This is a genomic window from Amycolatopsis sp. NPDC004772 (genome assembly GCF_053601215.1).
In genome coordinates, this window is record NZ_JBSGBK010000041.1 from 1 (window position 1) to 54,381 (window position 54,381).

Below are 54,381 nucleotides of genomic sequence, written 5' to 3' on the forward strand. Positions count from 1 at the left end.
CGGGTGTGTCAAGGCGGGAAAGCGTGCCTTGACACACCCGGCCGCCGACTGAAGGGATAGCTGGGATGAGGGGCGGGGGAGGTCTGGTGACGTCGTTGGTTCCCTTGCGCTCCCGGCCGCCGGTTGGCAGGTGGGCCGAGGAGAAACCCCCGCCTCCGGCCGCCGGTCTGCGGGAGGCGATGCCGTGGCCGGCTTGCGCTTCCGGCCGCCGGTTCGCAGCGCCCCCGGCCGCCGGTTCGCGCGTGGCCTGCGGGCAACCGTCGGCCGACGCAGCAAAGGGCACCGAACATATCGGTGCCCTCCGCCAGCCCGGAAATCGGGCCCTGCTCAGCCCAGCCGCTTGTCCCAGTCGGCGAAAGCGTCCACCAGATCCGCCGGCGCGCCGGAATCCCGCAGGCGCGCGCCTTCCGCCTCGATGTAATACCGGTACAGCGGCACCAGCCCCGCCGCCAGTTCCGGCTCCACCTCGGCCGGCTCCAGCGGGTGACCTGCGCGGACCTCGCGCGCCAGGCGCACCAATGACGCCGCCGGGGCGTCCGGCTGGCTCAGGTACCAGTCGATCGCTTCGTCGTTGTTCGCCGCCCGGCCGGTCGGGGTTGTTCCCGAATACAGGAACCTGACCGGGAACAGCACCGCCTTCGTGAACCACACCTTGTCCACCAGCAGCCGCTTCGGCGAGCGGAACTCGGCCGTCACCTCGTCCGTTGCCAGCACCGCGATCGCGAAGCCCGCGCTCTCCAGCAGCAGCTCCGATGCCTTCGGGCGGGCCACCTCCGCGCGGACGTCCTCGCCCACCAGGACCCGGCCGTCGTCGGCCAGCTGTAAGCGGTCCAGTGCTGGGAACCGGCCGTCGTCGCGGCCTTCGCGCAATGCCGGCAATGACGCCCAGAACACCGAGAGCTTGCGGTGCAACGGGGTTCGCTGCTGCAGCTCCTCCGTCGTGCTCTGGACCGAATGGGGGTCGCCGGCGTCGGTGAGGACCAGGGCCAGGTCGATGTCGCTCGCCGCCGCGGAATAGCCGCCGTAGGCCAGGCTTCCCAGCAGGTACGCGCCGATCAGGCGCTCTCCCAACGCCTCCTGGTAGGCTTGAGCGGCTTCGACGGCGATTTCGCGGGCCGCGGCAGCCGGTTCCGTGCTCGTCATGCGGCCACCGTATCGCGGACGGCGCACTCCGCGATGCGGTCGGAAACCACGCCGATCACCTGCCACGCCCGGTCCAGCACGGTGATCGCCGCCTCCGGGGTCCAGTCCGCGCGCCAGCGCAGGACTTCGTAGCCCATCTCGAGGTGCTCGACGTCCGCTTCGTCGTGCAGCTCGAAGTACTCGTCGTCAGGGAACGCCTTCGTGCCCGCCTGGCTGAACACCAGGCTGCCCGCCTCGAGGGCCAGGTGCGCCAGGACCGCGCGCTGCACGCCGGGCAGGATCGCGAACTGGTCGACGAACCAGGACGCGCCCATCTCGATGACCGGGTCCCAGACCAGTTCCCGGTCGTCCGCGCGGCTGCGGGCGAGGATCTTGTCGTGGCCGACCTCTTCCGCCTGGTGCTCGCACGCGAGCGCGCGCAGCTCCGGGTCGCTCTCGAAGGTCACCCGCGCGCTGATCATCCGCTGGAAGGCGTTCGACCACGGCTGCAGGTACGTGAGCACCGCCTTCTTCGTCTCGGCCGTGGTGCTCTCGTCGGTCAGCAGCCGGATCAGGGCCGACCCCTCGTACTCCCGCTGCCGCTGCTCGTTGTGGCGGGCGACCCGCTCGACGTCCTGCTCGGTCACGATCTGCTCCTTCTGCTGGGCTATCCGAGATCGACGGGCGAAAGAGGGGAGGGGGGCGGCCGGTCGAAGACCGGGAACCGGAAGTACGTGGTCACGTCGCCGTGCCGGCCCGCGGCGCGGAAGCTCACCAGTTCCAGCACCCGGGCCCCCGGGCCGCTCAACGGCCCAGGCGCGAGCGCGGCGGCGAGCGTGCGGAACGGGCCGGGGTCGACGCCTTGGTCGTGCAGCAGCTCGGCCGTGCGTTCCACGGCTTCGCCGTCGTCCGGCGTGAGCGCGGGCAGCCGCAGGTACGTCGTGGACTCCGCGGCACGGTCCACGCCGGACCGGAAAGCCAGGCAGCTCAACGCCGCCTCACCGGCGTCGCCGTCCGGGCCGGCCAGCGTCCGGTACGCGGCGCGGGCCCGGGCGGAGTCGTGGTGCAGGGCGACCGCGGCGACGCGCTCGACCTCGGCGAGGCCGGCGTCGTGGTTGCGGTAGTAGATCTTCACGCGGGCTTGGGCCTCGTCGGTCAGATCGACGGCGAAGAACTCGATTTCGCGGTTGCCTTCGACAGTTTCGACACGACGGCGGGTGTCGGCCCAGGCCTCGCCGAGGCCGAGCCGCGCCATCGCCTCGGCGACCGCGGCCTCGCGCTGGGCGTGCGGCCACGAGTACAGCCCGAAGTACGTCTTGTGCACCACTCCGGACGGGGGTCGCCAGGCGATCGAATGCCACAGCGGCGCCGGCGACGGCCGACCCGCGCGCGGGGTGAACGTCTCGTGGACGTGGTCGAGACGGCGGGTGCGGAAAACGCTGTCACCAGGCCAAACCACGTCATGGCCGAGGCTGTCGAACAGCACCCGCAGCTCCGGTCGTGGACCGGACCAATTGACCGACATCTCGGCCGGGAACCCGTCGTCCGCCACATAGGACGACGGGTCCGGGGCCGGCCCGATCCGCTCGTGCGCCCACGGCGGCAGCAGCGCCCGCAGCATCCGGGTGGTCCGGACGGACTGCTCCAAGGGGACGTCCAGCGCTTCGCACGCGGTGGACCACAGCCCACCCAGAAAGTCGCCGAAGAGTCGACCCTGAGCCGGATAGTTTTCCCTTATATATTCAGGAAACTCCGGCACGCGACTCGTCACGAGCGGATGCTATCAGTTGGATGCTTGCTCAACTAAAAGTCTGCACCCGGGTGGTCCAGTCAATTGCGCCATGTGGGTACGCCGGTGCCCGCCGCGGCCACGGAGGGCCACAACGGACACCGGCGCTGTCCAGTCAGGACAAAACCGGACAACGCGCAGGTCTCAGACCCGCGCGGGCACCACGGTCATCGCGTGCTTGACGAGCCGGATCAGCGCGAGCTTGCTGGAGTCACGGTCGCGTGCGTCACACATGACGATCGGCACACGGTCCGGGACCACCAGCGCCTCGCGGATCTCGTCGGCGGTGTAGCGCGGCGCGTTGTCGAAGCAGTTCACCGCGACGACGAACGGGATCTTCCGGCGCTCGAAGAAGTCGATCGCGGCGAAGCTGGTCTCCAGCCGCCGGGTGTCGACCAGCACGACCGTCCCGATCGCCCCGCGGGCCAGGTCGTCCCACATGAACCAGAAGCGCGCCTGGCCCGGCGTCCCGAACAGGTACAGCACGTGCCGCGGCGAGATGGTGATCCGGCCGAAGTCGAGCGCGACCGTCGTGGTCGTCTTCCGCTCGACGCCGGACAGGTCGTCGACGCCGGCGCTCGCCTCGGTGAGCACCTCTTCGGTGGTCAGCGGCGGGATCTCGCTGACCGAACCGACCATCGTGGTCTTCCCGGCACCGAAACCGCCGGCGATGATGATCTTGACCGGGGTGGGGACCAGTTCGGCCCCGGTGCCGTCAGTACTTGATGAGGCCATCGAGAACCGCCTGGAGTGTTTCGAGGTCCGGCGACTGCGCCGGGTTATGGGTGGGCGAGCGCGTGATGACGAGGCCGCGTTCGATCAGGTCGCCGACGAGCACGCGCACGACCCCCAGCGGGATCTTCACGTAGACGGCGATTTCGGCGACCGACACCGGGTGGCGGCACAGCTGCACGATCGCCACGTGCTCCGGGCCCAGCCCGGTCGGCTCCTGCTCCGAGCGCAGGGTCATCACCTGCGTGGACAGGTCCAGCCGCGCGGTGCCGGCCGGCGTCCGGCCGCTCGTGATCGTGTACGGCCGGACCAGCGGCCCGGCGGCTTCGTCGTACCAGCCGTCTTCGGTACTCATGTGGCCTCCCGCAGCACCGACGCCGCTTCTCGCGGCGCGGACGCCATGTAGTCGCCGACGCGCTTGACGAGCCGGCTCATCTCGTAGGCGATCATCTCGACGTCGACGTTGTCCGCGGCCAGCACGGCGAGGCACGCACCCTGGCCCGCCGCGGAGACGAACAGGTAACCGCGCTCCATCTCGATCATGTTCTGCAGCACCGGGCCGCGGTTGAACTGCTTGCTCACCCCCTTGGCGAGGCTCTGCAGGCTGGAGGCGATGGCCGAAAGCTGGTCCGAGTCGTCCTTGCTCATCCCGGCCGACTTGCCGATCAGCAGCCCGTCGGCGGACAGCACGATGGCGTTCTGCGCGCCGACCACGCGGTTCACCATGTCGTCGAGCAGCCAGTTGAGATCGGGTTTGGGGCTCCCGTACTCGTTCATTCGACTTCAGACCCTGACTTTCCTGTGTGGACTTCCGTGTGTGTGGGGCCGGGGGAATTACGAGTCGTCGTCCGGTCCGCCGCGCCCGCGGCGGGTGCCCTTGTGGAACGCCGCGAGCGTGCGCGCGGTGCCTTCACCCGGCGCCACGACTTCGTCCTCGCTGTCGTCGGGTTCGTTCTCGAGCTGGGCGACGAGGTTCTGCTGCGGCTCCCGCCGGGGCAGCCGGGGCCGGTCGTCGGTCGGCTTCACGTCCGTCGCCGGGGTGATCGGCGCCGGCTCCGGCGCCGCCGCCGGCACGGAGGGCAGCGGGTCGGGCGGGGTGAGGGCGCGTGCCGGGTACGGCCTCGGCTTGGTGTCTCGCTTCATCGGGATCTGGCCGCTGAACGAGCTGGGCGTGTCCATCGTGCGGAGCGGGCTTTCTGCTGCCTGCGGTGCCGGGGCGCCCACCGGCGCGAGGACCGCGGTGGTCTCGGCCGGCGACGATTCCACGGCCGCGGCCGGGTCCCCGTCCTCGCCGGCCAGGTGCTGGGTGGGGATCAGGACGGTGGCGCGCAGGCCGCCGTAGCGAGACGGGTCGAAGGTGACGGTGATGCCGAGCCGCGCCGCCAGGCGCGCGACCACGAACAGGCCGAGGCTGGAGTCGGCCCGCAGCGCCATCGCGTCGAACTCGGGGGCTTCGGCCATCATCGCGTTCGCCCACTCGCGGACGCCGTCCTTCATGCCGAGCCCCTGGTCCGAGACGTCGACGACGACGCCGCGCGCGACCATCCGGCTGGTCACCTCGACCGGCGAGCCGGGCGGCGAGAACGACGTCGCGTTGTCGACCAGCTCGGCGACGAGGTGGATCGTGTCGGCCACCGCGGCCCCGACGATCGCGACGTCGGGCACCTGCTCGACCTGGACCCGCGCGTACTGCTCGGTTTCCGAGACGGCCGCGCGCAGGACCTCCATCAGCGGCACCGGCTTGCGCCAGCGGCGGCCGGGCTGCTTGCCGCCGAGGATGATCAGGTTCTCGGTGGTGCGGCGGGCGCGGGCGGCGAGGTGGTCGAGCTGGAACAGCGACGCCAGCTGCGTCGAGTCGTCCTCGCGCGCTTCCATCTCGTCGAGGATCTGCAGCTGCTGGTGGACGAGGACCTGGTTGCGGTGCGCGATGCCGAGGAACACGTTGTGCACGCCGCTGCGGGCCTTGGCCTCGCTCGCCGCGGCGTTGACGGCGGTCAGCTGGGCGACGTTGAACGCCTCGGCCACCTGCCCGATCTCGTCGCGGCCGTGGTCGAGCCGGGGGAGTTCTTCCTTCAGGTCGACGGGTTCGCCGCTCTTCAGCCGCTCCACGATGTCCGGCAGCCGGTTGCGGGCGAGGTCGAGGGAGTCGTTGCGCAGCCGCGCGAGACGGGTCATCAGGGCGCGGTCGACGAGCGAGCGGGACACCCGCACCGCGACGATGATCGCCGCCAGCGAGGCGAGCAGGGCGACGATGGAGCCGATGATGACGTTGCGCAGCTGGGCGTCGCCGGCGTCGATCGCGGCCGCGGAAACCTTGTCCGCCTGGGTGATCGCGAGGTCGTTCAGGCCCTGGGCGACCTGGTTCGTCGCGTTCTGCCAGTCCGTTTCGGACACCGGCACGGAGTTCTGCTCGCCCGCCGACCACGGGCCGTGCTTGACGAGCGCTTCTTCGGCCGTCGCCAGCTGGCGCCAGGCCGTGCTGGTGGTCAGCGCCTGGTACTTCTGGCGGACGCCCGGGTCGAGGAACGGCGCGACCTGCTCCAGCTGGGTCCGGTAGAGCCCCGACAGCTGCGCGAACTGGGCGAAGTCACCGGGCGCGAACGTGCCGGCGGAGTAGGCCGTCGAGACCAGCGACGTCTCGCGCGACATCATGTCGCCGGCGCGGAACACCGACGTCGCCGTGATGCCGCCGGTCGCGGCCTCGGCGTCGGGGACGACCCGGGCCTGGGTGTCGAAGAGGTTGGACGCGGTGTCCATCACGCCGTTGTAGTAGGCGTTGACCTGACCGCGGTCGATGCTGCGGAAGCTGATCTGCGAGCGCAGCACGGGCAGCTGGTCGAACTGGGCCTTCAGCGCGTTCACCTTGGACGCGATCTCGTCCGGCGCGTTGGAGATCGTCGCGGCGAACGCGTCCTTCAGCGCGACGAGCTTTTCGTCGGTGGCCTTCTGCTGCTGCTGGAGCCGGGCCGGGCCGAGCGCGGGGTCGTCCAGGTACTGCAGCGCGGTCTGGCGTTCCTTCTGGAACTCGGCCAGCGCGGTGGCGGCGGGGATGGAGACTTCCCGCACGGAGGCCGCGACCAACCGGACGTAAACGCCGTTGAAGAGGAAGTAGGACGAGACCGCGATCCACAGCACCAGCAGCGTCACGCTGGGAATGAGAACGGTCCTGGTCAGCCTTTTGCGGATCGACTTGTCGTACGGCTTGTCCGACTCGTCCCGGGGGTCTTTGTTCAGCACGGCGGTTCACGAACTCCTGAGTGACGGTCGGCGAGGAATGGGGACCCGGACGAGGAAGCGGACACGACGATGGGACACAGCGGCCGCCGTCACCTCGTCTTCGCCTCACCCTCCGTGTTGCCGCAGAATCGATCAGGGTCCGTTTTTTACCACGAACCCCTGACACCCGGTCGGTGCGACCCGGCTTGCGGACACTCGTCCGACTGGTGGCGAACGGTGTTTACTGTCTGCTCCGGCGCGATTACCGGCATTTCCTCTGGTTATGACGCTGCGAGCAAATTCGGGCTGTCGAGCGCTGGGCCGAACGGGTGAAAGTGAATTCCGCCGGTTCGCCGTCTGCGGTCCATCGCGACGGAGGAAAAAGGGGAACGGGCGGTGCCTGGAAGTGCCCGCCGGGGCGCGGTCCGAGACGTCGGACGCGGGTGAGGGCGACGCTGTGTAGCTTTACATCCGATGAGTGGTTGTCAAGCTTGCTCGACATCGGCTACCGTCATGTCCACTCAGCCGCCAAGGAGGGTGTGATGAGCGAAGCGACCGGGACCCTGCCCGCCGGCTCGACCGAGGTGTGGCGCGACCGCAAGCGGTACCTCTGGCTGATCGGTCTGGTCGTGCCCTCCCTGGCGTTCCTCGCCATCGGGCTGCACGCCGCCACCGGGTGGGGCGGCTGGTTCTGGATCGGGCCGGTCGTGATCTTGGTGATCGTCCCCCTCGTCGACCTCGTCGCCGGGCTGGACCGGAGCAACCCGCCCGACGACGTCATCGCCCGGCTGGAGAACGACCGCTACTACCGCTGGATCACCTTCGCCTTCCTGCCCGTCCAATACCTCGGCTTCGCGGCCGCGTTCTGGCTGATCGCGCGCGGCGAGCTCACCGTGGCGGACAAGATCGGCCTCGCGGTGTCGATCGGGTGCGTCGGCGGGATCGGCATCAACACCGCGCACGAACTGGGCCACAAGAAGGAAAGCCACGAGCGCTGGCTGTCGAAGATCGCGCTGGCGCAGAGCTGGTACGGCCACTTCTACATCGAGCACAACCGCGGCCACCACGTCCGCGTGGCGACGCCGGAAGACCCGGCGAGCAGCCGCGTCGGCGAAAGCTTCTACCGCTTCTGGCCGCGGACGGTCTTCGGCTCGCTGAAGTCGGCGTGGCGCCTGGAGCGCAAGCGTTACGCCCGGCGCAACCGCCACCCGTACCGGCTCGGCAACGACGTCGTCAACGCCTGGCTGATGTCCGCGGTGCTCTGGGCGGCGCTGGTCGTTTGGCTCGGCGCCGGAGTCCTGCCCTACCTGGTGATCCAGGCCGTGGTCGGGTTTTCGCTGCTGGAGGTCGTCAACTACATGGAGCACTACGGGATGCTGCGGCAGCGCGTCGGCGCGCCCGGGCGGCGCCGGTACGAGCGCGTCGATCCCAGCCACAGCTGGAACTCCAACAACATCGCCACGAACGTCCTGCTCTACCACCTGCAGCGGCACAGCGACCACCACGCCAACCCGACCCGGCGCTACCAGACGCTGCGCGACTTCGCCGAGTCGCCGGTGCTGCCCACCGGGTACGCCGGGATGATCGTGCTCGCGCTGATCCCGCCGCTGTGGCGCCGGGTGATGGATCCGCGGGTGCTCGCCCACTTCGACGGCGACATCTCGCGCGCCAACATCCAGCCCGGCAAGCGGGCGAAAGTCCTGGCCCGGTACGGAACCCGCGTGACGGCGGCGGCCCCCGAGCTCGCCGACACCCGCGGCGACGCCACCGAAGGCGGCATGTGCCCCGGCTGCGGGTACGTCTACGACGAGCAGCGCGGCGACCCGCGGGAGGGTTTCCCGGCCGGCACGCCGTGGGCGGCGATCCCGGACTCCTGGTGCTGCCCGGACTGCGGCGTGCGCGAGAAGGTGGACTTCGTCGCACCGGGACGGGTGGACCGGGCCGGGGCCTAGAATGCCGATCATGAGCAGGGCGGTCCAGGTGCCGGCGGAAGGCGGGCAGCACCGGCGGCCGATCATCGCCGCGGCGATCGAGCTGACGGCGCGGTCCGGCTGGCAGGCCGTCACGATGGCGCGGCTGGCCGAGCTGGCCGGGGTCAGCCGCCAGACCGTGTACAACGAGATCGGGTCCAAGCCCGCGCTGGCCGAAGCGATGGTCGCGCACGAGCTCGACCGGTTCCTCTCGGTCGTCGGCGCCGCCTTCGACCGCCACCCGGACGACCTGGTCGAGGCGATCTACGACGCCGTCCGCGCGGTCCTCGAACTCGCCGACGACAACACCCTGCTGCGCGCGATCGTCTCGGCGACGCACGGCACCGCCCCCGAACTCCTCCCGCTGCTGACCACCGACTCGGGCGCACTGCTCGCCCAGGCGAAGGCGGTGGTGGCCGGCCGCGTGGCGGCCTATCGCCCGCCGCTGACCGGCGACCAGGTCGACGTGGTGATCGACCTGGTCGTCCGCACGGTCCTCAGCCATGTGATGCAGCCGTCGGACACGCCGGCCCGCACGGCCGACGGGCTGGCCTGGGTGGCCGCGCGGGTCCTCGGTGTGACGGCGAATCCGCCGCTGCGCCACACCTAACGCAGGCCGTGCCGGTCCAGCCAGCCCGCGATTTCCCAGGCGATCTCCTTGGGCCGGTCCTCCTGGGCGTGGTGCCCGGCCTCCCCGCACGCGACGACGTCGAGCGCGGCGATGTGCTCAGAGCACCACTGCGCCATCTTCTCGCCGATGAGCAGCGTCGGGGAGCCCTCGAAGGTCAGGAGCAGCTTCGGGGTGCCGTCGCTGCCCGCGAGCCACTCGTCGTAGGCCTCGATGCGCTCGACGAGCTCGGCCGGGTCACCGCCGAGGGGCAGCTGGCGGGCCCACGCCAGCACCGGGCGGCGGCTTTCGGGGGTCGGGAACGGGGCGAGGAAGGCCGCCAGGTCGTCGTCGGCGACGGGAGTGCGCACTCCGCCGGTGTACGCCTGGCGGATGAACAGGTCCCGCGTCAGCACCATGTCTTCGCCGACACCGGGGGTGCGGATCTTCCGCGAGCGCTCGGCCGCCTGCGGGGTCAGGTCGTCCCAGGCCATCGGCTTGACGATGGTTTCGAAGAACGCGAGCCCGCGGACGCGGCCGGGGTGCCGGGCGGCGAAGTCGAAGGCGAGCGCGCCGCCCCAGTCGTGTCCGACGAGGACGACGTCGTCCAGACCGAGAGCGTCGAACCACCTGTCGAGGTGGTCGGCGTGGTCGGCGAAGGTGTAGGCGATGTCCGGCTTGGGCGAGCGGCCCATGCCGATGAGGTCGGGGGCCAGCAGGCGTCCGCCGCCGACGTGCGGAAGGACGTTGCGCCAGCTGTGCGACGAACTCGGGTTGCCGTGCAGGAAGACGATCGGGGTACCGGTGCCGGTTTCTTCGTGGTGCAGCATGGTTTCAGGGCTCCAATGGGGTTTCGAGGAGAAGGGTGAGCTCGCGGGCCAGCGCGGCGGTGCGGTCGCCGTGCCGGCCGCCGAGCGGGGCGAGGAGCCGGTCGAGCAGCTCGGCCACGGTGGCGATCGCCGGTTCGGTCACCTCGCGCCCGCGGGCGGTGAGGCGCAGCCGGACGGTCCGGGTGTCGGCCGGGTCGCGGGTGCGCTCGACGAGGCCGTCGGTGTCGAGCGTGCGGGCGAGCTTGGAGACGTAGAGCGCTTCCAAACCGGTGTGGTCGGCCAGTTCGCGCTGGCTCGGGCTCGTTCCGGCCCGCTCCAGGCCGGACAGCGAGGACAGGAAGACGTACTGCGCGTGCGTCAGCCCGAGGGGGGCGAGGGCGCGGTCGACGGCGACCCGCCACTTCGTGGAAAGCCGCCAGACGAGGTGGCCGGGGGTGCTCATGCCAGATACTGTACATGGCTACTAAGTACATGGCTACTATTGCGCCCGCGTAGGTCGTGAGTGGTAAGGCGGGTTCTAACCCGCCTTACCACTCACGACGGTGGTGGCTGGTCAGCCGGCGAGCTCGCGGATGCGCTCCATGGCCCGCCGGACCTCGGCGAAGCCGGTGGTGAGCGGGCTCAGCCCGATGCGGATGCCGTCCGGGCGGCGGAAGTCGATGAGCACGCCGTGCTCGATGAGGACGCGGGAAAGCCGTTCGGCGTCCGGGTGCCGGAGGGTCACGTGCCCGGCCCGGCGGTCGTCGTCGCGCGGCGAGGCGACCGTGAAGCCGAGCGGGACGAGCCAGGCGTCGGCGAGGGCGAGCACCCACCGGCCCAGCGCCACGGCCTTGGCCCGCACGCGGTCGAGGCCCGCTTCCGCCAGCAGCGCCACGCCCTCCTGAACGCCCACCATGCCGAGCACCGGCGGCGTGCCGGAGAGCGCCCGCCGGATGCCGGGCGCGGGGACGTACTCCGCGGCCATGCCGAAGGTGTCGGCGGCGCCCATCCAGCCGGTGATGGGCTGACCGAACGCGGTGTGGTGGCGCGCGTTGACGTAGAGGAACGCGGGCGCGCCGGGCCCGGCGTTGAGGAACTTGTACGTGCAGCCGACGGCGAAGTCGGCCTCGGCGGCGTCCAGCTCGACCGGGATCGAGCCGACGCTGTGGCAGAGGTCCCAGACGACGAGCCCGCCGCGCTCGTGCACCAGCCGCGTGACGGCGGCGAGGTCGGTGATCGCCGCCGTCCGGTAGTCCACATGGGACAGCGTGACGACCGCGGTCCGCGGCCCGGCGACCGCGGCGACGTCGTCGCTCTCGACCCATCGGACGGTGCGCCCGAGTTCGGCGGCGACGCTCTCGACGAGGAACCGGTCGGTGGGGAAGTTCGCGGTGTCGGTGACGATCTCGTCCCGGCCCGGCCGCAGCGCGACGGCGGCCCGGAGCGCCTTGTAGAGGCACACCGACGTCGAGTCGGCGACGATGGTCTGCCCCGGTGCGGCGCCGAGCGCGACGCGGCCGAGCTCGTCGCCGATCTCCTCGGGCAACGTGAGCCAGCGTTCGTCCCAGGACCGGATCAGCCGGCCACCCCACTCGTGGGTGACGAGCTCCTGCAGCCGCTCCGCGGTGGCGCGCAACGGGCGGCCCAGGGAGTTCCCGTCGAGGTAGGCGACGACGCCGGGATCGCCGATCGGGACGAACCGCTCGCGGAAGGCGGCGAGCTCGTCCTCGGCGTCGAGGCGCTCCGCGGCCTCGGCCGAAAGGTCGGCGGCGGTCAGCGGTTCTGTTCCTTCACCCGCACGGCTTCCTTGCGGACCTCGGCCTGGGTGGCGCGCTCGCGGACGAGCCAGTCGGGGCTTTCGGCCTTCAGGGCGTCGATCTGCTCGGTGGTGAGCGGTTCGGTGATGCCGCCGCGGGTGAGGCCGCCGATGGAGACGCCCAGCTTCGCCGCGACCACCGGGCGGGGGTGCGGGCCCGTGCGGCGCAGTTCCCGCAGCCACTCCGGTGGGTCGGTCTGCAGCGCGTTCAGCTCGTCGCGCGTCACGACGCCCTCCCGGAACTCCGCGGGGGTGGCTTCGAGGTACACACCCAGCTTCTTCGCCGCCGTCGCGGGCTTCATCGTCTGGGTGGTCTTGTGCGACGTCATGCCGTCCAGGGTAGCCAGCGTCACTCCCGGTAACCTGACCCGGTGACCTCTTTCAAGCTCGCGTACGTCCCGGGAGCCACCCCCGCCAAGTGGGTGCGGACCTGGGGCGAGCGGGTGCCGGAGGTGCCGCTGACCCTGGTCCCGGTGGAGGCCGCCGACGCGACCGGCCTGCTGCGCGCCCGGGAGGCCGACGCGGCGCTGCTGCGGTCGCCGATCGACCGGGACGGCCTGCACGCGATCCCGCTCTACACCGAGACGACGGTCGTCGTGGTGCCGAAGGACCACCTGATCGCGGCGGCGGACGAAGTGTCCACTGAGGACTTGGCGGACGAGGTCGTGCTGCACCCGGTCGACGACACGCTTGCGTGGGAGACGTGGCCGGGACGCTCGGCGGTCTCGCGGCCCGAGACGACGGCGGACGCGATCGAGCTGGTCGCGGCCGGGGTCGGGGTGCTCGTCGTCCCGCAGTCGCTCGCCCGGCTGCACCACCGCCGGGACCTCACCTACCGGCCGGTCGGGGACGCGCCGCAGTCGAGCGTGGCGCTGTCGTGGCTGGAGGAGGAGACGACGGACCTGATGGAGCAGTTCATCGGGATCGTCCGCGGCCGGACGGTGAACAGCACGCGCGGGCGCCCGCAGGCGCCGGCCGAGCGCCAGCGCCCGGACCGCAAGCCCGCCGCGGCCAAGCCGGCGCGGCGGGGTGGCGGGGCCGCCGGGAAGCGGCGCCGGCGGGGCTGAGCCGCTACGACGTCGTGCAGACGCAGTTGCCGTCGGCGCGGTCGGGCAGGTCGGGGTCGTCGAACCAGTGGCCGCCCTCACCGAGGTAGCGGAACTGCAGGACCGTTCCCGGCGTCACGTCGATCGACGCCGAGCGGCGGCCGTTGGAGCGCGGCGTGAGGTGGTGCCGCCCGGGCGTCCAGTCGTTGAACGAGCCCACGACGCTCACCCGGCCGGGCGGCGCGCCGACCGGCAGGCTGAAGGTGACGCGCTGGGTGCCGGCCCGGCTCTTGCTGATCTTGATCACTCGTGGGGGCCTTTCACGGGAAGGGTTCGGGAGGGCGTGCTCGGCACTGAGCGCCGACATGATCGCACAGGAGTGACGATTCGGTCACGCCCAGTGCCCGATTGGGTTACGGGGCCGCTCAACGGTCCGCCACTGACCGGGTGATGCTGGGGTGAACCATGATCACTTCGGGGTTGCTTCCCCGTGGCGGTGGGAAACTGACTGCCGTGACCGTCGCCGCTGATCGTCAAGTCAAGGACCCGTGTGCCTGGCTCAGCGCCGTCACCCACGAGCTCGCCGACGCCCACCCGGCTGACACGCGAGCGGTGCTCATGACGGTGTGGGACGGGTTGGTCGCCGCCCGCCTGGCCGGGCTGTACGCCGCGGCCGCTTCGCCCCGCTGGCGGGCGAGACAGCGTCACGCCGAAGCCGTCGAGTTCGATCTCGCCGTGCAGCTGGCGCGCAACTGCACCATCGGCACCGGCCTGGCCATCCCGGCCCGGCTCCCCGGAGCCGCGGTCGCCTGGCCCGCCGAACGCGCCGACGCGGCGATCGCGGCGGTGGTTTCCTTCTGCGGCACGGCGGAAGCGATGCTGCGCCGGACGGGCGAGCTGACGCCGGTGTGGGAGGACAGCCTGCTCGGCCCGGTCGCGCTGACCCGCTGGCTGGCGGACTGCTGGACGGGCCGCCACACCGGCGGCTGCCCCCTGCAGTTACCGGTGCCTCCACCGCCGTGGTGGCGTTGAGGGGCGGCCGTCGGTGGTCGGGGCCCGGCTGCGTGGTGAACGCGGTCTGCCGGGCTTCGTCCGAAAGGTGCGGCTGACCGGGGTGGTGGGGAGGGCTGGGTGGGGTGCCGGTCCGGGCGTCCGCGTGCCGCTCGGGCCGGTGAGGCATCTGACGGTCGGCGTTCGCGGTGGGCGCCGCGGGCGTGTCCGTCAGGTGAAGGCTGGTGCCGGCGAGAGGAGGCCGAGGGGTGACCGACCCGTGTTCGAGACTCCCGGAGGCGACCCGCGCTGCGGTGCGCGCGCTCCTGCTGGCCGAGCTGACGGCAGCCGGCCACCGCGCCCGCGCTGCGGGCTGCACCCCCGAAACCCTGTCGGCCGTGTTCGAAGCCCGCCGCCGTTCGCTCGAAGACGGCTGACGGCCCTCCCGGGCGCGGGGTCAGCGGCCCAGGATGGCCAAGGCCGTTGCCACGATCCCCTCCACTCGCTCCCGGTCCGCCAAGGCCGCCGCCAGCCAGTCGTCGTAGGGCGTGCCCTGCGGGGCCTGCTCGCCGAACACCGCTCGGACCACCGCCGGCACCGCCGAAGCCGCCGCCTCCCCGCGGTCCAACCGGAGTTCGATCGCCCGCAGCGCCTGTTCGGCCAGGTCCGCGAGCCGGGCGTCCGCCAGCTCGTGGGAAGCGACCAGCTCCAGCGGTGGCGACTCCGCCGGCATCGGCGCGACCGGGGCCTGCTTGTGCCCCAGCGGCCTCTCGACGTGCTCCGCGTGCCACGCCGGGCGGGTGCGCATCGCGGCCAGGACCCGGTCGACCTCGCGGTCGAGCGTGTCGCGGGCGGGCGGGGGTTCGCCCGTCACCTCCGCCCGCCGGGCCGCCCAGCCGTCCAGGGGCCACAGTTCCGCTCCCGCCGTGGCCGGGACGCCGACCCAGACCAGGATCTGCACCGCCAGTTCGCACAGCCACGGGTCGTCGCCGAGGGCGCCGGCCAGCCAGGCCGGGAGGCGCGGCCTCTGCAACGCCCCGATTTCGCCGCGGCGGCGCCGGTGCGCGTCGACCGTGGCCGGGGTGAGGCGGGTGGCCAGCCAGCCCTCGAGGTTGTCGATCGGGCCGGTCGCGCGCCGCAGGGCGTGGTCCACCACCGCCTCGACGTCGTCGTGGAAGCGGTCGAGGCAGTCGGGCCGCAGCCACTCGAGGCCGCGGGCGCAGTCGGCGTGGCGGCGCCGGTGTTCCAGTGGCTTGGTGATCCGCGTGAAGACCAGCGGCCACGCCACCGTGTAGACCCCGCCGCGCAGCCGGGCCAGTGCGCGGGGCCGGGCGTCCGCCGCCGAGCCGGCGAGCAGGCCGTCGCGGGCCAGCCGCCGGACGCCGGCGACGTCGGCCGGCCCGGTAGTGTCCAGCACCCTTCCTCCCCGATGCCGATCCCGATGCCGGAAGTCGACGGGGAAATGGTCGGGCAGCCGCGGAGGCGGAAAAGGCCGCGGGCGGGCCGAAATCGCGGGGAACTGGCCAATCCCTGGCCACCGGGGAATCACCTGATCGGCGCAGCAGCGGCCGCCGATCGCCGCGAAGTGCCCGTGGTTCAATGGAAATCCCATGGCACACGAGGACGGGCTGCTCCGGGAACTCACCACGTTGCGGCGCGGCTGGGGATTGGAAGCCGACCGGTTGCGCGGCCGGCTCGGGCCGCTCGTTTCCGGCTGGTGCGAAATCCACCGGACGACGAGCGACCGCGATGCGCGCCGCGTTCTGCGGGAAGCGATTTCGGCCGCGATCGCGGAATTCCCGGCCGACGACAAACTGGCGGTGAACGTCGCCCTCGGCATCGCCCCCGGCGCCCAGCACGCCCTGCTGAGCGACCGGATCGGCGTCCTCGCGGATCAGCTGCGCGTCTCGGAACGCACGGCCCGGCGCCGCGTCGACCGGTCGTTCGCCCGGCTCGCCGCGGAGATCGAGGCCGGCGCGCGGCCGGGCAACGGCGTCCCCGGCCCGGACGACGGCTGGTTCGTCAAGCGGCTCAAGGTGCTCGTCCGGCTCGACACGGGCGAGCCGGAGGTCACCGAGGAACGGCTGATCGTGGCGACCCGTGACAAGCTCGCCCGGATCTCCGCGCAGTTCACCGTGCCCCGCACCGAAGACGGCCGGGACGGCGAGCGCGAGGTCGCCGCGGACGCCCGGCACGGCGTCCGGATCAGCGAAGGCACCCGGGACGGCCAGCGGCACTTCCGTTGGCTGCTCGACCTGCCGCGGGCCCTGGACCGCGGCGACAGCCACACGTACTCGCTGGTGTACCGCATCCGGGACGGCCTGCCGATCCGGCCGTCGTACGTGTTCGTGCCGCTGGTGACGTGCGAGTCGTTCGAGGTCCGCGTGCGCTTCGACCCGCGGAAGCCGCCGTGGGTGGTGTGGCGGCTGGACCGCGTCCCGCCGTCGGTGCTCGCCGACCCGCCCCAGCCGGGCGAGCCGCTGCCGCTGGACGGCGCCTGCGAGGTCGCGCAGGAGTTCGCCGCGCCGCAGCTCGGGTACGCCCACGGGCTGCGCTGGCTGCCCCGCCAAGATATTCCTTGACGTGAATATTCTTTTGTGTGAATACTGGGTCCCATGGACCGGATCGCCGCAGCACTGGGGGACGCCGCCCGGTGGCGCATCGTCGAACTGCTCGCCGAGCGCCCCCGCTCGGTGGGCGAGCTCGCCGAGCTGACCGGGCTGCGGCAACCGCAGACCACCAAGCACCTCCAGACCCTCGCCCGGGCCGGCCTGGTCACCGTCTTCCCGCTCGGCCAGCGCCGCGTCCACGCCCTCGAAGCCGGACCGCTGGCGGCTTTCGCGGGGCGGCTGCGGGAGCTGGCCGACACGACCGAGGCGCACGCGGGCGAGCGGGACGCCGTGGCGCGGTACCGAGCGGCCATCGAGGCGGACACGGCGGCCGCGGACCGGGACCGGTGGGCGGACGGGCGCGCGTTCGCGTTCGACCGCCTGCTGCCCGCGCCGGCCGCCGACGTCTGGCGGCACTGGACGGACGCGGACCTGCTGGCGAGCTGGTGGGTTCCGCCGTCGATGACGGTCACCGCCTGCACCCTCGAGCCGCGGCCGGGCGGGCGGGTGGTGCTCGGCTACCGCGACGCCGACGGCGAGTACCGCGCCGAAGGCCGGGTGCGGGTCGCGGACGAGCCCGGCCGCCTCGGCTTCGACCTCGCGGTGACCGGCCCCGCCTCCTTCACCGGCCACTACGACCTGGAGCTGAACCCGGACCCGGCCGGCACCCGGCTGCGGCTGGACCTGCGCATCACCGCCACGACGGTCGAGGCCGTCCCCTTCATCGCCGGCATCGAAACCGGCTGGGGCCAGGTGCTCGACCACCTCGCCGACGTGCTCACCGTACGAAAGGACCGAACACCATGACCGAGCCGACCGGCCGCCGGGTGACCGCCAACCTCAGCCTGACCCTCGACGGGCGCTACCACGGCCCCGCCGGGCCCGCCGACATGGGCGCGATCCTCCCGTACGCCACCACCGAAGTCGCGCGGCGCCACCTCGGCCGCATCTGGGAAAGCGCGTCGACGGCGGTGCTGGGCCGGCGCAACGCGGAGGGGTTCCTCGGGTTCTGGCCCACCGTCGCCGCCGACGAGAACGCCGACCCGCGCGACCGCGGCTACGCGAAATGGCTGGTGGACGCCGAGAAGGTGGTCTTCTCGACCACGCTGTCCGACGCCCCGTGGGAGCGCACCCGGCTGGTGAACGCGCCGGCCGCGGACGTCGTCGCCGAGCTGAAGGCCACCGGCGGCGGCGACATCCTGGTCAACAGCAGCGCCAGCGTCATCAAGCCGCTGCTCGCGGCGGACCTGCTCGACCGGCTGTACCTCATGGTCTGCCCGGAGATCGCGGGCGGCGGGCCCCGGCTGTTCGACGACGGCCTGCCCGCGTCGCGGTGGCGGCTCACCCACCACGAAACCGGCGAGCTGGGGGAGACGGCGGTGGTCTACGACCGCGTGCGCTGATCGGCGGCGCGAGGAATACCAAGTGAGGGGATGCCCGGCCGGGGGCCGGCTGGCTACCGTTCCCGAGCCGCCGGCCCGCTGGAAGCCGTGCGGATCACCGGTATTCACCCGTGCCCGGAGGGTTCCGCATGGCCGAAGCAGATTCCGTCGACCGGCGCACCTTCCTCACCGCCGCGGGCGTCGTGGCGGGGGCGGCCTTGGTCGGTCCCAGTGCCCCGCGGACGGCGTCGGCGGCCACCGCGCCGCCGGTGGCGCCCCACTTCGGGCTCACCAAGTTCCTCGATCCGCTGCGGATCCCGCCGGTGATCCAGGCGCATTCGCGGCGGTACCAGGGTGACCTCACGGTCACCATGACCACCGCGCGGACGCGGCTGCACTCCCAGCTGCCGGAGAGCACACTGTGGACCTACGAGGGTCATTTTCCCGGCCCGACCATCGAAGTCCGGAGCGGGAAGCGGCTTCGCGTCGCGTGGGCGAACGAACTGCGGGGCACGGTCCCGCTCGTGGCGGTGCGGGCGCCGTACGCCGTGCCGACGCCGGCGAACCAGCCCGGTTACCGCGCCGCGGACGGCAGCCTGCCCGCCGGGGTGGAGCTGATCGAGGGCGTCGCCGAGCTGCCGCCGTGGAACGTCGTGCACCTGCACGGCGCGCTGACGAACGCCGGCAACGATGGCTGGGCGCACAACGGGATTTCGCCGGGGCAAACGCAGCTCACCGAGTACCCGAACCGCCAGGCTGCTACCGCGCTCTGGTACCACGACCACGCGATGGCCGTGACGCGCTTCAACGTCCATTCCGGACTCGCGGGCCTGTACCTGATTCGCGACGACGAGGAGGACCGGCTGCGGCTTCCCGGTGGTGATCACGAAATCCCGCTGGTGCTCGCCGATCGCAACTTCGACACCGACCCGGTGACCGGGGCGTTGACCGGCCGGCTGTTGTTCAAGTTCCAGTACCTGCCCGCGTCCGGTACGACGGCTCCGGTGACCGGCCCGTTCACCTTGGTCAACGGCGGTATCTGGCCGCACTTGGACGTCGACGCGCGCTGGTACCGCTTCCGGGTGCTGAACACGGCGAACGGCCGGTATTTCCGGCTGGATCTGGTCGACGAGGCGGGGGTGGTGCGCAACGACGCGGTCCGGATCGCCGGTACGGACGCGGGTCTGCTGCCCGCGCCGGCGGCGGTGCCGGCAGGTGGGCTGACTCTGACCCCGGCGGAGCGCGCCGATCTGCTGATCGACTTCAGCCGGTTTCCGGGGCAGCGGTTGCGGCTGGTCAACACGGGGGCCTCGATCGAGCCGGACATCATGGAGTTCCGGGTCGAGAGCCGTCGTCGTCCGGAGCCGTTCCGGGTGCCGGCGCGGCTGTCCACTTCGTACGTCCGGGTGGAGCGGGTGCCGGAGGATCACGACGAGGTGTTCGTGGCGACGACGCCGCCCGGGGTGGCGGGCCGGCCGCATCCGGAGATGTGGGAGCTGAAGGAGATCGTCGATCCGGCGGAGGTGCCGGCGCGGTTTCCGGAGGGGGGTGTTCTGCAGGTCACCGATCCGGTGCTGGGGCGCGTGCGGACGTTCCGCAGGGTGGCGCGCATGTTCGACGATGCGACGACGATTTTCGTCGACCGTGGCCGCTGGGTGGTGTGGAACTTCTTCCAGCTGGGCGGTGCGCCGCACCCGATGCACATCCACTTGGCGCGCTTCCAGTTGCTGACCAGGAGCAAGTTCGCCGACTTGAGTGCGTTCGACACGGCGGCGGGCGGAACATCGCGTCCCCTGCCGGCTCCGGTCGCGGGCCGGCCGGTCGAGAGGCACGAGGAGGGCTGGAAGGACACGTTCGACGTGTGGGCGGGCGACTGGGTCCGGGTGGCGGGCAGGTTCGAGGAGGCAACGGGTTCATTCATGTACCACTGCCACATCCTCGACCACGAGGACGAGGGAATGATGCGCCCCTTCGTGGTCCACCCACCCGAGATAGCCCGCTTCCACATGCACCCAGGCACCCCAGCCCACCCCACGATGCCGGGCCACGAAGGCCACTAGCCCACCGATCGGCCACCCACCCGATCGAGCGACCACCGCCACAGCCGAGCCGACGCTGCCCACGTTTCGCCCCACACCGAATGGTGTGCGAGGCCCCCGAAGCAAGGTCACGACGCAAGCCAGCCACGCCGGGGGCAAGGTCACGACGCAAGCCAGCCACGCCGGGGGTCCGGGGGCAGAGCCCCCGGGCGGGGTCTGGGGGTTGCACCCCCAGAAAACACAACGAAGCGAGAGAGCCCACCGAAGGCGCGAAGCGCCGAAGGAGGGCTCACGAGAGTAGGGCGGGCGGGGCTCGAACCCGCGGCCAAGGGATTATGAGTCCCCTGCTCTAACCAACTGAGCTACCGCCCCCTGGTCCCGGCGTGCACAGGCGCCCCGAGGTTTGCGTGTGCACAGAACACCCAGTTCGCTTCAAGTTATCACAGCGGCCATCCGGGCAGATCCGGTAGGCCAAACAGGTTGTCGTGGCCGCCGACCGGCGCAGGCTCGTCTAGGTTGCAAGGGCGTCACCGCTGACCGGAACGGCGGGAGTAAGAATGGGCTCTGCCACCTCGTCTCGTTCCTGGGCTGTCCGGCTGGCGTTGCTGGACGCATTCGCCGCGGGGGCCGGCCTGGGTTATCTCGCGCACGAGTACCGGGAGGTCGTCGTGGCGAACCCCGGGGTGGTCGGCGTGACGCTGCTGCTCGTGTTCGTTTCGGGCTATCTGGTCCGCGTGGCCGTGCGCGCGTTGCGGCGCGCGGGTTCGCGGGTCGACGCGATTTTCGCGGAAGAACTGGGAAAGAAGCCTTCGCCCCGCCCGCGGTGACGGAAATTCCCCGCGGGCGGGCCGAAAACCGCGGATTCCGTTCAGCTTCCGCCGCCGGTCGATGGGGTGGGGGTGGTCGGCGGCGAACTGGTGGGCGAAGGCGTCGTGAACGTGGGAGTCGGTGTGGTGGCCGGGGTGGTCGGCGCGGTCGGGGCGGCGTAGGCCGCGTAGCTGAACCAGATCTGGCCGAACGTCTTCGGCGTGGTCTGGGAGAACATCGCGCGCACCTGGAACGTGGTCGCGGTGAAGGAGCCCTGCACCGTGTTGAGCATGAACCCGTTGTACGGGTTCGGCGTGTTGGCCGACACCACGATCGCCTCCGGTACCTTGCCGAGGCTGTGCGGCACGGTGCAGAAACCGCCGCCGTCGGTCACGCAGGTGGCCTGCGCCGCCTGGACGATCGGTGCCGGCGACGGGCCGACGGCGGCCGATGCGCCCGCGAAGACCACCGCGCCTGCCGTGACCACCGCGGTGCCGGCCAGTGCGGCGAGCGCGGTTCGTGCCTGGGTCCCCATGAAATCCCTCCCTTGATCGTGGACGCCCCCGGAGTCGTTCCACCGCTCCGCGCTGTTACGACGAGCGTGGTCTTCCAGGGCCACGCGATCCTCGGCAGCCGTCTGTACACATTGGACGGATCGAGGCCGCCGACGCCGCTCCACCGGGGTGATTCGACCACCACGGGATCACGCCGGCACGAGCTCCCGTTCCTCCTCGGCCGCGTAGCGCCGGGCCAGGGTGGCGCAGACGATCAGCTGGATCTGGTGGAACAGCATCAGCGGCAGGACGATCAGCCCGACCTGCGCGTGCCCGAACAGCACCGTCGCCATCGGGAGACCGCTGGCCAGGCTCTTCTTCGGCCCGCAGAACACGATGGTGATCCGGTCCGCCCGCGCGAAGCCCAGCAACCGGGCGCCCCAGCCCGTCGCGCCGAGGACCGCCGCCAGCAGCACGCCGCACACCACGACCAGGACCAGGAGGTGGCCCACGTCGAGCCGGTGCCAGATGCCCTCCGTCATGCCCGCGCTGAACGCCGTGTAGACCACCAGGAGGATCGAGCCGCGGTCGACCAGCTTCAGTGGTGCGGCGTGGCGGGTGATCCAGCCGCCGATCCAGCGGCGGGCCAATTGGCCCGCCACGAACGGGGCCAGCAGTTGCAGCACGATCCCGAGCACGGCCGAGCCGTCGACACCCGCGCCGTCGCCGGACAGCAGGAGGGCCACCAGCAGCGGCGTCAGCACGATGCCGGCCAGGTTGGACAGCGAGGCGCTGCAGATCGCCGCCGCGACGTTGCCGCGGGCGATCGAGGTGAACGCGATCGACGACTGCACCGTCGAGGGCAGCACCGCCAGGAACAGCACCCCGGCCGCCAGCTGGTCCGGCAGCACCGAGGGCGGCAGCAGGAACAGCGCCAGGCCGAGCAGCGGGAACAGGACGAACGTCGCCGCGAGCACCACCGCGTGCAACCGCCAGTGCCGCAGCCCGTCGAGGGCCTCCTGCGTCGAAAGGCGGGCGCCGTACAGGAAGAACAGCAGACCGACGGCGATCGTGGTGGCGATGCCGAAGCCGTCGGCCACCGCGCCCGAGGCGGGCAGCAGGGTGGCGACGCCGACGGTGGCGAGGATCGCGAGGACGAACGGGTCGAGTCGGAACCGGGACATGGATCTCCTTCCGCAGCAATTCTCGGCCACCTCCCGTTCATTGTGAACCCCGATGACCGGACTGACTGTCATCGCGAATCGCGATAGGCTCACCCGGTGCTGGATCCCCGTCTGTGCCGTTCGTTCCTCGCCGTCGCCGAGACACGCAGCTTCACCGCGGCCGCGCGGCGGCTCGGCGTGGGGCAGCCGACAGTCAGCCAGCACGTGCGGCGGCTCGAGCGTGACTCCGGCGGCCTGCTGTTCGCCCGGGACACCCACACGGTGGAACTCACCGCGCGCGGGCAGGCGATGCTCGGGTTCGCGCAGACGATCGTCGACACCGAAGAGCGCGCGGAGCGGCACTTCCGCGGCGCCGAGCTGCGCGGCCGGGTGCGCTTCGGCGTCTCCGAGGACTTCGCGCTCGGCGAGCTGCCGAAGATCCTGCACCGGCTGCGCCGCAGTCACCCGCTGGTGGACGTCGAGCTGACCGTCGAGCTGTCGGACGTCCTGGCGCAGCGGCTGCGCTCCGGGCAGCTGGACCTGGTCCTGGGCAAGCGCCGCCCGGGCGCGCACCACGGCCGGCTGCTGTGGCGGGAGCCGCTGGTCTGGATCGGGTCGGCGGCCACGGTGCTGGAGCCCGGCCAGCCGGTGCCGCTGGTGCAGTACCCGATGCCGTCGATCACGCGCCAGCTGGCGGTGGAGGTCCTCGAACGCGCCGGGCTGGAATGGCGCGCGGCGTGCCAGACGTCGAGCTTGACGGGCCTGCGCGCCGCGGCGGCGGCCGGTCTGGGGGTGACCCTGCACGCGCGCAGCCTGGTGCCGGCGGACCTGACCGAGCTCGACGGGCTCCCGGAACCCGGGGACATCGAGTTCATGCTGCTGGCCCGCGAGTCCATGGAGGGCCCGGCGGCGGCGTTGGCGGAGTTCGTCCTGGAGCGCGTGCGGCGCTAAGTCTCTTCGCCGGTGAGCAATCGCCGGAGCCGGCCGAGGGCACGGTGCTGCGCAACCCGGACCGCCCCCGGCGTGGAGCCCACCGCCGCGGCCGTCTCCTCCGCCGACAGCCCGACCACCACCCGCAGCACGACGATCTCCCGCTGCTTCGCGGGCAGGATGTCCAGCAGCCGGGCCAGGCGCTCGTTCAGCTCGAACCGCAGCGCCCGCTGCTCCGGCCCGGCCACTTCGCTCACGCCGTCCGGGACCTCGGGGACCGGGTCGCTGCGGTTGCGGGCCGCGGCGCGGTGGGCGTCCGCCACCTTGTGCTGGGCGATGCCGTAGACGAACGCCAGGAACGGGCGGCCCTGGTCGTGGTAGGACGGCAGCGCCGTCAGCACCGCGAGGCAGACCTCCTGGGCGACGTCGTCCGCCGAAGCGAACGAACGCTCGTGCCGGCCGACGCGGGCGCGGCAGTAGCGCACCACCAGGGGCCGGATCGTGGCGAGCAGGCGTGCGGTCGCAGCGTCGTCGCCCGCGATCGCGGCGGCGACCGGCTCGTCGTGGCGGCGCCAGTGCGGGGGGAACGCTTCGGCGGGCTGCGCCGCGGCGATCTCCCGGACGAGCGCCCGGCTGCGCACCCGCAGCAGGGTGCCCTCGACGTCGAGCCCGGCGCGCAGCGAGTCGTGCAGGGCGGCGTTGGACTCCCGGAGCTGCTCGGTGATCGCCCGATCCCCGTACTCGGTTGCCGGCATTTCCCTCACCTTTCCCTGTCCCGCTGGTCGCCGGGCCGGGCGGCCCGGACTCGTCTGAGGCGTTCCCGCACGTGGCGGAGGGTGGACCGGACGGTCGCCGGGGCGATCCGGAGCGCGTCCGCGATCTGCGACGGCGTGAACCCGTCGAGCGACCACGCCAGGACCATCCGCTGCTTGCCCGGGAGGGCGGCGAGCAGGTCGATCAGCCCCGTGTGCTGCTCGACCAGCCCCGCGAGCTCCTCGTCGTCCCGCGGGTCACCGGCCAGGGTCCAGTCCGCCCGCGCGTCGCCCGGGGCCTCGATCAGCCGCCCGGCGACCCGGCGCACCCAGGCCCGCGGGTCTTCGGCGGTCGGCCACGCCTCCAGCGCGTGCAGCATCGCCTCGGCGGCGACGTCGCGCGCGGTCTCGACCTCGAACCCGGCCTTGCAGAGGAACGCCACGAGGGCCGGGAAGTCGGCGCGGAAGAACGCGTCGAACTCGTCGTGACCGCACACCTGACCCCACCACCCCTCGCCCTCACAAGGACAGGTGCAGTGAGTCGCCCGCTACGTGTAACGATTCGATCAAGACTCCCCGGTAGGAGTAATGGACCGCGTTGCCTCGGTGACGGGTGGTGACGAACGCTCGCGGCCGCCCTCGGCGCCCGGCGACCCCCCGAGTCCGCGAACGGCGGATTCCGGACAGCGGGCACCGCGATCGTCCATCGCCGCGTTTCGATCACGCCGGGCCGGAAACCCCTACCGGACAACGCAGAAGCGGACCGGCGGCGGCCGGCCCGGAGTCGCCGGACGGCGTGCGGAGTTCGCCGATCGGGTGACGTGATCGACATCGAGATCCCGGGAAGAAGGGCGTACTCTCATGTGTTGCAGTCTTGGTTGCCCGGAGGGTGAGCCGGGAACCGAAGCCAAAACCTCCTTGACTCAGGCGGATACGCTCGCGCGTCCGCCGAAGTTAAGTCGGTTGACGCGCCCCAACAATGGGAAGCAGTAAGAGAAGGAGGTGAACGAAGGAAATGGAAGCCACGATGACGGGCTGGGCGGAACTCGCGGCCTGCAAGGACGAGGACCCGGAACTGTTCTTCCCGATCTCCGAGGTCGGCCCCGGCGCCCGGCAGACGGCGCAGGCGAAGGCCGTGTGCGCGCGCTGCCCCGTGCGCGCCGAATGCCTCGGCTACGCGCTCGACAACGGCCTTGACCACGGCGTCTTCGGCGGCACCACCGCGGACGAACGCCGCCGGCTGGTGCGCACCGCGCCTGAGCGGCACCGAGTGGCCTGACCGCCGCCCGGTGACCTCTCCCGGCGGCCTCGAGCACCACACCGAATCCGGAAGAAATCCGATTCCGGCCGTGTGCGCGCCCGGGTGGGTGATTCCCCGTGAATCACCCACCCGGGCTTTTTACGCGCGATATCTATGCGTCGCTTTGCATCATTCCCGCCGGTCCGCGGTCGTCGCGCCACGTCTCCGGCAGGCCCCACGCCGCCGCCGTGGCCGACTCGAACGCGGCCATCGCCGTGATCGACCCGGCCTCCACGGTGAACAAGGTGACCCCGAACCACCGGTAATCGTGCTCTTCCGGGCGTTTCAGGTAGGTCGCCACCGCGGGCTGGCGGTTGGCCCGCACCGGCCGCATCCGGAACCGCCCCACGCAGTCCGGCGACGCCGGGTCCAGCGAGAACGAGAGCGCCCGGACGATCGAGGCACGGTTGCCGAACCACAGCGGGTACGGCGGCATGATCGCCTGGGCGTCTTCGTGCAGCAGCCGGGCCACCGCCGACACGTCACCGGCTTCGTACGCGGCGATGAACCGCTTCAGCAGCGCCGCTTCCTCGGCGGTCGGGTCGCCGACCGTCCACTCTGTACGCCGCGGGGGCAGTCGTTCACGCAGCGTCGCCCGGGCTCGCTGGAGCGCGCTGTTCGCCGACGCCACGCTCGTTTCCAGCGACGCCGCCGTCTCCTTCGCCGACCAGCCGAGCACGTCCCGCAGGATCAGCGCCGCCCGCTGCCGCGGCGGCAGGTACTGGACGGCGGCGAGGTAGGCCAACTCGATGGTCTCCCGGTCGACGACGGCGTCGTCCGGGCCCGCGCCGTCGAGCAGCCGGTCCGGGTACGGCTCGAGCCACGGCAGGTCGGCGGCCGCGATCGGGCCGTCCGGCTCCCCGGCCGGGCCGAGCTGATCGGGCAGCACCCGCCGCGGACGGCGGGCGAGGACGTCGAGGCAGGCGTTCGTCGCGATCCGGTAGAGCCAGGTGCGCACGCTCGCCCGGCCCTCGAATCCGTCGCGGGCCTTCCAGGCGCGCAGGAACGTCTCCTGCGTGAGGTCTTCGGCGTCGGCCAGGGAGCCGAGCATCCGGTAGCAGTGCACCTGGATTTCCCGGCGGTGCCGTTCGACGAGCGTCTCGAAGTCCTGACCCACCCGAGAACGCTAGCGCACCCCGGCTGGGAAACTGCTGCCATGAGCGGAACGGTATTGGTGCTCGGCGGACGCAGCGAAATCGGACTGGCCGTGGCGAAACGCCTGGTCAGCGGGGACGCCCGGCGGTTCGTGCTGGCCGCGCGGCCGGGTGCGGACCTGACCGCGGAGGTCGCGGCGCTGCGCGAGGCCGGCGCCGAGACGGTGGATACGGCCGAGTTCGACGCCGACGACCTCGCCGCGCACGGCCCGTTCCTCGACAAGGTGGCGGCCGGGCACGGGCCGCTCGAAACCGTCGTGCTCGCCTTCGGCATCCTGGGCGACCAAGCGCGCGCCGAACAGGACGCCACGCACGCCGCCGCGATCGTGCACACCGACTACGTCGCCCAGGTCGGCGTGCTGACCCACGCCGCGAACCTGCTGCGCGCGCAGGGGCACGGCCGGCTCGTCGTGTTCTCGTCGGTCGCCGGGGTGCGGGTGCGCCGCGCGAACTACGTCTACGGCTCGGCCAAGGCCGGTCTCGACGGCTTCGCGAGCGGACTCGCCGACGCCCTGCACGGCTCGGGCGTTCACCTGCTCCTCGTGCGGCCCGGCTTCGTGATCGGCCGGATGACCGAAGGCATGACGCCGGCGCCGTTCTCCAGCACCCCGGACCAGGTGGCCGAAGCGACCGTCGCGGCGCTGCGGCGGGGCCGCGGGGTCGTCTGGGTGCCCGGAATGCTCCGTCCGGTCTTCTTCCTGATGCGCCTTCTGCCGCGCGCGATCTGGCGCAAGTTGCCGCGGTGACGCGATAACGGGGGACCACTGTGTCCGGTGCCACAGCGCATGCGTGTGCACACTTCCTCACCGTGCGTCGCAAAACCGGCCGAGAGACCCGAATCCGCTCGGCCGATCGGGCAGCGTCACAGCATTCCGACAACTTTCTCAGCTGATTCCCAGCTAACGCGGTGATCCTCGGAGGAGGGGAAGTCACCAGAGGGAAGCAAGGGGAAAGCCGTGCTGTTGTCGTCGCGGGGGCGCCGCATCGGCGGCCGGGTCGCGCTCGGCGTCGTCTCGACGGTCGTGCTCGGCGCCACCGGCTACCTGTGGACGCAGCTGAGTTCCCTGGACTCCGGCATCGTCACCGCCGACGTCATCCCGCCGGCCGCGCAGCTCGACACCGAGGACACCCCGCCCGGCGAGCCGCTGGCGGTCGCCCAGAACATCCTGCTCGTCGGGATTGACGCCCGCACCGACGCGTACGGCAACCCGTTGCCGCAGAACGTGCTCGACGCGCTCCACGCCGGTGGCGGCGACGACGGCGGCGACACCACCGACACGATGATCGTCGTCCACATCCCGGCGGGCGGCGCCGCGGCCACCGCCATCTCGATCCCGCGCGATTCCTATGTGGACATCGCGGGCGGCTCCGGCAAGCACAAGATCAACTCGGCCTACAGCCGCGGCAAGAACGCCTCGATGTCCGGTTTGCGCGCCCAGGGGCTCTCCGGCGCACAGCTGGAGGTGGCGGCGAACGAAGCGGGCGCGAAGACGGCGATCCAGACGGTCGAGAAGTTCACCGGGCTGACCATCAACCACTACGCGGCGATCAACCTCGCGGGTTTCGACGCGCTGTCGCAGGCCGTCGGCGGCGTCGACGTCTGCCTCAAGGCGCCGGTGCACGACAGCTACTCCGGCGCGGACTTCCCGGCCGGGACGCAGACGCTGTCCGGGGCGCAGGCGCTCGCCTTCGTCCGGCAGCGCCACGGGCTGCTCAACGGCGACCTCGACCGCATCGCGCGGCAGCAGGCGTTCCTGTCCGGGATGGCGAAGAAGGTGCTCAGCGCCGGCACGTTCACCGACCCGTCGAAGCTGAGCTCGCTGGTCAGCGCGGTGCAGGGCTCGGTGGTGCTGGACCGGGGCTGGGACATCCTGAGCTTCGCGCAGCAGCTGCGGGGGATGACCTCGGGCGCGATCGCGTTCGCCACCATCCCGGTGCAGAGCCTGTCGCTGGCGACGCCGTACGACGGTGACGCGGTCAAGGTCGACCCCGCGCAGGTCCAGCAGTTCGTCCGGACGGCGATCAGCACCGCGGCGGTGCAGGCCTCGGGCGACGACACGACCGGCGGCGTGAAGCCGGTCGCCGCCACCGGGACCAAGGCCCCGGCTCCTTCGTCGGACACGAAGCAGCCGGCGACCAGTACGGCCGCCGGCTGCGTGAACTGAGGCCTCACACGAAGGCGCTCTGCCCGGTGATCGCCTTGCCGACGATCAGGGTGTTCATCTCGCGCGTGCCCTCGAAGGAGTAGATCGCCTCGGCGTCGGCGAAGAACCGCGCGACGTCGTACTCGAGCACGATCCCGTTGCCGCCGAAGATCTCCCGGCTCCAGGCGACGACCTCGCGCATCCGCGCGGTGACGAACGCCTTCGCCAGCGACGAGTGCTCGTCCTGGAAGATCCCCGCGTCCTGCAGGCGGGCCAGCTGCACCAGCATGCCCCAGGAGGCGGTGATGTTGCCGAGGCTCTTCACGAGCAGGTCCTGCACCAGCTGGAAGCGGGCGATCGGCCGGCCGAACTGCTGGCGCTCCTTGGCGTAGTCCAGCGCGAGCTCGTAGGCGCCGACCATCACGCCCAGCGCCTGCCAGGCCACGCCGCCGCGGGTGGCGCGCAGGATCTCGGCGACGTCGCGGAAGGAGTTGATGCCCTGCAGGCGGTTCTCCTCCGGCACCCGCACGTCGGTCAGGGTGATCTCGGCGTTTTCGACGATCCGGAAGGCGGTCTTGCCCTGGATCTTCTCCGCCACGAACCCCGGCGTGCCCTTCTCGACGACGAAGCCCTTGACGTTGTTGTCGTCGAGGTCCCGCGCCCACACCACGACGTAGTCGGCGAAAGTCGCGTTGCCGATCCACTTCTTGGCGCCGTTGAGGACCCAGGTGTCACCGTCCCGCTTGGCCGTGGTGCGCATGCCGCCGGCGACGTCCGAACCACCGAGCGGCTCGGTCATCGCGAACGCGCCGATCTTGTCCATCGCGGCCATCTCGGGGAGCCAGCGGTCGCGCTGCTCCTGGCTGCCGCCGGAGTGGATCGAGTACATCGCGAGTCCGTTGTGGACACCGAAGAACGTGGCCACCGAAGCGTCCGTGCGGCTCATCTCCATCGCCATCATGCCGGTGAGCAGGTGGCTGACCGCCGGCTTGTGCTCGCCGTAGCCCTCGTAGGGCAGGCCCGCGAGACCGCTCTCGCGGAACATCCCGATGAGTTCCTTCGGGAAGGTGCCGGCCTCCCAGTTCTCGTTCACCAGCGGCTTGACGTCGGTGCGCATGAAGTCGCGAGCCTGGACCAGCAGCTTGCGCTCCTCGTCGCTCAGCAGCGTCTCGTAGTTGTAGAAGTCGGCGGTCAGCTGGCCTTCGAGTGCTTCCATGGTCATTTCAGTTCTCCTCCACTGCGGTCAGGACGGCGAGCTGCTTGCGGTCGCGCGTCTCGGCGAGTTCCGAGTACGTGGAGGAGCCGTAAGCCTTTTCGACGGCTTCGATGAGCCGTTCCTGCTCTTCGGGGCTCTGGCTGGGGTTGCCCAGCCCGGCCCACATCTGCTTCATGGACTTGCCGATGTGCTCGGTCATGTGCCGGTAGCCGCCGGGGCCACCGCCGAGGTGCGAGCCGAGGAACGGCCCGACCGTGGCCCAGCGGATGCCGAGCGAATTCGTCATCACCTTGTCGAGGTCCTCGGGCGTCACGACACCCTGCTCGACGAGGTAGATCGCCTCGCGGCTGAGCGCGTTCTGCAGCCGGTTGCCGACGAACCCGGGGATCTCCTTGCGCTCCACGACCGGGGTGCGGCCGAGGAAGGTGTAGAAGTCGACGGCCTGCCGCACGGCTTCGTCGCTGGTGCGCTCGCCGGGGACGACCTCGACCAGGGGGATCAGGTGCGGCGGGTTGAACGGGTGTCCGATGAGGACCCGGCTGCCGTCGATTTCGCCGGTGAACGCCGTCGAGGGGATGGCGCTCGACGAGCTGAGCAGCAGCGCGTGCTTCGGCGCCTCTTCGACGAGCTGCTTGAAGAGGTCCTTTTTGAACTCGACGTTCTCCGGGCCGTTCTCCTGCACGACATCCGCGTCCTGCACGGCTTCGGTGACGTCGGCGGCGAGCTGCACGCGGCTCGCCAGCGCGTCGGCGGTCGTGCCGAGGTGCGGGGCGAACTGGGCCAGCGCCGTTTCGACGGCCTCGGCGAGGTCGGGGCGGGGGTCGGTGACCCGGACGGTCAGGCCGTGGTGGGCGAACAGCGCCGTCCAGGACAGGCCGATCGTGCCGGCGCCGATGACTGCGGCGTTCTTCATGCCTGGGCTCCCTTCAAGTAGTCGAAGACCGGTTTGACCGGGGCGAGCGTCAGGTCGGTGAGGATGTGGCTCGCGGAGACGACCTCGAGCACCGGCAGGTCGGCCAGCGGGGCCAGGACGTGCTGGAACAGCTGCAGCCGCGCGGGGCCGGTGTAGGCTTCCTTGACCACGACGTCGCTGATCTCGGTGCGGACCAGTTCCTGGACGCGCGGGGCGCCGTCGTACCCGGGGATGGTCTTGAGCATGAACGTCGGCACGGTGATCTGGCGTTCGGCCTCGCGGGCGTCCAGTTCGTGGTGCTTGTAGCCCATGGTCGCGGTGGCCACCCGCAGCGTCCCGTAGTCCAACGTGCCCACGAGGACGCCGTTGTCGACATAGAGGTTCGGCGAGCCGACGGTCTTCGGGTACGCGCTGACCTCGCGCCCGGACGCGGTGGCCGGGAAGTTGTCGAGGTACATCGCGTGCAGGTACTCGCCGCGCTCGCCGTCGAAGCTGACCTCGATCGCCTGGCCGGACTCGGTGTACGGGCCGTAGCCGGAGACGTCGCCCATCTTCATGACCTCGAAGCGCACCAGCGGTTCCTCGACCTGCAGCGGCTCCGGGACGACCGCGCGCAGGGCGTCGGCGTCGGTGCGGTAGACGATGTTGAGGTACTCGCGGTTCGTGAACCGCGGGACGACGGGCGCGAACGCCGGGGCGGTCAGCGGGGTCGTCACGTGCTGCCGTACTTCTTCGATCTTCATTCGCCTGTCCACTTCGGAGCGCGGCGCTCGGCGAAGGCGGTCATGCCCTCGCGGACGTCCTTGGACTGCATCAGGTTCTTGATCTCTTCGCGTTCCGCGGCCTTGGGGTCCGCGGCGCGCACGATCTTCTTGACGGCGGCGAGCGCAAGGGGCGCGTTCTCCGCCAGCTTCTCGGCCAGGCCGACGGCGACGGCGGCGGCGTCACCGGGCGCGGTCACCCGGTTGACCAGGCCGAGTTCGCCGGCGCGGCGGCCGGTGACGGGCTCGCCGGTGAGCAGGAACTCCATCGCCAGGTGGTGCGGGATCCGCTGGGGCAGCCGGACCACGCCGCCGCCCGCGGCGATCAGGCCGCGCTTGACCTCGGGCAGGCCGAACTCGGCGTCTTCGGCGGCGACGATGAGGTCACAGCCGAGGGCGAGTTCGAACCCGCCGCCCATGGCGAACCCTTCGACGGCGGCGATCAGCGGCTTGGTCAGCTCGGCTTCGGTCAGGCCGCCGAACCCGCGGCCGGGGATCTCCGGGGACTCGCCCTTGAGTGCGGCCTTGAGGTCCATGCCCGCGCTGAACGTGCCGTCGGCGCCGGTGAGGACGCCGGCCCGGAGCGTGGGGTCGCTCTCGAGGTCGTCGAGGGCGGCGGCCAGCCGGGTCGCGACGGCGGCGTTGACCGCGTTGCGGGCCTGGGGCCGGTCGATCGTGATCAGCAGGGTGCTGCCGATCCGTTCGGTGCGTACTTCACTCATGACTCTTGCTTCTTTCAGAGTTCCGCGAGGACTTCGGCGGTGTCCTGGCCGGCCAGCGGGGCCAGGCGGCGGATCGAGCCGGGCGTCGCGGAGAACTTCACCGGGATGCCGACCGTGCGGATGGTGCCCTCGCTCGGGTGCTCGACGGTGTCGAGCAGGTGGCCGTCGCGGACGTACGGGTCCTCGTGGGCCCGGTCCAGTTCCAGCACCGGCGCCATCGGGATGCTGTGCTTCGCGCAGACCTCGGCCCACTCCTCGGTGGTCAGCGCCGGGGCGCACGCGGCGATCTGCTCGGTCAACCACTCGTTGTCGGCGCGGTTGATGGCGTCGCCGTTCACGCGCGGGTCCTGGGCGAGGTCGGGGCGTTCGGCCGCGGCGAAGAAGTCGCGGAAGTTTTGCGGGTTGTAGGGGATGACGCAGGCGAGGCCGTCCTTGGTGCGGACCGCGGCGTGCCCCTTCGTCATCGACAGCGCGAACCCGGTGGGGCTTTCGGCCGGTTCGAAGGTGTGCCCGGCGAGGTGCTCGACCAGGTTGAACGCGATCAGCGTGTCGGTCATCGGGATCTCGATCTGCTGGCCCTGGCCGGTCTTGTCGCGGTGGACGAGCGCGGCGAGCACGCTGTAGGCGATGGTCAGCGACGACACCTTGTCGCCGATGATCGTCGGCAGGTAGACCGGCTCGCCCAGGGCCCGGTTGGCCACGTCGACCAGGCCGGACGAGGCCTGCACGGTCTCGTCGTAGGCGGCGTTGCCGGCCTGGGGGGAGTCGCTGCGGAAGCCCTGCGCGTGGGCGTACACCAGGCGCGGGTTGCGCTCGGCGACGTCGGCGTAGTTCAGGCCGAGGCGGCTCAGCGCGCCGGGGCGCATGTTGGTGATCAGCACGTCGGCGGTGTCGATCAGCTCGAGGGCCCGCGCGCGTTCGGTCTCGTCCTTGAGGTTGAGGGCCACGCTGCGCTTGTTGCGGTTGACGTTGAGGTTCAGCGCGGTCATGCCGGGCGTGGTGCGGTACTCGCCCACCCGCACGGTGTCCGCGGGGGACTCGATCTTGATCACGTCGGCGCCCAGGTCGCCGAGGATCTGGGCCGCGTACGGGCCCATCACCACGGTCGAGAGGTCGATCACGCGCACGCCGTCCAGTGGTCCGGTCGTCATGTGTTTCCGTCCTTTCGCGCCTTGCTGCTTCGCTCTACTTACGAACGTAGGCGCGTCCGGCGGAAAAGGGAATGATCATGATGCGAACAATGGTATGACTCTGGTGGTCATACCATTCTCGGTGGGCGCTGTTTCAGCTGGTGAGCGGTTCGGCGAAGATCTCTTTCGCGGTGTCGACGAGGTCCCGCAGGTCGCCGTCGGTGCGGTCGCGCCGCCAGAGCAGGCCGGTGTCCAGCTGGGGGCGGAAATCCGTGAAGGGCAGCACGATGACGTTGTCGAGCCGGTAGCCGTGCATCGGGGACTTGGCGTCGAGCATGGAAATGGAAAAGGCTTCACCGCTGGAGATGATTTCCGACGTCCCGCCGTAACCGGTGTTGGTCAGCCGGATGCGTTTCTTGACGCCGAGTTCGTTCAATTGGTGATCGAGCTGGTCGAAATAGGCGGGAACGATTTCGCCTGGTGAGGCGACGTACGGGAATTCGGTGAGCTCGGCCAGGCTGACGGACTCCCGGCCGGCGAACAGGTCGGCCGGGACGACGGCGCCGAGCCGTTCGGTCATCACGGGCAGCTGTTCCAGCGCGGGATCGGTGACCGGCAGCCGGGCGAGGGTGAGGGCCAGCTTGCCGTCGTGCACGCCCTGGACGAGGTCGGCGGTCGTGCCGGGCCACCGCTTGAGCTCGTATTTCTCCCGGACCCGCTCGGCGAGGGCGTTGACGCGTTCCCGCAGATCGGGGTGCACCCCGGCGGGCATCCCGAGGAAGAGCGTGCTGCGCTGCGGCCGGACGGCTTCTTCCAGCTTCCACGGAATCGCGCTCACCTGCTCGAGGACGTCCCGCGCGAGCGGCAACAACGCGGCCCCGGCCTCGGTGAGGGTGACGTGGTGCGTGCTGCGGTCGAAAAGCTGCCGCCCCAGCTCGTGCTCGAGATCCTTGATCCGCTGGCTGAGAGGCGACGCGGCCATGTGCAGCTTCCGCGCGGCCGCGGAGAAGTTCAGTTCCTCGGCGACCGCGACGAAGTAGCGCAGGTGCAGCATCTCCATCCCCCGACCCTACGGCCCACCCGTGTTGACCCTCCAATCACGCGAGTTACGCCCCCAATCACGCGAGTTCCGCCCCCAATCACGCGAGTTACGCCCTCAATCACGCGAGTTGCGCCCTCGATCACGCGAGTCCCGCGTACCGGACCGTCGAACTCGCGTACCTGGATGGACGACTCGTGTGATCCGGCGCGCATCTCGCGTGATTGGGGAGCGATCTCGCGTGATTGGGGAGCGATCTCGCGTGATTGGAGGTCGACACGGTCACGGGGCGAGGGGGAGGGTGAGGGTGAAGGCGGCGCCGCCTTCGGGGGCGGGGCCGGCGGTCATGGTTCCGCCCATGCGGGTGACCAGGGCGTGGACCAGGGCCAGGCCGATGCCGGAGCCGACCGGGCGGCGGTCGCGGTACTTCGCGTTCAGGACGCCTCGCTCGAACGCCACCGGGTAGTCCTCCGGGGCCAGGCCCGGGCCGCCGTCGCGGACCGAGAGGGACGCCGAGTTCCCGTCGGAGGTGAGCCAGAACACCATCGGGGCGCCGGCGGGGGTGACGCGCAGGGCGTTCTCGGCCAGCCCGTCGACGACCTGGCGGAGACGGCGGGCGTCCGCCAGCACCGGCACCGGAGCAGACGGCACCGAGACAACCAGCCGCACGTCCTGGGCCAGGCACCGCAGCTGCCACACCTCGGCGCAGTCACGCACCAACGACGCCAGGTCCAGCGAAGCCAGGTCCAGCCGGAACTCGTCCGCGCCCAGCCGGGCCAGCTCCAGCAGGTCCTCGACCAGCCGCGAAAGCCGCGCCGCCTCCCGCTGGATCGTCTCGCCCGCGCGCACCGCGTCGGGGCCCGAAGCGACGCCGTCCGCGATCGCCTCGGCGAAGCCCGTCACCGCCGTCAGCGGCGTCCGCAGCTCGTGCGACACCGACAGCAGGAACTCCCGCTGCCGCGCCTCGCTCACCGCCAGCGCGTCGGCCAGCGCATTGAGCGACCCGGCCACCTCCGCCACCTCACGTGGCCCCTGCACCGGCACGCGCACGTCCCGCCGGCCCGCCCGCAGCGAGCCCGCGGCCAGCGCCGCCCGGCGCAGCGGACGGCCCAGCAGCCGTCCGGAGACGAACCCCGCCACCGCTGCCACCGCCAGGCCGATGCCCAGCGCCAGCAGGATGTTGCGCACCAGCGCCCGTTGCGTCGCCTGGGCGTTGCGCGTGGGCAGGACCAGCGCGAACGCCGCCCCGCGCGACCCGACCACCCGCGTCTCGACCAGGTACTGCGACCCGGCCACGGTGACGCGCTGCGACTTGTCCGCACCCAGACCGGCCTTGACGGCGGCCTGGACCGCGACGGCGTCCCCGAGCGCCTGCCCGCCCGCCCGGCGGACCACCACCGAAATGCCCTGCCCCCGCACGACGTCGGCCACCTTGCCGACCCCCAGCCGGTTGCCGATGCCCGTTTCGTCCAGTTGTGACGCGACGACGTCGGCCTGCGCGGCCAGCGTCGACTGCAGCACGTTGTCCGCCGTCGTCCGGATCAGCCGGGACGCGACCAGCCCCGCCACGATCACCGCGACCCCGGCGACGGCCAGGCACACCAGCGTGATCCGCCCGGCCAGCGACCCCCGGAACCTCATGCCGGATCCGCCGCGTACCCGATGCCGCGGACCGTCCGGATCGGACTCGACGCGCCGAGTTTCGCCCGCAGCTGCGCCACGTGGACGTCCACCGTGCGTGTCCCCGCCGCCGCGGCGTACCCCCAGACGGCGCTCAGCAGCTGGTCGCGCGAAAGCACCTGCCCCGGGTGCCGGAGCAGGTGCGTCAGCAGGTCGAACTCCGTGGACGTCAGGACGACCTCGGTGTCCCGCGCCCAGGCGCGGCGGCTGGTGAGGTCCACCCGGGCCCCGCCGACGGCCAGCACCGAGGCGACCGGTGTCGCCCCGGAGGCCCGCCGCAGCACCGTCCGGACCCGGGCCGCCAGCTCGCGCGGGCTGAACGGCTTGGTGAGGTAGTCGTCGGCGCCGATCTCCAGGCCCAGCAGCCGGTCGAGCTCGTCGTCGCGGGCGGTGACGAACAGGACCGGCGTCCAGTCCCCGGCCGCGCGCAACGCCTTGCAGATCTCGATACCGTCCATTCCGGACAGTCCGATGTCGAGCACGATGGCCACCGGTTTGAGCCGCCGGACGGCGTCCAGCGCGCGGCCGCCGTCGGCCTCGACGTGCACGCCGAAGCCGTCCCGCTTGAGATAGAGCGCCGCCAGCTCGGCGATCGCGGCCTCGTCCTCGACCACGAGGACGAGGCCGCGTCCCGGTGACCCCATGCCTGCTCCCGTCTCCGCCGTGTTCAGAGGGGAGACGCTAGCCGGTCAGGGCGAGCCATCGCTGTTCATGTCGGATTCGATGCCGTTCAGGGTCGACTCGATCCCGCTCAGCTCGGACGACGCCGGCGCGCTCCCGGAGTCCGGGGAGCCCATCAGGTTGTCGCGGCACGCCGAGCAGCCGAGCGCGATGAGCGCGGCGGCCCCGACCGCCGCCGCGACCCTCGCGCCCCTCACTTGGCCGGCTTGCAGTGCGCGGACGCGAACGCGTCGAGCTTCTGCTTGGCCGCGTCCAGCTCACCGACGCGGCCCTGCCGCTTGGTGGCGCGCTGGTCCAGCTGGTCGGCGCGGGCGGTGTGCCCGGCGGCCCGCTGGTCGGCCGCGCGCGCCTTGAGGTTGGCGACCGAGCCCTTGACCTCGGCGCCGCCGTTGATCCGCTTCTTCAGGTTGTCGGCCCGCTTCTGCAGCTTCGGCACCCAGTCCGAGCAGACCTGCTGCGACTCCTCGGGGCTGAGCGTGATCGGTGCCACCGGCGTCGGTGTCTCGGCCGAAGCCAGCGGCGCCGCCACCAGCAGGCAGACCGCGCTCGCCCCGCCCGCCAGCGCCAGCCGCGTCCAGGTGGTTCCTCGCATCGTTTCTCCTTGTGATCGGGGGTACGAGGAGAACTCTGGCCGGGGCGTGTACGAAGGGCGTCCGCCTAGTGTTCGGGCTTTGTAAGGCCGACGGTGACCGACGTCCGCGCGAGGTCGAACGTCAGCGTGTCGCCGAAGTCCGGCAGCGCCGGGTCGAACAGCAGCCCGTCGGTGCCGCCGAGGAGCAGCCCGAGCCGGTGCCCCGCCGGGACGACGTGGTCGAGCGCGGTGAGGCCGAACGTCATCGTGTAGGGCCGCCCGGGGACCAGCGGTTCGCCGTGCCGCAGCGACGCGTGGTGCCCGAGGTCGGCCCAGCCGGCGGCGACGATCCGGTGGTCGACGCGCACGACGTCGGCGACGGTGTCGAGGAAGCACGCGCTGTCGCCGTCGGTGCTCGAGCCCCAGCACGACCGCGTGGCCAGGTTCTTCACCCCGCTGCCGTACTCAGCGGTGTCGCGCAGGCCGGCCGGCCCGTAGTCGACGAGCGCGACCCCGAGCCGGGCGGCGGTCTTGTCCGACGACGCCGTGATCGTCACCGACGGCGACCCGGCGATCCGCACCGGCACGGGCAGGGCCGGGCCGGTGAACTTCGCGGCCGACACCCCGGCCGCCCACTGCTCGCGCGTGACGGCGGGGTCGTCGACGACGCTCGCCGTGCCGGCCCCGGTCGGCCCCAGCGTCCCGCCGGCCGACGGGCGCAGCGTCGCCGGAAGCGTGGCGGGCGGCCAGCTCCGGACGTCGGTCCACCGGTCCGGCGCGGTCTCCAGGTGCACGGCGGGCTCGCGCTCGACGCCGTTGGGCCGCCCGAGCAGCCAGCGGTCGAACCAGCGGTGCAGCGTCTCGACCCAGCGCGCCCGCTGCAGGTCGAAGGGGTCGGTGTGGCCGGCCTGGCTCAGCCACGCCTTGCGCGGCACGCCGGCCCGGCCGAGCGCGTCCCAGTAGCGGGCGAACTGGTTCGGCGCGACGACCCAGTCCCCGAAGCCCTGCGCGATGAGGACGCTCGCCTGCCCGGCACGCGGGACGTAGTGCACGCTCTGCCAGTAGGCGTTGTAGTCGCCGTTGGTGCCCGCGCGGGCCTTGAGGTCCGCTTCGAACGGCTTGCACAGCTCGGCGGCGCGCTCGTTGTAGGTGAAGGACGAGCCCGTGTTCTCCGGCGTGGCCAGGGGAGCGCCGTTCGCGACGAGCTGGGCGTAGTTGTCCGCGACGCCTTCGATCGGCACGATCGTCTTCAGCCCGGCGACGCCCGAGGCGGCCATCCCGATCGCCGTGGCGCCGTCCTGCGACTTGCCGATCGCGCCGACGTTCCCGGTGGACCAATCGGCCGGCACCGGACGGCCGCCCTCCGGGGCGTCGAACGCCTTCGCCCGGCCGCCCAGCCAGTTCACGACCGCGTTGCCGGAGCCGACGTCGTCGAAGCAGCCGGACGACCGGTTCGTCCCGCCGACGTCGGCGAGCACGACGGCGTACCCGCGCGGCACGAAGTAGTTGTCCAGGAACAGCGGGAACTGCCGCGGCGTGCCGTCCGGCGCGTACGTCTTCTTCTGCAGTTCGTTGCCGCGGCCGCAGCACGCGTAGTACGGGCTGACGTCGAGGATCGCCGGGACGCGCCCGCGCGTGTCCGGCCGGATGACGTCGGCGGCGACGCGGTCGGGCTTGCCGTCGTGGTCATGGTCGGTGCCGGTCTCCACCCACACCGTCTCGCGGATCGCGTCCGCGTAGGAGTAGGCCGGCCGGCTTTCCGCGGCGGCGGCCGGGGCCGCGAGCCCCGTTGTCGTGAGCGAAGCGGCCAAGAACCCCAGGATCAGTCGCATCCAGCCAGGGGATCACGGTTTTTCGTACCGGGCCAGGAACGTTTCCATCGCGGCGTCGGCGGCTTCGCGGTCGCCGGTCGTGACGAGGTCGAGCAGCAGCCCGCGAGCCACGGCGAGCCCGAGCCGGGCGTGGGCGGGCCGGTCGGCCTCCGGGACGCCAAGCTGGGCGAGCCGGGCTTCGATCGGGCCGAGCCAGTCGTCGATCACGCCGTCGAGGAACTCCGCCGTGCCCGGGGTGCCGCCGAGGGCCTGGCCGTAGAGCTGGAAGAACAGCTTCTCGTTGGCGCGCAGGTCGTCGTCGGTGAGCCGGCGCCAGAACTCCGCCGGGTCGAGGCCGGCGAGGGCGGCGCGCTGGCGGGCCTCCACCTCCCGTGCCACCGCCGTGAGCAGGCCTTCCTTCGAGCCGAAGTGGTAGATGAGCATGCGGTGGCTGGTGCCGAGGTCCGCGGCCAGCGCCCGCAGGCTCCGGTCGGCGCCGCCGTGGTGGGCGATGTGGTCGATCGCCGCGGCGAGGAGCTTCGCCCGCGGGCTTGCGTCGATCATGTACCAGATGGTACACGTACCAAATGGTACAACGCATTTCGGTGCGCGCCCGGACGTCCGCGCCGGCCGACACCGTGTACGCCTTGCTGAGGGACGGCGCGAGCTGGCCGACGTGGTCGCCGCTGGGGTCGTTCGAGCTGGTCCGCGAGGGCGAGGGCGAGCCGGAGGGGCTCGGCGCGGTCCGGTTGTTCAAGACCAACGGCGTCAGCTCGTACGAGAAGATCGTCGCGCTGGAACCCGGCCGCCGGTTCGGCTACGCGCTGGAACACGGTTTGCCGCTGCGGGATTACGTCGCCTACGTCGACCTCGCCCCGCGTGACGGCGGCACGGACATCCACTGGCACTCGACGTTCACGCCGAAGGTCCCCGGCACCGGCTGGTTCTACCGGTGGTTCCTCGGCTCCTTCATCAAGCGGGTGGCCACGGGCTTGGCGCGCGCCACCGCCTGATCGGCGTGTTACTCTCCCGGGGAGAGCGAGGAGGCGCGCCCGTGGGTCCCGATCCGTACGACCGCAATTGCCCGACCCGCCAGCTGCTCGACCGCATCGGCGACCAGTGGACGGTCCTCATCGTCGGCGCCCTCTCGGGTGGACCGCTCCGCTTCACCGAGCTCTGCCGCCGCGTGGACGGGATCTCCCAGAAGGTGCTGACGCAGACGCTGCGCAGCCTGGTCCGCGACGGCATCCTCACCCGCACGGCGTACCCGACGATCCCGCCCAAGGTCGAATACGAGCTGACGGCACTGGGGCGCAACCTGTCGGAGCCGCTGGACATGCTGGACCGCTGGGCCCGCCGGCACATGGCTTCGGTCCAGGAAGCCCGGGACGCCTACGACGCGGAGCACACGCCCGCGTCCGCATAGTCACCGTCCAGTGGACAGCTCCTGGACAATCCGCCTCGGGACGGGTTCCGCGGCCCCGTCCGCAGGGACACTGTCGCCGTGCTCAACGAGACCGTCCCGGCACCGGGCTGGGGAGTCGTTGCCCTCACCGCGTTGTTCGCCTTCGCGGTGTCGCTGACCTCGGTCGTCACGCCGCCCAGCGGACGGCGGAGCCTGCTGCGCACCGCCAACGTCCTGGGCACCCTGTTCCACGAAGGCGGCCACGCGATGGTGAGCCTGCTGGTCGGCGGGGCCGTCTCCCGCGTCGCCATCACGAGCCCGGGAGGCGGCTACACCCGGCAGAAGCACGACTCGGCGCTCGGCGACGTGCTGGCCACCGCCGCCGGGTACGCGATGCCGCCACTGGCCGGGCTGGGGGCCGCCGTCCTGCTGCACCAGGGTCGCGTGGCGGCCGTGCTCGTGCTGACCCTCGTCGCGCTGTTGTTCATCCTGCTGTTCACCCGGGACCTGCGAACCCTCGTCGTGATCGTCGCGGTGGGGGCGGTCGTGTACTCGGCCCTGCGCTACGCCCCGGGCTGGTTGCGCATCGCCGTCGCGTACACCGAAGCCTGGCTGCTGCTGACCAGCGAGCTCGACGGCGTGCGGATCCTGGTCGTCAACCGGCAGCAGAACGGGTACAAGACCCAGAAGGACGACGCCGCCGCACTGGCCAGGCGCACCAAGATGCCGTCGCCGCTGTGGATCGGCGGGTGGTTCCTGCTCAACGGCTGGGCGATCTGGCACGCCGCACCGCTGCTGTTCCCCTAGCGGGCCACCAACCCCGCCTCGTGGGCGAGCAACCCCGCCTGGGTGCGGTTCGCGCAGTCCAGCTTCACCAGCATCCGGGATACGTAACTCTTCACCGTCGCCTCGGCCAGGTGCAGCCGGGCCGCTATGTCCGCATTGGACAGTCCGGAACCCAGGCAGGCCAGTACGTCCCGCTCCCGCTCGGTGAGTCCCGCCGTCCGGCGTCGTGCGTCTTCGCCGCGTTCGCGGCTGTCCGACGACAGCGCCACCAGGCGGCGCGCGGCCGAGGGCGAGAGCACCGTGTGGCCGTCCGCCGCCACGCGGACCAGGCCGATCAGGTCCTCCGGGGGCGTCGACTTCACCAGGAAGCCCGCCGCGCCCGCGCGCAGGGCGCGGATCACGTACGTGTCCGCGTCGAACGTCGTCAGGGCCACCACCGCCGGCGGGTCCGGCATGGCCGTGATGCGGGCGATCGCGGTCAGGCCGTCCACGCCCGGCATCCGGAGGTCCATCAGCACCACGCGCGGCCGGTGCCGGACCACGGCCTCGACGGCCTCGGCGCCGTCGGCGGCCTGGGCGACCACCTCGATGTCGTCGGCCGAGCCGAGGATCGCGCGCAGGTGCGCGCAGACCATCGGCTCGTCATCGACCACGAGCACCGGGATCACAGTGCGTGCCTTCCGCCGTCGGGACGTAGGCGGGCAGTATCGCACCGACCCGGAACCCGCCGCCGGGCCGCGGGCCCGCGTCGAAGCGCCCGCCGACCAGTTCGACGCGCTGCCGCAGGCCGGCCAGCCCCGCGCCGGACCCGCTGTCCGCCAGCGCCGGGTCGGGTGGCTGCCGCGCCGCCGTGCTGTCGACCGAGACGTCCAGGCCACCCGGGTGATAGCGCAGGGACACCGCCGCCGACGCGCCCGGCGCGTGCTTGCGCACGTTCGTCAGCGCCTCCTGCACCAGCCGGTACGCGGTGCGCGCGACGGTCGGCGACACCTGCGCCGGGTCGCCGTCCACTACCAGGTCCGTCGCCACCCCGACCGACCGGGACTCCTCGACCAGCCGCGCCGGGTCGCCGGGCTCCTCCGGGCTGAGCGTCCGCGGCCCGGTCTCGGCGCCGTTGCGCAGGACGCCGACCAGGTCGCGCAGTTCGTCCAGGGCCAGCGCGCCTTCGCGGCGGATGTCCTCGGCCGCCGCCCGCGCGGCCGGGTCGGCCGACGTCACGCCGAGCGCGCCGGCGTGCAGCACCATCAGGCTGAGCCGGTGGGTGACGACGTCGTGCATCTCGCCCGCGAGCCGCCGCCGTTCCGCGGCCCGGGCCTGCTCGGCGAGCAGGTGCTGTTCGCGCTCGGCGCGTTCCGCCCGGTCGCGCAGGGACTGGAGCAGCTGCTTGCGGGCTTCGAAGTACAGCGATGCGAGCGCCGGCAGCGCGGTGCTGAGCAGGCCGAACGGTGTCGTCGCCCAGCTCGGCGTCCACGGCCGCGCGGCGATCACGGCCAGGATGCCGGCCACCCACAGCACGGTTCGCTTGTCCAGCACCCGGGCCGCCTGGGACAGGATCACCGGGGTGATCGTCGGGACGGTCGTCAGGGCGAGCGGGTGCGGCGGCACGAGCAGGCCGGGCGCGAAGGTGTCGGCCGCGAGCATCGCGACCGCCGCCGCGATGACGAACGCGCACACCGGGCCGGGGAACCGGAACAGCAGGATCAGCGTGAGGTCGCAGGCGATCTGCAGGACCAGCCCGGCGGCCGGGCCCCACGCGCCGGTCGTCCGGTCGCCGAGGACGTAGAGCAGCGTGTTCATCCCGGCGAAGACGAGGGCCGCGAAGATCAGCCAGCAGCCGTCGGAGCGGCTCGGCCACAGCGGCCTCCGGGCGGTGGTCACGCGGTCACGGTAACCGCTGTTCCGGGCGGCCGCCCGGGCGTGCAACTTTGGTTGCGCCCGGGTCCCCCCGTTCGTCGTCGCGATCACCGCCGTCGTCCGGTTTCGCCCGCGTGGCCCGGTGCGGTGGACTGGGGTCCGACGACGAGGGAGGGGAACGGGGATGAGCGAGCTGTCCTTGCCGGCCCGGGCGTACCTGCTGGCCTGCGACACCGCCCGCGACCGGCTGCCGGACCGCGAGCGCGTGGCGCTGCTGGTGCGCGCGGCGGCGTTGACGGACCTGGTGCTGCGCGGCCGGATCACCGACGACGGCGGCCGTCCGGTGGTCTCGGACCCCGGCGGCACCGGGCACCTGGTGCTCGACGACCTGCTCGCCGAGCTCGCCGCCGACCCGCACCGGAAGTGGCGCGCCCGGGTCCGTCGCGGGGCGCGCGAGACGTTGCGGTCCCTGGAGGCCCAGCTCGACGCGGCGGGGGTGATTTCGCTGCGGACGTCCCGGATCCTGGGGTTGTTCCCGCGGCGGCGTCCGGTGGTCCGCGAGCCGGCCTCGGCGGCCGCGCTCCGCGACTCGGTGCGGGCGGCGTTGCGGAGTGACGCGCCGGTGTCCGGGGACATCGCGGCCCTGACGTCACTGGCCGCGGCGGTCGAGCTGGGCGCGGTGCTGCCGCGGGGCGAGCGCCGGCGTCACCGCGACCGGCTGGCCCGGCTGGAGGAGCAGGCCGGGGCCGCGGTCCCGGCCCTGCGCAAGGTGATCCGCGAAGTCCGGGCCGCCCGCACGGCCGCGATCTCCGCGGCTTCCGGAGGCGGAGGGGGAGGCGGCTGAGGCCGTGTCGACCCTTCGATCACGCGTGTCGACCCCGGGATCACGCGCGTCGACCTTTCCCGCACACGTCGTTCGTGCTCGAAGGGTCGACACGCGTGATTGAGGAGTCGACACGCGTGATCAGAGGGTCGACGCGGTCAGGGGGTGAAGAGGCGGTCGAGGTAGTAGTCCACTGTGGAGATCGCTTCGGCCGGGGTGCGGTGGCCCATCAGGATTTCCGAGCCCTGGGAGTCCGCGATCGCCCAGAGCAGGGCGGCCTCGGTCGCGGGGTCGGCCGACGCCGGGACGTCGCCTGCCTGCTGGGCTTCGCGGACCTGGCCGGCGAAGAAGTCCATGAGTTCCGGCATGCCTTCGCCGAAGGCCTTGGCCATCGCCGGGTCTGCGACCGCGCGGATGAAGTAGGCGACGCCGATGAGGAAGTCGGCTTCGCTGTCGGGGTCGCGCGGGAGGATCTCGACCAGGCACGCACGCAGGATCGAGCGCGGGGTCGGCGGCCCTTCGGCCAGCACCTTCGCGGTGATCCGCTCGCTGCGGAGCTTGTGCCGGTGCTCGAGGGCGTAGCGCAGCATTTCGTCCTTGGTCTTGAAGTAGTGCTGCACCGAGCCCATCGACAGGCCGGCTTCGGCGGCGACCTGGCGCAGGCTGACGCCCTCCAGGCCGGCGCGCGTGGTCAGCCGTTGCAGCGCCTCGGCGATCTGCACCCGGCGCTGCTCGTGGTCCACCTGTTTCGGCACGTCCGCTCCCGTTGTCATGCGATCGCATTGCGAAAACGCGGCCTCCGCCGTTACGATGCGGTCGCATTGTAAAACAATCCCGGGGGGTGTCCGGTGGAGACCGGAAAACTACGGCTGCGGCCACCGCGTCACGCACTCGACCGCCGCGCGATCGCCTGGTGGCGTACGCAGGGGGCGCTGACGTTCGGGCCGGTCGTGCTCGTGCTCGCGGTCCTCGGCCTGCTGATCCCGCCGGCCGCGTTCTGGCTGCTGGCGCCGGCGGCGGTGGTCGCCGTGCTGGGGGTGGCGTGGTGCGCGGTCCTGCCGCGGTGGTGGTTCGGCCTGCACCGCTGGGAGGTGACCGGCACGGCCGTGTACGTGCGCTCGGGGTTCCTGTGGCAGGAGTGGCGGGTGGCGCCGCTGTCGCGGGTGCAGACAGTGGACACGCTGCGCGGCCCGCTCCAGCAGCGCTTCGGCCTCGCGACGGTCACGGTGACGACGGCTTCGGCGCGCGGAGCGGTCCGGCTTCGCGGGCTGGACGCGCAGGTCGCGGCCGACGTGGCGGAGCGGCTGACGGAACGCACGGACGCCACGCCGGGGGACGCGACATGAGCGGCGAGCACGAAGCCGGCTGGCGTCGTCTCGACCGGCGCACCCTCGGCGTCACCGCCGTCCTCATGGCCGGCGTCGCCATCTCCGCCGGGACGCCCGTCGCCATCGGCACCCGGTCCCTCTGGCTCCTCCCGGCCGCCGCGCTCCTGGTCGGCGGGGGCGTGCTACTCGAGTACGTCCGCTGGCGCTACACCCGCTTCCGCTGCACCGCCGAACGCCTCGAAATCGAGTTCCGGTTCGCCGTCCACACCCGCAAATCCCTGCCGCGCGAGCGGATCCGCACCGCCGACCTGACCGCCGGCCCGCTGCACCGCGCGTTCGGCGTCGCGACCCTCTCCATCGGCACCGGCCGGCAGGAGCGGATCACCCTCTCGCCGCTCGCCAAAGCGGACGCCGAAGCGCTGCGCACCGAACTCCTGCACCGCGCACCGTCCACTAGAGACGGTCCACTCGCGACACTTGACCCACGCTGGATCCGTTACGCCCCGGTCTCCTTCGTCGCCCCGACGCTCGGGCTGGCCGCGTTCGGGTCCCTCTTCAAGGTCGCCGACTGGTTCGGGGCCGGCGGCGGCCTCCTCCGCTGGCTCCTCGACCTCTTCGGCGACCTTCCCCTCGCCGTCAGCATCCTGCTCCTGCTGGTTCTCGCGATGGTCGTCGGCGTGATCGGGGCGGTGGGCCTGTTCACCGAAATGTGGTGGCACTACCGGCTGGACCGCGAACCCGGCGGCACCCTGCGCGTCCGCCGCGGGCTGTTCACCACCCGGACGATCACCGTCGAGGAACGACGCCTGCGCGGGGTCGAACTGGTCGAGCCGCTCGGTGCCCGGCTGGCCGGCGCCGCCCGCGTCGACGCCATCGCCACCGGGATGGAACGGGACGACGACAAGACCGAGTCCAAGACGCTCCTGCCCGCCGCACCGAGAGCCGACGCGCACCGGGTCGCGGCGCGCGTGCTTGGCGACCGCGTCGACGCCGTCGAGCTCGTCCCGCACCCGCTCGCGGCCCGCGGACGGCGGCTGCGCTGGGCCCTGCTCACCGCGCTCACGCCGGTGCTCGTCCTGCTGCTCCTCGGCGCACTGCTCACCGACGTCCTGCTCGTGCTCGGCGTCGCCCTCGCCGTCGTCGCGCTGCCGGTGGCCGTCCTGCTCGCCTTGGACGCCTACCGCGGCCTCGGGCACGGCCTGCGCGGCCGCTACCTGGTGACGCGCGCGGGCACGGTCCGGCGCAGCACGGCCGTCCTGACCCGGGACGGCGTCATCGGCTGGACGGTCAAGCAGTCCGTGTTCCAGCGCCGCCGCGGGCTCGCGACGTTCACCGCGACCACCGCGGCGGGTTCGGGCGCCTACTCGATCCTCGACGCCGGCGCGGACGAAGGCCTGGAGTTCGCGGCGGACGCCGTGCCGGGAGTGCTGACGCCGTTCCTCGAGAGTTCGGCGCCCGCCGAAGCGTCACGGACCTAGGTTCGGGGCATGGACGAATTCCGTGCCCTGCACGTCCCCGGTGCCCCGCTGCTGCTGCCGAACGCGTGGGAGTTCGGCGTCGGTGCCTTCCTCGCCGCGCAGGGCTTCCGCGCTCTGGGCACCACCAGCCTCGGCGTCTCCGCGGCGGCGGGGGAGCCGGACGGCGCACCCTCGACGCGCGCCGCGACCGTCGCCCTCGCCACCCGCCTGACCCGGCTGGACGCGCTGGTCAGCGTCGACCTCGCCGACGGCTTCAGTGCGGACCCGGCCGCGGTCGCCGACCTCGCGGCCGAGCTGGCGGACGCGGGCGTGGCCGGCGTGAACCTAGAGGACGGCCGGGCCGACGGCTCGCTCGCCCCGGTCGACGTCCAGTGCGCCCTGGTCACCGCGGTCAAGGAGCGCGTGCCGGGCCTGTTCGTCAACGCCCGGACGGACACGCACTGGGCCGGCGACCGCTCGCTCGCCGAGGCCGAGCGGCGGGTGCGGGCGTACGCGGCGGCGGGTGCGGACGGCGTCTTCGTGCCCGGCCTCACCGAGCCGGGGGACGTCGAGCGGATCGTCGCCGTCGGCCTGCCGCTCAACCTGCTGTTCCTGCCCGGGAAAGTGACCGTGGCCGGGCTGGCCGACCTGGGCGTCGCGCGGGTCAGCCTCGGGTCGCTGCCGTACCGGGTGGCGCTGGCCGCCGCGGCCGGGACCGCGCTCGCCGTGCGGGACGGCCGTGCCCTGCCGCTGAGCCCGCCGTCCTACGCCGACGTCCTGGCGCTGCTGCCGAAATCGGGGTGAACCGACCGGCCGGATCTGCGAGCGTGAGGGGTATGCGCGCCTTCGGAACCGACTTCGCCGCCCCGTCCGGATACCTGAACACACCCAGCGTGGGCGTCCCGCCCGCGCCGGTGGCCGAGGCCGTGGCCGAATCGGTGGAACGGTGGCGGACCGGCGCCACCAGCCCCGGGGAGTTCGACCAGTACGTGGCGCGTTCGCGAGCCGGGTTCGCGCGGCTGCTCGGCGTCGAGCCGGAGCGCGTCGCGAGCGGGGCGTCGGTCTCGCAGCTCGTCGCCAACGTCGCCGCCGCGCTCCCCGCCGGAGCCCGGGTGCTCGCCGCCGAAGGCGACTTCACCAGCGTGACGTTCCCCTTCGCGGTCAACCCCGGCGTCACGGTCACCGAGGTGCCCCTGGACGTGCTGCCGGAGCGGGTCGAGGGCCACGACGTCGTCGCGGTGAGCGTGGTCCAGTCCGCCGACGGCCGGATCGTGGACCTGCCGGCGCTGCGGGCCGCGGCCGAGGCCGCCGGGGCGGCGGTGCTGCTGGACGCGACGCAGGCGGTCGGCTGGCTGCCGCTGGACGTCGCCTGGGCGGACTGGGTGGTGGGCGCCGGGTACAAGTGGCTCTGCTCGCCGCGGGGCACCGCGTGGCTCGCGGTGCGGCCGGACGCGCAGGAGCGCACCCGCGCGGTCGCGGCGAACTGGTACGCGGGGGAGGACCCGTGGGCCACCGTCTACGGCCTCCCGCTGCGCCTGGCCGGCGACGCCCGCGCGTTCGACCTCTCGCCGGTCTGGCTGGCCCAGGTCGGCTCGGCCGCGGCCCTGGAGTACTTCGCCGCCCTCGACCTCGCCCAGGTCCGGGCGCACAACGCCGGCCTCGCGGACACGCTGCTGGAGAAGCTCGGGCTGCCGCCGCGCCGGACCGCGATCGTGTCGCTGGACGCCGACCCGGCGCGGGTCGCCGAGGCGGGCATCGTGTCGAGCGTCCGCGGGGGCCGGGTGCGGGTCGGCTTCCACCTCTACAACACGCTTGACGACGTCGAACGGGTTTTACACGCGTTCGAGTGAACCGCCGGACGCCGGTGAACTACCGTATGGCCCCGTGGTTGGTGCGCATTTCACCCCAGGCCCGTCCGACACGGCCCCGCTGGGCGCGGTACCCCCGCAGCCCCGCCCGCCCGTGCCGGGCCCGCCGGCTCGTGACACCCGGTCCCTGCTGCTCAAGGGGGCCGGGCTGGTCGCGATCGCCGTCGTCTCCGGGCTGCTGTGGTTCCTGATCCGGCACGACTCGGCGCCGGACGAGCCGGTCGCGCAGCCGCCGGCGCAGAACACCGGGCAGTACAAGTTCACGCTGGTCGCGGGGCCGGCGAAGACGACGGACTGCGTCGAGAAGTCCTACGGCGATACGAAGGCGTTCTTCCAGGACAGCCCGTGCCAGTCGCTGGTGCGCGCGCTGTACACGACGGAGTCGGGCGGCGCGAAGGCACTGGTGTCGGTGGCGCTGGTGGGCATGCCGGACTCGTCGAAGGCGAAGGCGCTCAAGGCGCTGACCGAGCGGGACGGCACCGGCAACGTCACGGACCTGGTGAAGGACAAGACGTTCGCCGGCAGCGGCACCCCGAGCGTGAGCGGCAAGGACGCGGCGTACTCGTCGAAGGTCGACGGCACGAACACGACGATCGTGCTCGCCGACTTCTACGACAAGCACAAGGACGAAAAACTGATCGAGAGCATCGCCGACGACGCCCTCCGCCTGTCGGCCGACCTCCACTCCTGACCCAGGCCCCGAGCGCCCCAATGTGGCGTTGGTTGCGTCCAACGCACCGAACGCCACATTGGGTGCGCTGGACGCACCGAACGCCACATTGGGGCGCTTGGGCGGGGCGGTCAGGAGTTCTGGCCCGGCAGGGCGATCGCGACCGGCTTCTCGCCCGCCTCGGATCGCCAGGGCGTGCCGCGGCGGGAGGCGGCGACCAGCGCGTGCAACGCCGTGGTCCGCAACCCCGCGTCGTCGGTGTGGTCGATCACCGCGAGCCACGCCGACGCGCAGTCCGCCTCGGCCGTCGCCACCACCTGGGACGCCGACTTCGCGTCCGTCACCGGGTTCTTCGGCACGTACGCCGCCTCCGGGGCCACCGGGGTCGCCCCGGCCGCCGCCAGCGCCGTCTGCAGGAAGTCGCGGCGCAGGGCGTGCTCCGCCGCGCCGCTCTTCTCCGCGTCGCCGAACTCGCCCGGCAGGAACGCGCTGACCAGGCCGTACACCCACACCGCGGCGTGCTCGGCCGCCAGCGCCGCCTGCAGCGGGTCCACCGCCTCCGGCGGGATCGCCCCGGCCGGGGCGGTGCCCACCTTGGGCGCGTCCTCGCCCGGGCCCAGCGCCGGGGCGATGCGCTGCAGCGACGCGCAGCCCGCCGCCACCGCCGCGACCAGCCCGGCGCGGTAGCGCGGCAGCCCGCCGACGAGGTCTTCGGCCTGCTTGCGCGCGGCCGCCAGCCGGTCCTTCAGGTCGCCCAGCGCGGCGGGCGCCGGCGGCGCCGCGGACGGCGACGGCGTGGGCCGGTTCAGCCGGTCCACTTCGGACTTGAGGGCGGCCGCGTGGGCCGCGCGCGCGTCGGCGAGCTGGCCGGCGGCGTCGGCGTCGGCCCCCTTCGCCAGCGCCCGCGCGGCGTCGGCGTCGGCCTGGGCGGCGGCGAGCAGCGGCTGCAGCGGGTCGGGGCTTTCGTCGTAGCCGGGCCCGCAGGCGGCGAGGGGAACGGCCAGTGCGGCCAGCGCCCCCGCGCGGAGGGCGGTACGACGGGTCAGCTCGGTCGGTCTTCCGGTCACGCCGCCCCATCCTGCCAGGCCCCGGGGCGGCCCCGCCGCTCGCGCGGGGTGAGCGGGCGACCGGATAAGCTGGTCCACCACCGACCCGACCACCCAGCCCGAGCAAGGAGACCCCCACGTGCCAGGAGAACTCGCCAGCCGGCTTCAGCCGATAGTGGCCGAAGCCGTCACCGCCGCGGGTTTCGACCTCGATTCGTTCGAGGTGCAGCAGGCCGGCCGGCGCCAGCTGGTCAAGGTCGTCGTCGACGCCGACGACGGGGTCGGGCTGGACGAGGTCGCCGAGGTCAGCCGCAAGGTCTCGGCGGCCCTCGACGAGAACGACCACGTGCTGGCGAGCGCCTACACGCTGGAGGTCACCTCGCCGGGGCTCGACCGCCCGCTCACCCAGGCGCGGCACTGGCGGCGCGCGCGGTTCCGGCTGGTCAAGGTCACCCCGGCCGACGGCGCGGCCTTCATCGGCCGGGTCGGCCACGCGGGCGAGCACGCCGCCCGCGTCCTCGAAGGCGGCAAGATCCGCGACGTCCGCTACGCCGACGTGGCGAAGGCGGTCGTGGAGATCGAGTTCAAGCAGCCGCCCGCCGAGGACCTGAAACTGCTCGAAGACGACGCGTCCGGCTCGATCGCGGCCGAGACGGAGAAGGGGTCGAAGTGAACGTCGACATCGCCGCGCTGCGGGCGATCGAACGGGACAAGGACATCCCCTTCGAAACGGTGATCGAGGCCATCGAGACGGCCTTGCTCACCGCGTACAAGCACACCGAGGGCCACCAGCCGCACGCCCGCATCGACATCGACCGCAAGACGGGCCTGGTGCGCGTGCTCGCGCACACGCTGACCCACGACGGCCAGGTCGACGAGGAGTGGGACGACACCCCGGAGGGGTTCGGCCGGATCGCCGCCACCACCGCGCGCCAGGTCATCCTGCAGCGGCTGCGCGACGCCGAGCACGAGAAGACCTTCGGGGAGTTCTCCACCAAGGAGGGCGAGATCGTCGCCGGCGTCATCCAGCGCGACGCCCGCGCGAACGCGCGCGGCATGGTCGTGGTCCAGGTGGGTGACACCGAGGGCGTGCTGCCGTCCGGCGAGCAGGTCGCCGGGGAGTCCTACGAGCACGGCAGCCGGATCAAGGCGTACGTGGTCACGGTCTCGCGCAGCAACCGCGGCCCGCAGATCACGCTCTCGCGCTCGCACCCGAACCTGGTGCGCAAGCTGTTCGCGCTCGAGGTGCCGGAAATCGCCGACGGGACGGTCGAGATCGCCGCCGTCGCGCGCGAGCCGGGGCACCGCACGAAGATCGCGGTCAAGTCCACCGTGCCGGGCGTCAACGCCAAGGGCGCGTGCATCGGCCCGGTCGGCGCGCGCGTGCGCAACGTGATGAGCGAGCTGGCCGGTGAGAAGATCGACATCATCGACTACTCCGAGGACCCCGCTCGCTTCGTCGGGAATGCGCTGTCGCCCGCGAAGGTTGTCTCGGTACGAGTCGTGGACGAGCGGGCGAAGACGGCCCGCGTCGTGGTGCCGGACTTCCAGCTGTCGCTGGCGATCGGCAAGGAGGGCCAGAACGCCCGCCTCGCCGCCCGCCTGACCGGCTGGCGGATCGACATCCGCAGCGACGCCGCACCGGCGGACGACGAGGGTGATCAAGACCACGCCCGTCCGCCGCGGCCCGCCGCGACAACCGGTTCGGCTGAGTGAAGGTCGAAGCGCTAGACTCAGGAGTGGTTCGAAGCCCGCGGCGGGTAGCCGAGCACCAGCCCCACCGGAATTCCCCGGTGCGGACTTGTGTCGGCTGCAAGCGGCGGGCATTGATCGGTGAGCTGCTGCGCGTGGTCGCGGTGGCCGGGCGGGTGGTCGTCGACGAGCGTCGGCGGCTGCCGGGCCGGGGGGCTTGGCTGCACCCCGACCCGGACTGCCTGGCCAAGGCCGAACGGCGGCGAGCCTTCCCGAGGGCCCTGCGGGCTCCCGGGGCGGCCGACGCCTCGGAGGTCCGCGAGCACGTCGGGCGCACCACCCCGCACCACGAACCCGGGATGTCCCCGGGGTCGCGAGGAAGCAAGGAAGCAGGTCGACCCGTCATGAGTCAGCCGTGAAGCTGAAGCCATGAGCGTCAGACAATAAGGACGAGGTCAGCGGGTTTTCCGCCTGGCCTCCCCTAGATGAGGAGAGTTGTGCCAGGCAAGGCCCGCGTACACGAGCTCGCGAAGGAGCTCGGCATCACCAGCAAGGACGTGCTCGCGAAGTTGAAGGAACAGGGCGAGTTCGTCAAGTCCGCGTCGTCCACGGTCGAGGCGCCCGTCGCCCGCCGTCTCCGCGACGCGTATGCGCCCAAGGGCGCGAAGAAGCCCACCCCGACCCCCGGACCCTCGGCGCGCCCCGGCCCGCCGGCCGCCAAGCCCGGACCCGCTGCCCCGAAGCCCCCCGCGCCTGCCCAGCAGGCTCCGGCGGCCCAAGCGGCGCCCGCTCCGGCCGCGTCGGCTACGTCGGCTCCGGCGGCACCCCAGCAGCAGGCGCCCGCGGCGTCGAAGCCGGCCACCCCGGGGCAGCGCCCCGGCCCCCGGCCCGGCCCGCGCCCGGCTCCGGCCGCGCCCCAGCAGCAGGTCCCGGCGGCCAAGGCCGAGACTCCGGCTGCGCCCAAGCAGGACACCCCGGCCGCGCCCGCGCAGGGCACCGGCTCGGTCGTCCCGCCGAAGCCGCAGGGCCCCAAGCCCGGCGGTCCCAAGCCCGGCCCGCGCACGCCGCGCGTCGGCAACAACCCGTTCGGCGTCGGTTCCGGCGCCCCGGCTCCGCGTCCGCAGGCGCCGCGCCCCGGTGGCGGCCAGGGCGGCGACAACCGGCCCCCGCGTCCCGGCGGTGGCGCCGGCGGTGACCGTCCGGCCCCGCGGCCGGGTGGTGGCGCCGGTGGCAACCGGCCGAGCCCGGGCAACATGCCCCCGCGGCCGAACCCCGGCATGATGCCGGGCCGCACGCAGCGGCCCGCCGGTCCCGGTGGCGGCGCCCGCGGTGGTCCCGGTGGCGGCGCCCGTGGCGGCCCCGGTGGCGGCGGTCGTCCCGGTGGCGGCGGCGGCGGTTTCCGCGGCGGTCCCGGTGGTGGCGGCGGCGGTGGCTTCCGCGGCGGCCCCGGTGGCGGCGGCGGTGGCGGCGGCTTCCGCCCGGGTGGCGGCGGTCCCGGTGGGGGCGGCGCCCCGGCCGGTGGCGGCGGCTTCCGCGGTGGCGGCGGCGGTCGTGGCGGCCCCGGTGGCCGTGGCGGTACCGCGGGTGCCTTCGGGCGTCCCGGTGGTCCCTCGCGCAAGGGCCGCAAGTCGAAGCGGCAGAAGCGCCAGGAGTACATGGACAACATGCAGGCGCCCAGCGTCGGCGGCGTCCGCCTGCCCAAGGGCAGTGGCGAGACGATCCGGCTGCCGCGCGGTGCCTCGCTGACCGACTTCGCCGAGAAGATCGACGCCAACCCGGCTTCGCTGGTGCAGGTGCTCTTCCACCTCGGCGAGATGGTCACCGCGACGCAGTCCGTGTCGGACGACATCCTCGAGCTGCTCGGCGGCGAAATGAACTACAACGTTCAGGTCGTCAGCCCCGAGGAGGAGGACCGCGAGCTCCTGGAGACCTTCGACATCACGTATGGCGAAGACTCCGGCGAGGAAGAGGACCTGCAGGTCCGGCCGCCCGTCGTGACCATCATGGGTCACGTCGACCACGGTAAGACCCGCCTGCTCGACACGATCCGGAAGACG

61 protein-coding genes and 1 tRNA gene (1 of these 62 only partly in view) are annotated in these 54,381 nt (G+C 72.3%); 27 read left to right on the top strand and 35 right to left on the bottom strand.

Annotation, left to right across the window (positions count from 1 at the left end; genetic code table 11):
* Window positions 1–327: 327 nt before the first annotated feature.
* The 7 genes from ACWEF6_RS23740 to ACWEF6_RS23770 form a co-directional block, all read right to left on the bottom strand.
* Window positions 328–1,143 (bottom strand): hypothetical protein, encoded by an 816-nt coding sequence (locus ACWEF6_RS23740; protein ID WP_449684957.1) that lies wholly within the window; start codon window positions 1,141–1,143, stop codon window positions 328–330.
* Window positions 1,140–1,769 (bottom strand): hypothetical protein, encoded by a 630-nt coding sequence (locus ACWEF6_RS23745; RefSeq protein ID WP_449684958.1) that lies wholly within the window; start codon window positions 1,767–1,769, stop codon window positions 1,140–1,142. The genes ACWEF6_RS23740 and ACWEF6_RS23745 overlap by 4 nt, the downstream gene beginning before the upstream one ends.
* 20 nt (window positions 1,770–1,789) lie before the next feature.
* The gene (locus ACWEF6_RS23750) at window positions 1,790–2,770 is read right to left on the bottom strand and encodes a hypothetical protein (protein WP_449684959.1); all 981 of its coding nucleotides are present in this window, start codon (window positions 2,768–2,770) and stop codon (window positions 1,790–1,792) included.
* Window positions 2,771–3,055: 285 nt separating this feature from the next.
* Entirely contained in the window at window positions 3,056–3,646 is a 591-nt protein-coding gene (locus ACWEF6_RS23755; RefSeq protein ID WP_310972514.1) for a GTP-binding protein, read from the bottom strand.
* Entirely contained in the window at window positions 3,627–3,998 is a 372-nt protein-coding gene (locus ACWEF6_RS23760; protein ID WP_449684960.1) for a DUF742 domain-containing protein, read from the bottom strand. The genes ACWEF6_RS23755 and ACWEF6_RS23760 overlap by 20 nt, the downstream gene beginning before the upstream one ends.
* Window positions 3,995–4,420, bottom strand: a complete 426-nt coding sequence (locus ACWEF6_RS23765; RefSeq protein WP_013228184.1) for a roadblock/LC7 domain-containing protein — start codon at window positions 4,418–4,420, stop codon at window positions 3,995–3,997. The genes ACWEF6_RS23760 and ACWEF6_RS23765 overlap by 4 nt, the downstream gene beginning before the upstream one ends.
* 57 nt (window positions 4,421–4,477) lie before the next feature.
* On the bottom strand, window positions 4,478–6,880 hold the full coding sequence (locus tag ACWEF6_RS23770) for a sensor histidine kinase (protein ID WP_310972516.1): 2,403 nt from the start codon (window positions 6,878–6,880) through the stop codon (window positions 4,478–4,480).
* Between the two features lie 521 nt (window positions 6,881–7,401).
* Here ACWEF6_RS23770 and ACWEF6_RS23775 point away from each other — a divergent pair.
* A complete protein-coding gene (locus tag ACWEF6_RS23775) occupies window positions 7,402–8,811 on the top strand; it encodes a fatty acid desaturase (protein ID WP_449684961.1) in 1,410 nt (469 codons plus the stop codon).
* 1 nt (window position 8,812) lies between these two features.
* A complete protein-coding gene (locus ACWEF6_RS23780) occupies window positions 8,813–9,439 on the top strand; it encodes a TetR family transcriptional regulator (RefSeq protein WP_449684962.1) in 627 nt (208 codons plus the stop codon).
* Here the strand turns inward: ACWEF6_RS23780 and ACWEF6_RS23785 are convergent.
* From ACWEF6_RS23785 to ACWEF6_RS23800, 4 genes are all read right to left on the bottom strand, one after another.
* A complete protein-coding gene (locus ACWEF6_RS23785; RefSeq protein ID WP_449684963.1) occupies window positions 9,436–10,266 on the bottom strand; it encodes a haloalkane dehalogenase in 831 nt (276 codons plus the stop codon). The two genes, ACWEF6_RS23780 and ACWEF6_RS23785, sit on opposite strands and share 4 nt — an antisense overlap.
* Before the next feature lie 4 nt (window positions 10,267–10,270).
* Window positions 10,271–10,708, bottom strand: a complete 438-nt coding sequence (locus ACWEF6_RS23790; protein ID WP_449684964.1) for a MarR family winged helix-turn-helix transcriptional regulator — start codon at window positions 10,706–10,708, stop codon at window positions 10,271–10,273.
* A gap of 111 nt (window positions 10,709–10,819) precedes the next feature.
* A complete protein-coding gene (locus ACWEF6_RS23795; RefSeq protein ID WP_449685019.1) occupies window positions 10,820–12,022 on the bottom strand; it encodes a kynureninase in 1,203 nt (400 codons plus the stop codon).
* Entirely contained in the window at window positions 12,019–12,390 is a 372-nt protein-coding gene (locus tag ACWEF6_RS23800; RefSeq protein WP_449685020.1) for a DUF5997 family protein, read from the bottom strand. The genes ACWEF6_RS23795 and ACWEF6_RS23800 overlap by 4 nt, the downstream gene beginning before the upstream one ends.
* A 42-nt stretch (window positions 12,391–12,432) precedes the next feature.
* Here ACWEF6_RS23800 and ACWEF6_RS23805 point away from each other — a divergent pair, with 42 nt between their 5' ends.
* Window positions 12,433–13,128, top strand: coding sequence for a LysR substrate-binding domain-containing protein (locus ACWEF6_RS23805; protein ID WP_449684965.1), 696 nt, complete (start codon window positions 12,433–12,435; stop codon window positions 13,126–13,128).
* Window positions 13,129–13,132: 4 nt separating this feature from the next.
* On the opposite strand, the gene ACWEF6_RS23810 is transcribed toward ACWEF6_RS23805, so the two are convergent.
* On the bottom strand, window positions 13,133–13,414 hold the full coding sequence (locus ACWEF6_RS23810) for an isoamylase (protein ID WP_449684966.1): 282 nt from the start codon (window positions 13,412–13,414) through the stop codon (window positions 13,133–13,135).
* A gap of 206 nt (window positions 13,415–13,620) precedes the next feature.
* On the opposite strand from ACWEF6_RS23810, the gene ACWEF6_RS23815 reads away from it, so the two are divergent.
* Window positions 13,621–14,139 (top strand): hypothetical protein, encoded by a 519-nt coding sequence (locus tag ACWEF6_RS23815; protein ID WP_449684967.1) that lies wholly within the window; start codon window positions 13,621–13,623, stop codon window positions 14,137–14,139.
* Between the two features lie 227 nt (window positions 14,140–14,366).
* Window positions 14,367–14,534, top strand: coding sequence for a hypothetical protein (locus ACWEF6_RS23820; RefSeq protein ID WP_449684968.1), 168 nt, complete (start codon window positions 14,367–14,369; stop codon window positions 14,532–14,534).
* 20 nt (window positions 14,535–14,554) lie between these two features.
* Here the strand turns inward: ACWEF6_RS23820 and ACWEF6_RS23825 are convergent, their stop codons facing one another.
* Entirely contained in the window at window positions 14,555–15,514 is a 960-nt protein-coding gene (locus tag ACWEF6_RS23825) for a hypothetical protein (protein ID WP_449684969.1), read from the bottom strand.
* Window positions 15,515–15,707: 193 nt separating this feature from the next.
* Between ACWEF6_RS23825 and ACWEF6_RS23830 the strand changes: the two genes are divergently transcribed.
* The 4 genes from ACWEF6_RS23830 (at window position 15,708) to ACWEF6_RS23845 (ending at window position 20,148) form a co-directional block, all read left to right on the top strand.
* The gene (locus ACWEF6_RS23830; RefSeq protein WP_449684970.1) at window positions 15,708–16,679 is read left to right on the top strand and encodes a hypothetical protein; all 972 of its coding nucleotides are present in this window, start codon (window positions 15,708–15,710) and stop codon (window positions 16,677–16,679) included.
* Window positions 16,680–16,712: 33 nt separating this feature from the next.
* Window positions 16,713–17,513, top strand: coding sequence for a metalloregulator ArsR/SmtB family transcription factor (locus ACWEF6_RS23835; protein ID WP_449684971.1), 801 nt, complete (start codon window positions 16,713–16,715; stop codon window positions 17,511–17,513).
* Window positions 17,510–18,109: a dihydrofolate reductase family protein gene (locus tag ACWEF6_RS23840; RefSeq protein WP_449684972.1), complete on the top strand. Its 600-nt coding sequence runs from the start codon at window positions 17,510–17,512 to the stop codon at window positions 18,107–18,109. The genes ACWEF6_RS23835 and ACWEF6_RS23840 overlap by 4 nt, the downstream gene beginning before the upstream one ends.
* Before the next feature lie 128 nt (window positions 18,110–18,237).
* Complete coding sequence (locus ACWEF6_RS23845) at window positions 18,238–20,148, top strand: multicopper oxidase family protein (protein WP_449684973.1); 1,911 nt, start codon at window positions 18,238–18,240, stop codon at window positions 20,146–20,148.
* Window positions 20,149–20,425: 277 nt separating this feature from the next.
* Here ACWEF6_RS23845 and ACWEF6_RS23850 read toward each other — a convergent pair.
* Window positions 20,426–20,499 (bottom strand) — tRNA-Ile (locus ACWEF6_RS23850).
* A gap of 185 nt (window positions 20,500–20,684) precedes the next feature.
* Between ACWEF6_RS23850 and ACWEF6_RS23855 the strand changes: the two genes are divergently transcribed.
* On the top strand, window positions 20,685–20,954 hold the full coding sequence (locus ACWEF6_RS23855) for a hypothetical protein (protein ID WP_449684974.1): 270 nt from the start codon (window positions 20,685–20,687) through the stop codon (window positions 20,952–20,954).
* Window positions 20,955–20,995: 41 nt separating this feature from the next.
* On the opposite strand, the gene ACWEF6_RS23860 is transcribed toward ACWEF6_RS23855, so the two are convergent.
* Both ACWEF6_RS23860 and ACWEF6_RS23865 read right to left on the bottom strand, forming a co-directional pair.
* Window positions 20,996–21,469 carry a hypothetical protein gene (locus ACWEF6_RS23860; protein ID WP_449684975.1) on the bottom strand — a complete coding sequence of 158 codons (474 nt, stop codon included), beginning with the start codon at window positions 21,467–21,469 and terminating at the stop codon, window positions 20,996–20,998.
* 168 nt (window positions 21,470–21,637) lie between these two features.
* Complete coding sequence (locus ACWEF6_RS23865; RefSeq protein WP_449684976.1) at window positions 21,638–22,612, bottom strand: bile acid:sodium symporter family protein; 975 nt, start codon at window positions 22,610–22,612, stop codon at window positions 21,638–21,640.
* A 96-nt stretch (window positions 22,613–22,708) separates the two neighbouring features.
* On the opposite strand from ACWEF6_RS23865, the gene ACWEF6_RS23870 reads away from it, so the two are divergent.
* Window positions 22,709–23,542 carry a LysR substrate-binding domain-containing protein gene (locus tag ACWEF6_RS23870; protein ID WP_449684977.1) on the top strand — a complete coding sequence of 278 codons (834 nt, stop codon included), beginning with the start codon at window positions 22,709–22,711 and terminating at the stop codon, window positions 23,540–23,542.
* Here ACWEF6_RS23870 and shbA read toward each other — a convergent pair.
* Both shbA and ACWEF6_RS23880 read right to left on the bottom strand, forming a co-directional pair.
* Window positions 23,539–24,135 (bottom strand): RNA polymerase sigma factor ShbA, encoded by a 597-nt coding sequence (gene shbA, locus ACWEF6_RS23875; RefSeq protein ID WP_449685021.1) that lies wholly within the window; start codon window positions 24,133–24,135, stop codon window positions 23,539–23,541. The genes ACWEF6_RS23870 and shbA overlap by 4 nt on opposite strands.
* A gap of 146 nt (window positions 24,136–24,281) precedes the next feature.
* Complete coding sequence (locus ACWEF6_RS23880; RefSeq protein ID WP_449684978.1) at window positions 24,282–24,770, bottom strand: RNA polymerase sigma factor; 489 nt, start codon at window positions 24,768–24,770, stop codon at window positions 24,282–24,284.
* Between the two features lie 518 nt (window positions 24,771–25,288).
* Here ACWEF6_RS23880 and ACWEF6_RS23885 point away from each other — a divergent pair.
* Entirely contained in the window at window positions 25,289–25,552 is a 264-nt protein-coding gene (locus tag ACWEF6_RS23885; protein WP_310972536.1) for a WhiB family transcriptional regulator, read from the top strand.
* A gap of 133 nt (window positions 25,553–25,685) precedes the next feature.
* Here the strand turns inward: ACWEF6_RS23885 and ACWEF6_RS23890 are convergent, their stop codons facing one another.
* Window positions 25,686–26,690: an RNA polymerase subunit sigma-70 gene (locus tag ACWEF6_RS23890; RefSeq protein ID WP_449684979.1), complete on the bottom strand. Its 1,005-nt coding sequence runs from the start codon at window positions 26,688–26,690 to the stop codon at window positions 25,686–25,688.
* 39 nt (window positions 26,691–26,729) lie between these two features.
* Here ACWEF6_RS23890 and ACWEF6_RS23895 point away from each other — a divergent pair, with 39 nt between their 5' ends.
* On the top strand, window positions 26,730–27,473 hold the full coding sequence (locus tag ACWEF6_RS23895) for an SDR family NAD(P)-dependent oxidoreductase (protein ID WP_449684980.1): 744 nt from the start codon (window positions 26,730–26,732) through the stop codon (window positions 27,471–27,473).
* Between the two features lie 210 nt (window positions 27,474–27,683).
* The gene (locus ACWEF6_RS23900) at window positions 27,684–28,892 is read left to right on the top strand and encodes an LCP family protein (protein WP_449684981.1); all 1,209 of its coding nucleotides are present in this window, start codon (window positions 27,684–27,686) and stop codon (window positions 28,890–28,892) included.
* A gap of 4 nt (window positions 28,893–28,896) precedes the next feature.
* Here ACWEF6_RS23900 and ACWEF6_RS23905 read toward each other — a convergent pair whose 3' ends face one another.
* From ACWEF6_RS23905 to ACWEF6_RS23960, 12 genes are all read right to left on the bottom strand, one after another.
* Complete coding sequence (locus tag ACWEF6_RS23905; RefSeq protein ID WP_449684982.1) at window positions 28,897–30,093, bottom strand: acyl-CoA dehydrogenase family protein; 1,197 nt, start codon at window positions 30,091–30,093, stop codon at window positions 28,897–28,899.
* A 1-nt stretch (window position 30,094) separates the two neighbouring features.
* Window positions 30,095–31,000, bottom strand: coding sequence for a 3-hydroxyacyl-CoA dehydrogenase NAD-binding domain-containing protein (locus ACWEF6_RS23910; protein WP_449684983.1), 906 nt, complete (start codon window positions 30,998–31,000; stop codon window positions 30,095–30,097).
* On the bottom strand, window positions 30,997–31,743 hold the full coding sequence (locus ACWEF6_RS23915) for an acetoacetate decarboxylase (protein ID WP_449684984.1): 747 nt from the start codon (window positions 31,741–31,743) through the stop codon (window positions 30,997–30,999). Before ACWEF6_RS23915 ends, ACWEF6_RS23910 begins: the two co-directional genes overlap by 4 nt.
* Entirely contained in the window at window positions 31,740–32,483 is a 744-nt protein-coding gene (locus tag ACWEF6_RS23920) for a crotonase/enoyl-CoA hydratase family protein (protein ID WP_449684985.1), read from the bottom strand. Before ACWEF6_RS23920 ends, ACWEF6_RS23915 begins: the two co-directional genes overlap by 4 nt.
* Window positions 32,484–32,497: 14 nt before the next feature.
* Entirely contained in the window at window positions 32,498–33,634 is a 1,137-nt protein-coding gene (locus tag ACWEF6_RS23925) for a CaiB/BaiF CoA transferase family protein (RefSeq protein WP_449684986.1), read from the bottom strand.
* A gap of 133 nt (window positions 33,635–33,767) precedes the next feature.
* On the bottom strand, window positions 33,768–34,673 hold the full coding sequence (locus tag ACWEF6_RS23930; RefSeq protein WP_449684987.1) for a LysR family transcriptional regulator: 906 nt from the start codon (window positions 34,671–34,673) through the stop codon (window positions 33,768–33,770).
* 261 nt (window positions 34,674–34,934) lie between these two features.
* Complete coding sequence (locus ACWEF6_RS23935) at window positions 34,935–36,293, bottom strand: sensor histidine kinase (protein WP_449684988.1); 1,359 nt, start codon at window positions 36,291–36,293, stop codon at window positions 34,935–34,937.
* A complete protein-coding gene (locus ACWEF6_RS23940) occupies window positions 36,290–36,976 on the bottom strand; it encodes a response regulator (RefSeq protein ID WP_449684989.1) in 687 nt (228 codons plus the stop codon). The genes ACWEF6_RS23935 and ACWEF6_RS23940 overlap by 4 nt, the downstream gene beginning before the upstream one ends.
* 45 nt (window positions 36,977–37,021) lie before the next feature.
* Window positions 37,022–37,210 carry a hypothetical protein gene (locus tag ACWEF6_RS23945; RefSeq protein WP_310972548.1) on the bottom strand — a complete coding sequence of 63 codons (189 nt, stop codon included), beginning with the start codon at window positions 37,208–37,210 and terminating at the stop codon, window positions 37,022–37,024.
* Complete coding sequence (locus tag ACWEF6_RS23950) at window positions 37,207–37,605, bottom strand: hypothetical protein (RefSeq protein ID WP_310972549.1); 399 nt, start codon at window positions 37,603–37,605, stop codon at window positions 37,207–37,209. Before ACWEF6_RS23950 ends, ACWEF6_RS23945 begins: the two co-directional genes overlap by 4 nt.
* Window positions 37,606–37,670: 65 nt before the next feature.
* Window positions 37,671–39,416 (bottom strand): CocE/NonD family hydrolase, encoded by a 1,746-nt coding sequence (locus tag ACWEF6_RS23955; protein WP_449684990.1) that lies wholly within the window; start codon window positions 39,414–39,416, stop codon window positions 37,671–37,673.
* A gap of 12 nt (window positions 39,417–39,428) precedes the next feature.
* Window positions 39,429–39,959 (bottom strand): TetR/AcrR family transcriptional regulator, encoded by a 531-nt coding sequence (locus tag ACWEF6_RS23960; protein ID WP_449684991.1) that lies wholly within the window; start codon window positions 39,957–39,959, stop codon window positions 39,429–39,431.
* 23 nt (window positions 39,960–39,982) lie between these two features.
* On the opposite strand from ACWEF6_RS23960, the gene ACWEF6_RS23965 reads away from it, so the two are divergent.
* From ACWEF6_RS23965 to ACWEF6_RS23975, 3 genes are all read left to right on the top strand, one after another.
* Window positions 39,983–40,408: an SRPBCC family protein gene (locus tag ACWEF6_RS23965; RefSeq protein ID WP_449684992.1), complete on the top strand. Its 426-nt coding sequence runs from the start codon at window positions 39,983–39,985 to the stop codon at window positions 40,406–40,408.
* 41 nt (window positions 40,409–40,449) lie between these two features.
* On the top strand, window positions 40,450–40,821 hold the full coding sequence (locus tag ACWEF6_RS23970) for a winged helix-turn-helix transcriptional regulator (protein ID WP_449684993.1): 372 nt from the start codon (window positions 40,450–40,452) through the stop codon (window positions 40,819–40,821).
* Between the two features lie 78 nt (window positions 40,822–40,899).
* Window positions 40,900–41,607: a M50 family metallopeptidase gene (locus ACWEF6_RS23975; RefSeq protein WP_449684994.1), complete on the top strand. Its 708-nt coding sequence runs from the start codon at window positions 40,900–40,902 to the stop codon at window positions 41,605–41,607.
* On the opposite strand, the gene ACWEF6_RS23980 is transcribed toward ACWEF6_RS23975, so the two are convergent.
* Window positions 41,604–42,254 (bottom strand): response regulator, encoded by a 651-nt coding sequence (locus tag ACWEF6_RS23980; RefSeq protein ID WP_449684995.1) that lies wholly within the window; start codon window positions 42,252–42,254, stop codon window positions 41,604–41,606. The two genes, ACWEF6_RS23975 and ACWEF6_RS23980, sit on opposite strands and share 4 nt — an antisense overlap.
* Window positions 42,229–43,464: a sensor histidine kinase gene (locus ACWEF6_RS23985; protein WP_449684996.1), complete on the bottom strand. Its 1,236-nt coding sequence runs from the start codon at window positions 43,462–43,464 to the stop codon at window positions 42,229–42,231. Before ACWEF6_RS23985 ends, ACWEF6_RS23980 begins: the two co-directional genes overlap by 26 nt.
* 160 nt (window positions 43,465–43,624) lie before the next feature.
* On the opposite strand from ACWEF6_RS23985, the gene ACWEF6_RS23990 reads away from it, so the two are divergent.
* Window positions 43,625–44,284 (top strand): GOLPH3/VPS74 family protein, encoded by a 660-nt coding sequence (locus tag ACWEF6_RS23990; protein ID WP_449684997.1) that lies wholly within the window; start codon window positions 43,625–43,627, stop codon window positions 44,282–44,284.
* A 137-nt stretch (window positions 44,285–44,421) separates the two neighbouring features.
* Here ACWEF6_RS23990 and ACWEF6_RS23995 read toward each other — a convergent pair whose 3' ends face one another.
* A complete protein-coding gene (locus tag ACWEF6_RS23995) occupies window positions 44,422–45,018 on the bottom strand; it encodes a TetR/AcrR family transcriptional regulator (protein ID WP_449684998.1) in 597 nt (198 codons plus the stop codon).
* A 93-nt stretch (window positions 45,019–45,111) separates the two neighbouring features.
* Here ACWEF6_RS23995 and ACWEF6_RS24000 point away from each other — a divergent pair, with 93 nt between their 5' ends.
* The 5 genes from ACWEF6_RS24000 to ACWEF6_RS24020 all read left to right on the top strand — a co-directional run bounded on the left by ACWEF6_RS24000 (window position 45,112) and on the right by ACWEF6_RS24020 (window position 49,607).
* Window positions 45,112–45,609, top strand: a complete 498-nt coding sequence (locus ACWEF6_RS24000; protein ID WP_449684999.1) for a PH domain-containing protein — start codon at window positions 45,112–45,114, stop codon at window positions 45,607–45,609.
* Window positions 45,606–47,069, top strand: coding sequence for a PH domain-containing protein (locus ACWEF6_RS24005; protein ID WP_449685000.1), 1,464 nt, complete (start codon window positions 45,606–45,608; stop codon window positions 47,067–47,069). Before ACWEF6_RS24000 ends, ACWEF6_RS24005 begins: the two co-directional genes overlap by 4 nt.
* 9 nt (window positions 47,070–47,078) lie before the next feature.
* Window positions 47,079–47,852, top strand: coding sequence for an isocitrate lyase/PEP mutase family protein (locus tag ACWEF6_RS24010; protein WP_449685001.1), 774 nt, complete (start codon window positions 47,079–47,081; stop codon window positions 47,850–47,852).
* Between the two features lie 32 nt (window positions 47,853–47,884).
* Window positions 47,885–48,898: an aminotransferase class V-fold PLP-dependent enzyme gene (locus tag ACWEF6_RS24015; RefSeq protein ID WP_449685002.1), complete on the top strand. Its 1,014-nt coding sequence runs from the start codon at window positions 47,885–47,887 to the stop codon at window positions 48,896–48,898.
* Window positions 48,899–49,010: 112 nt separating this feature from the next.
* Window positions 49,011–49,607 carry a hypothetical protein gene (locus tag ACWEF6_RS24020; RefSeq protein WP_310972680.1) on the top strand — a complete coding sequence of 199 codons (597 nt, stop codon included), beginning with the start codon at window positions 49,011–49,013 and terminating at the stop codon, window positions 49,605–49,607.
* A gap of 110 nt (window positions 49,608–49,717) precedes the next feature.
* On the opposite strand, the gene ACWEF6_RS24025 is transcribed toward ACWEF6_RS24020, so the two are convergent.
* Window positions 49,718–50,653 carry a ferritin-like domain-containing protein gene (locus ACWEF6_RS24025; RefSeq protein ID WP_449685003.1) on the bottom strand — a complete coding sequence of 312 codons (936 nt, stop codon included), beginning with the start codon at window positions 50,651–50,653 and terminating at the stop codon, window positions 49,718–49,720.
* Between the two features lie 118 nt (window positions 50,654–50,771).
* On the opposite strand from ACWEF6_RS24025, the gene rimP reads away from it, so the two are divergent.
* From rimP to infB, 4 genes are all read left to right on the top strand, one after another.
* On the top strand, window positions 50,772–51,305 hold the full coding sequence (gene rimP, locus ACWEF6_RS24030) for a ribosome maturation factor RimP (protein WP_449685004.1): 534 nt from the start codon (window positions 50,772–50,774) through the stop codon (window positions 51,303–51,305).
* On the top strand, window positions 51,302–52,348 hold the full coding sequence (nusA, locus tag ACWEF6_RS24035) for a transcription termination factor NusA (protein WP_043785288.1): 1,047 nt from the start codon (window positions 51,302–51,304) through the stop codon (window positions 52,346–52,348). The genes rimP and nusA overlap by 4 nt, the downstream gene beginning before the upstream one ends.
* 77 nt (window positions 52,349–52,425) lie before the next feature.
* Window positions 52,426–52,743 carry a YlxR family protein gene (locus ACWEF6_RS24040; protein WP_310972566.1) on the top strand — a complete coding sequence of 106 codons (318 nt, stop codon included), beginning with the start codon at window positions 52,426–52,428 and terminating at the stop codon, window positions 52,741–52,743.
* Between the two features lie 78 nt (window positions 52,744–52,821).
* A protein-coding gene (gene infB, locus ACWEF6_RS24045; RefSeq protein WP_449685022.1) for a translation initiation factor IF-2 crosses the window boundary here: on the top strand, window positions 52,822–54,381 show its 5' portion. The gene runs 1,443 nt beyond the window's last position; only the first 1,560 of its 3,003 coding nucleotides appear in the window; its start codon is at window positions 52,822–52,824; its stop codon lies beyond the right edge, outside the window.

Excerpts from the sequence above, each read along its gene's own strand:
- ACWEF6_RS23740 (WP_449684957.1), bottom strand. The coding sequence starts at position 1,143 with ATGACGAGCACGGAACCGGCTGCCGCGGCCCGCGAAATCGCCGTCGAA.
- ACWEF6_RS23755 (WP_310972514.1), bottom strand. The coding sequence starts at position 3,646 with ATGGCCTCATCAAGTACTGACGGCACCGGGGCCGAACTGGTCCCCACC.
- ACWEF6_RS23760 (WP_449684960.1), bottom strand. The coding sequence starts at position 3,998 with ATGAGTACCGAAGACGGCTGGTACGACGAAGCCGCCGGGCCGCTGGTC.
- ACWEF6_RS23765 (WP_013228184.1), bottom strand. The coding sequence starts at position 4,420 with ATGAACGAGTACGGGAGCCCCAAACCCGATCTCAACTGGCTGCTCGAC.
- ACWEF6_RS23775 (WP_449684961.1), top strand. The coding sequence starts at position 7,402 with ATGAGCGAAGCGACCGGGACCCTGCCCGCCGGCTCGACCGAGGTGTGG.
- ACWEF6_RS23780 (WP_449684962.1), top strand. The coding sequence starts at position 8,813 with ATGCCGATCATGAGCAGGGCGGTCCAGGTGCCGGCGGAAGGCGGGCAG.
- ACWEF6_RS23785 (WP_449684963.1), bottom strand. The coding sequence starts at position 10,266 with ATGCTGCACCACGAAGAAACCGGCACCGGTACCCCGATCGTCTTCCTG.
- ACWEF6_RS23790 (WP_449684964.1), bottom strand. The coding sequence starts at position 10,708 with ATGAGCACCCCCGGCCACCTCGTCTGGCGGCTTTCCACGAAGTGGCGG.
- ACWEF6_RS23800 (WP_449685020.1), bottom strand. The coding sequence starts at position 12,390 with ATGACGTCGCACAAGACCACCCAGACGATGAAGCCCGCGACGGCGGCG.
- ACWEF6_RS23830 (WP_449684970.1), top strand. The coding sequence starts at position 15,708 with ATGGCACACGAGGACGGGCTGCTCCGGGAACTCACCACGTTGCGGCGC.
- ACWEF6_RS23835 (WP_449684971.1), top strand. The coding sequence starts at position 16,713 with ATGGACCGGATCGCCGCAGCACTGGGGGACGCCGCCCGGTGGCGCATC.
- ACWEF6_RS23840 (WP_449684972.1), top strand. The coding sequence starts at position 17,510 with ATGACCGAGCCGACCGGCCGCCGGGTGACCGCCAACCTCAGCCTGACC.
- ACWEF6_RS23845 (WP_449684973.1), top strand. The coding sequence starts at position 18,238 with ATGGCCGAAGCAGATTCCGTCGACCGGCGCACCTTCCTCACCGCCGCG.
- ACWEF6_RS23855 (WP_449684974.1), top strand. The coding sequence starts at position 20,685 with ATGGGCTCTGCCACCTCGTCTCGTTCCTGGGCTGTCCGGCTGGCGTTG.
- ACWEF6_RS23860 (WP_449684975.1), bottom strand. The coding sequence starts at position 21,469 with ATGGGGACCCAGGCACGAACCGCGCTCGCCGCACTGGCCGGCACCGCG.
- ACWEF6_RS23865 (WP_449684976.1), bottom strand. The coding sequence starts at position 22,612 with ATGTCCCGGTTCCGACTCGACCCGTTCGTCCTCGCGATCCTCGCCACC.
- ACWEF6_RS23885 (WP_310972536.1), top strand. The coding sequence starts at position 25,289 with ATGGAAGCCACGATGACGGGCTGGGCGGAACTCGCGGCCTGCAAGGAC.
- ACWEF6_RS23895 (WP_449684980.1), top strand. The coding sequence starts at position 26,730 with ATGAGCGGAACGGTATTGGTGCTCGGCGGACGCAGCGAAATCGGACTG.
- ACWEF6_RS23905 (WP_449684982.1), bottom strand. The coding sequence starts at position 30,093 with ATGACCATGGAAGCACTCGAAGGCCAGCTGACCGCCGACTTCTACAAC.
- ACWEF6_RS23910 (WP_449684983.1), bottom strand. The coding sequence starts at position 31,000 with ATGAAGAACGCCGCAGTCATCGGCGCCGGCACGATCGGCCTGTCCTGG.
- ACWEF6_RS23915 (WP_449684984.1), bottom strand. The coding sequence starts at position 31,743 with ATGAAGATCGAAGAAGTACGGCAGCACGTGACGACCCCGCTGACCGCC.
- ACWEF6_RS23920 (WP_449684985.1), bottom strand. The coding sequence starts at position 32,483 with ATGAGTGAAGTACGCACCGAACGGATCGGCAGCACCCTGCTGATCACG.
- ACWEF6_RS23925 (WP_449684986.1), bottom strand. The coding sequence starts at position 33,634 with ATGACGACCGGACCACTGGACGGCGTGCGCGTGATCGACCTCTCGACC.
- ACWEF6_RS23930 (WP_449684987.1), bottom strand. The coding sequence starts at position 34,673 with ATGGAGATGCTGCACCTGCGCTACTTCGTCGCGGTCGCCGAGGAACTG.
- ACWEF6_RS23935 (WP_449684988.1), bottom strand. The coding sequence starts at position 36,293 with ATGAGGTTCCGGGGGTCGCTGGCCGGGCGGATCACGCTGGTGTGCCTG.
- ACWEF6_RS23940 (WP_449684989.1), bottom strand. The coding sequence starts at position 36,976 with ATGGGGTCACCGGGACGCGGCCTCGTCCTCGTGGTCGAGGACGAGGCC.
- ACWEF6_RS23950 (WP_310972549.1), bottom strand. The coding sequence starts at position 37,605 with ATGCGAGGAACCACCTGGACGCGGCTGGCGCTGGCGGGCGGGGCGAGC.
- ACWEF6_RS23955 (WP_449684990.1), bottom strand. The coding sequence starts at position 39,416 with ATGCGACTGATCCTGGGGTTCTTGGCCGCTTCGCTCACGACAACGGGG.
- ACWEF6_RS23960 (WP_449684991.1), bottom strand. The coding sequence starts at position 39,959 with ATGATCGACGCAAGCCCGCGGGCGAAGCTCCTCGCCGCGGCGATCGAC.
- ACWEF6_RS23965 (WP_449684992.1), top strand. The coding sequence starts at position 39,983 with ATGGTACAACGCATTTCGGTGCGCGCCCGGACGTCCGCGCCGGCCGAC.
- ACWEF6_RS23990 (WP_449684997.1), top strand. The coding sequence starts at position 43,625 with ATGAGCGAGCTGTCCTTGCCGGCCCGGGCGTACCTGCTGGCCTGCGAC.
- ACWEF6_RS24005 (WP_449685000.1), top strand. The coding sequence starts at position 45,606 with ATGAGCGGCGAGCACGAAGCCGGCTGGCGTCGTCTCGACCGGCGCACC.
- ACWEF6_RS24010 (WP_449685001.1), top strand. The coding sequence starts at position 47,079 with ATGGACGAATTCCGTGCCCTGCACGTCCCCGGTGCCCCGCTGCTGCTG.
- ACWEF6_RS24015 (WP_449685002.1), top strand. The coding sequence starts at position 47,885 with ATGCGCGCCTTCGGAACCGACTTCGCCGCCCCGTCCGGATACCTGAAC.